The sequence below is a fragment of the Ruminococcus sp. AM43-6 genome (assembly GCF_003461785.1).
GTDB classification, from domain to species: domain Bacteria; phylum Bacillota; class Clostridia; order Oscillospirales; family Ruminococcaceae; genus Hominimerdicola; species Hominimerdicola aceti.
Genome location: NZ_QTXU01000015.1, coordinates 1 through 57,671 on the forward strand (window position 1 = coordinate 1; position 57,671 = coordinate 57,671).

Annotated in this window: 48 protein-coding genes, 1 tRNA gene and 1 pseudogene (1 of these 50 running past the window's edge); 47 read left to right on the plus strand and 3 right to left on the minus strand. The window is 38.9% G+C overall.

Annotated features, from left to right (window positions below; translation table 11 throughout):
• Positions 1 to 132: 132 nt before the first annotated feature.
• From DW938_RS09005 to DW938_RS14790, 8 genes are all read left to right on the plus strand, one after another.
• Positions 133 to 537: a hypothetical protein gene (locus DW938_RS09005; protein WP_117934633.1), complete on the plus strand. Its 405-nt coding sequence runs from the start codon at positions 133 to 135 to the stop codon at positions 535 to 537.
• 87 nt (positions 538 to 624) lie between these two features.
• On the plus strand, positions 625 to 1,659 hold the full coding sequence (locus tag DW938_RS09010) for a DUF4062 domain-containing protein (protein WP_181984402.1): 1,035 nt from the start codon (positions 625 to 627) through the stop codon (positions 1,657 to 1,659).
• A gap of 80 nt (positions 1,660 to 1,739) precedes the next feature.
• Complete coding sequence (locus tag DW938_RS15270; protein WP_278278288.1) at positions 1,740 to 1,862, plus strand: hypothetical protein; 123 nt, start codon at positions 1,740 to 1,742, stop codon at positions 1,860 to 1,862.
• Complete coding sequence (locus DW938_RS09015) at positions 1,859 to 2,260, plus strand: DUF6075 family protein (protein ID WP_118124557.1); 402 nt, start codon at positions 1,859 to 1,861, stop codon at positions 2,258 to 2,260. The genes DW938_RS15270 and DW938_RS09015 overlap by 4 nt, the downstream gene beginning before the upstream one ends.
• 22 nt (positions 2,261 to 2,282) lie before the next feature.
• Positions 2,283 to 3,203 (plus strand): 3'-5' exonuclease, encoded by a 921-nt coding sequence (locus DW938_RS09020; RefSeq protein WP_118124558.1) that lies wholly within the window; start codon positions 2,283 to 2,285, stop codon positions 3,201 to 3,203.
• 48 nt (positions 3,204 to 3,251) lie between these two features.
• Positions 3,252 to 4,259 (plus strand): toll/interleukin-1 receptor domain-containing protein, encoded by a 1,008-nt coding sequence (locus tag DW938_RS09025; protein ID WP_118124559.1) that lies wholly within the window; start codon positions 3,252 to 3,254, stop codon positions 4,257 to 4,259.
• Positions 4,260 to 4,625: 366 nt separating this feature from the next.
• On the plus strand, positions 4,626 to 5,519 hold the full coding sequence (locus DW938_RS09030) for a hypothetical protein (RefSeq protein ID WP_118124560.1): 894 nt from the start codon (positions 4,626 to 4,628) through the stop codon (positions 5,517 to 5,519).
• Positions 5,520 to 5,642: 123 nt separating this feature from the next.
• On the plus strand, positions 5,643 to 8,849 hold the full coding sequence (locus DW938_RS14790) for a SpaA isopeptide-forming pilin-related protein (protein WP_181984403.1): 3,207 nt from the start codon (positions 5,643 to 5,645) through the stop codon (positions 8,847 to 8,849).
• Positions 8,850 to 8,952: 103 nt separating this feature from the next.
• Here DW938_RS14790 and DW938_RS09040 read toward each other — a convergent pair whose 3' ends face one another.
• A complete protein-coding gene (locus DW938_RS09040) occupies positions 8,953 to 9,732 on the minus strand; it encodes a hypothetical protein (protein WP_118059448.1) in 780 nt (259 codons plus the stop codon).
• Between the two features lie 39 nt (positions 9,733 to 9,771).
• On the opposite strand from DW938_RS09040, the gene DW938_RS09045 reads away from it, so the two are divergent.
• From DW938_RS09045 to DW938_RS09060, 4 genes are all read left to right on the plus strand, one after another.
• Positions 9,772 to 10,188 (plus strand): hypothetical protein, encoded by a 417-nt coding sequence (locus DW938_RS09045; RefSeq protein WP_118059447.1) that lies wholly within the window; start codon positions 9,772 to 9,774, stop codon positions 10,186 to 10,188.
• Positions 10,189 to 10,551: 363 nt separating this feature from the next.
• Entirely contained in the window at positions 10,552 to 10,722 is a 171-nt protein-coding gene (locus DW938_RS14795) for a hypothetical protein (protein WP_181984404.1), read from the plus strand.
• Positions 10,703 to 10,888 (plus strand): hypothetical protein, encoded by a 186-nt coding sequence (locus tag DW938_RS09055; protein WP_117934608.1) that lies wholly within the window; start codon positions 10,703 to 10,705, stop codon positions 10,886 to 10,888. Before DW938_RS14795 ends, DW938_RS09055 begins: the two co-directional genes overlap by 20 nt.
• Complete coding sequence (locus DW938_RS09060) at positions 10,881 to 11,264, plus strand: hypothetical protein (RefSeq protein ID WP_147342370.1); 384 nt, start codon at positions 10,881 to 10,883, stop codon at positions 11,262 to 11,264. Before DW938_RS09055 ends, DW938_RS09060 begins: the two co-directional genes overlap by 8 nt.
• Here the strand turns inward: DW938_RS09060 and DW938_RS09065 are convergent.
• Positions 11,233 to 12,000 (minus strand): hypothetical protein, encoded by a 768-nt coding sequence (locus tag DW938_RS09065; protein WP_117934602.1) that lies wholly within the window; start codon positions 11,998 to 12,000, stop codon positions 11,233 to 11,235. The genes DW938_RS09060 and DW938_RS09065 overlap by 32 nt on opposite strands.
• A gap of 133 nt (positions 12,001 to 12,133) precedes the next feature.
• Between DW938_RS09065 and DW938_RS09070 the strand changes: the two genes are divergently transcribed.
• From DW938_RS09070 to DW938_RS09195, 24 genes are all read left to right on the plus strand, one after another.
• Complete coding sequence (locus DW938_RS09070) at positions 12,134 to 12,862, plus strand: hypothetical protein (RefSeq protein WP_118124562.1); 729 nt, start codon at positions 12,134 to 12,136, stop codon at positions 12,860 to 12,862.
• A gap of 5 nt (positions 12,863 to 12,867) precedes the next feature.
• Positions 12,868 to 13,086 carry a hypothetical protein gene (locus DW938_RS09075; protein WP_118059442.1) on the plus strand — a complete coding sequence of 73 codons (219 nt, stop codon included), beginning with the start codon at positions 12,868 to 12,870 and terminating at the stop codon, positions 13,084 to 13,086.
• Between the two features lie 72 nt (positions 13,087 to 13,158).
• Positions 13,159 to 13,356: a hypothetical protein gene (locus DW938_RS09080; RefSeq protein ID WP_118124563.1), complete on the plus strand. Its 198-nt coding sequence runs from the start codon at positions 13,159 to 13,161 to the stop codon at positions 13,354 to 13,356.
• Positions 13,357 to 14,420: 1,064 nt separating this feature from the next.
• Positions 14,421 to 14,597 carry a DUF3970 family protein gene (locus DW938_RS09095; protein ID WP_118124566.1) on the plus strand — a complete coding sequence of 59 codons (177 nt, stop codon included), beginning with the start codon at positions 14,421 to 14,423 and terminating at the stop codon, positions 14,595 to 14,597.
• 90 nt (positions 14,598 to 14,687) lie between these two features.
• Positions 14,688 to 14,990: a hypothetical protein gene (locus DW938_RS09100; protein WP_118124567.1), complete on the plus strand. Its 303-nt coding sequence runs from the start codon at positions 14,688 to 14,690 to the stop codon at positions 14,988 to 14,990.
• Positions 14,991 to 15,006: 16 nt separating this feature from the next.
• On the plus strand, positions 15,007 to 22,962 hold the full coding sequence (locus tag DW938_RS09105; protein ID WP_118124568.1) for an LPD25 domain-containing protein: 7,956 nt from the start codon (positions 15,007 to 15,009) through the stop codon (positions 22,960 to 22,962).
• A gap of 24 nt (positions 22,963 to 22,986) precedes the next feature.
• Complete coding sequence (locus DW938_RS09110) at positions 22,987 to 23,298, plus strand: hypothetical protein (protein WP_118059437.1); 312 nt, start codon at positions 22,987 to 22,989, stop codon at positions 23,296 to 23,298.
• On the plus strand, positions 23,295 to 24,356 hold the full coding sequence (locus DW938_RS09115) for a toprim domain-containing protein (protein ID WP_118059436.1): 1,062 nt from the start codon (positions 23,295 to 23,297) through the stop codon (positions 24,354 to 24,356). Before DW938_RS09110 ends, DW938_RS09115 begins: the two co-directional genes overlap by 4 nt.
• Before the next feature lie 3 nt (positions 24,357 to 24,359).
• Positions 24,360 to 24,710 (plus strand): hypothetical protein, encoded by a 351-nt coding sequence (locus tag DW938_RS09120; protein ID WP_038672360.1) that lies wholly within the window; start codon positions 24,360 to 24,362, stop codon positions 24,708 to 24,710.
• Positions 24,711 to 24,801: 91 nt separating this feature from the next.
• Complete coding sequence (locus DW938_RS09125; RefSeq protein ID WP_118124569.1) at positions 24,802 to 27,366, plus strand: collagen-like protein; 2,565 nt, start codon at positions 24,802 to 24,804, stop codon at positions 27,364 to 27,366.
• 3 nt (positions 27,367 to 27,369) lie between these two features.
• Entirely contained in the window at positions 27,370 to 27,696 is a 327-nt protein-coding gene (locus DW938_RS09130; protein ID WP_118124570.1) for a hypothetical protein, read from the plus strand.
• Positions 27,665 to 30,340 carry a DUF87 domain-containing protein gene (locus DW938_RS09135; protein WP_118124571.1) on the plus strand — a complete coding sequence of 892 codons (2,676 nt, stop codon included), beginning with the start codon at positions 27,665 to 27,667 and terminating at the stop codon, positions 30,338 to 30,340. Before DW938_RS09130 ends, DW938_RS09135 begins: the two co-directional genes overlap by 32 nt.
• Entirely contained in the window at positions 30,337 to 31,509 is a 1,173-nt protein-coding gene (locus tag DW938_RS09140; protein ID WP_118124572.1) for an Ig-like domain-containing protein, read from the plus strand. The genes DW938_RS09135 and DW938_RS09140 overlap by 4 nt, the downstream gene beginning before the upstream one ends.
• A gap of 16 nt (positions 31,510 to 31,525) precedes the next feature.
• Entirely contained in the window at positions 31,526 to 31,828 is a 303-nt protein-coding gene (locus DW938_RS09145; protein ID WP_118124573.1) for a DUF3217 domain-containing protein, read from the plus strand.
• 10 nt (positions 31,829 to 31,838) lie between these two features.
• Positions 31,839 to 32,405 (plus strand): hypothetical protein, encoded by a 567-nt coding sequence (locus tag DW938_RS09150; protein ID WP_118124574.1) that lies wholly within the window; start codon positions 31,839 to 31,841, stop codon positions 32,403 to 32,405.
• Between the two features lie 2 nt (positions 32,406 to 32,407).
• On the plus strand, positions 32,408 to 32,779 hold the full coding sequence (locus DW938_RS09155; protein ID WP_118124575.1) for a hypothetical protein: 372 nt from the start codon (positions 32,408 to 32,410) through the stop codon (positions 32,777 to 32,779).
• 349 nt (positions 32,780 to 33,128) lie between these two features.
• A complete protein-coding gene (locus DW938_RS09160; RefSeq protein WP_118124576.1) occupies positions 33,129 to 33,554 on the plus strand; it encodes a hypothetical protein in 426 nt (141 codons plus the stop codon).
• Between the two features lie 2 nt (positions 33,555 to 33,556).
• On the plus strand, positions 33,557 to 36,766 hold the full coding sequence (mobL, locus tag DW938_RS09165) for a relaxase MobL (protein WP_118124577.1): 3,210 nt from the start codon (positions 33,557 to 33,559) through the stop codon (positions 36,764 to 36,766).
• 12 nt (positions 36,767 to 36,778) lie between these two features.
• Positions 36,779 to 39,301 (plus strand): VirD4-like conjugal transfer protein, CD1115 family, encoded by a 2,523-nt coding sequence (locus tag DW938_RS09170; RefSeq protein WP_118124578.1) that lies wholly within the window; start codon positions 36,779 to 36,781, stop codon positions 39,299 to 39,301.
• Positions 39,288 to 40,034 carry a helix-turn-helix domain-containing protein gene (locus tag DW938_RS09175; RefSeq protein ID WP_118124579.1) on the plus strand — a complete coding sequence of 249 codons (747 nt, stop codon included), beginning with the start codon at positions 39,288 to 39,290 and terminating at the stop codon, positions 40,032 to 40,034. The genes DW938_RS09170 and DW938_RS09175 overlap by 14 nt, the downstream gene beginning before the upstream one ends.
• Before the next feature lie 214 nt (positions 40,035 to 40,248).
• Positions 40,249 to 41,334, plus strand: a complete 1,086-nt coding sequence (locus DW938_RS09180; protein ID WP_118124580.1) for a tyrosine-type recombinase/integrase — start codon at positions 40,249 to 40,251, stop codon at positions 41,332 to 41,334.
• A gap of 81 nt (positions 41,335 to 41,415) precedes the next feature.
• Complete coding sequence (locus DW938_RS09185) at positions 41,416 to 41,598, plus strand: type II toxin-antitoxin system HicA family toxin (RefSeq protein ID WP_118124581.1); 183 nt, start codon at positions 41,416 to 41,418, stop codon at positions 41,596 to 41,598.
• 36 nt (positions 41,599 to 41,634) lie between these two features.
• Positions 41,635 to 42,045: a type II toxin-antitoxin system HicB family antitoxin gene (locus DW938_RS09190; protein WP_038672386.1), complete on the plus strand. Its 411-nt coding sequence runs from the start codon at positions 41,635 to 41,637 to the stop codon at positions 42,043 to 42,045.
• A gap of 46 nt (positions 42,046 to 42,091) precedes the next feature.
• Complete coding sequence (locus tag DW938_RS09195; protein WP_038672388.1) at positions 42,092 to 42,364, plus strand: helix-turn-helix transcriptional regulator; 273 nt, start codon at positions 42,092 to 42,094, stop codon at positions 42,362 to 42,364.
• A gap of 799 nt (positions 42,365 to 43,163) precedes the next feature.
• Here the strand turns inward: DW938_RS09195 and DW938_RS09200 are convergent.
• Positions 43,164 to 43,240 (minus strand) — tRNA-Arg (locus DW938_RS09200).
• A 357-nt stretch (positions 43,241 to 43,597) separates the two neighbouring features.
• On the opposite strand from DW938_RS09200, the gene nrdD reads away from it, so the two are divergent.
• The 11 genes and pseudogenes from nrdD to DW938_RS09255 form a co-directional block, all read left to right on the plus strand.
• Entirely contained in the window at positions 43,598 to 45,772 is a 2,175-nt protein-coding gene (nrdD, locus tag DW938_RS09205; protein ID WP_118124582.1) for an anaerobic ribonucleoside-triphosphate reductase, read from the plus strand.
• A gap of 340 nt (positions 45,773 to 46,112) precedes the next feature.
• The gene (locus tag DW938_RS09210; protein WP_117877784.1) at positions 46,113 to 46,766 is read left to right on the plus strand and encodes a TnsA endonuclease N-terminal domain-containing protein; all 654 of its coding nucleotides are present in this window, start codon (positions 46,113 to 46,115) and stop codon (positions 46,764 to 46,766) included.
• Entirely contained in the window at positions 46,759 to 48,876 is a 2,118-nt protein-coding gene (locus DW938_RS09215) for a DDE-type integrase/transposase/recombinase (protein WP_181984405.1), read from the plus strand. The genes DW938_RS09210 and DW938_RS09215 overlap by 8 nt, the downstream gene beginning before the upstream one ends.
• Before the next feature lie 23 nt (positions 48,877 to 48,899).
• Positions 48,900 to 49,892, plus strand: coding sequence for an AAA family ATPase (locus DW938_RS09220; RefSeq protein ID WP_117877782.1), 993 nt, complete (start codon positions 48,900 to 48,902; stop codon positions 49,890 to 49,892).
• Positions 49,853 to 50,509 carry a hypothetical protein gene (locus DW938_RS09225; RefSeq protein WP_118124584.1) on the plus strand — a complete coding sequence of 219 codons (657 nt, stop codon included), beginning with the start codon at positions 49,853 to 49,855 and terminating at the stop codon, positions 50,507 to 50,509. The genes DW938_RS09220 and DW938_RS09225 overlap by 40 nt, the downstream gene beginning before the upstream one ends.
• Entirely contained in the window at positions 50,510 to 52,435 is a 1,926-nt protein-coding gene (locus DW938_RS09230) for a Helicase associated domain protein (RefSeq protein ID WP_118124585.1), read from the plus strand. It begins immediately after the preceding gene.
• A 151-nt stretch (positions 52,436 to 52,586) separates the two neighbouring features.
• Positions 52,587 to 54,152, plus strand: a complete 1,566-nt coding sequence (locus DW938_RS09235) for a type I restriction-modification system subunit M (RefSeq protein ID WP_117877779.1) — start codon at positions 52,587 to 52,589, stop codon at positions 54,150 to 54,152.
• A gap of 2 nt (positions 54,153 to 54,154) precedes the next feature.
• Positions 54,155 to 54,928, plus strand: a complete 774-nt coding sequence (locus tag DW938_RS09240) for a hypothetical protein (protein ID WP_207660699.1) — start codon at positions 54,155 to 54,157, stop codon at positions 54,926 to 54,928.
• Complete coding sequence (locus tag DW938_RS09245) at positions 54,925 to 56,151, plus strand: restriction endonuclease subunit S (protein ID WP_118124586.1); 1,227 nt, start codon at positions 54,925 to 54,927, stop codon at positions 56,149 to 56,151. Before DW938_RS09240 ends, DW938_RS09245 begins: the two co-directional genes overlap by 4 nt.
• 35 nt (positions 56,152 to 56,186) lie before the next feature.
• Positions 56,187 to 56,762: pseudogene (locus tag DW938_RS09250) on the plus strand (restriction endonuclease subunit S); the annotation flags it as partial.
• 25 nt (positions 56,763 to 56,787) lie between these two features.
• Positions 56,788 to 57,671, plus strand: the 5' end (the start) of a protein-coding gene (locus tag DW938_RS09255; RefSeq protein ID WP_118124587.1) for a type I restriction endonuclease subunit R. The gene runs 2,272 nt beyond the window's last position; only the first 884 of its 3,156 coding nucleotides appear in the window; the start codon lies at positions 56,788 to 56,790; its stop codon lies beyond the right edge, outside the window.

The window sequence follows — 57,671 nt, forward strand, 5'->3', positions numbered from 1 at the left end:
TGTCTATCTCTCTTTTCTTTTTTCTTAATTTTGTCCAATATCTATTGTAGCACTACAGGACACTTGAATTTCAGGTGTCCTTTTTTGTTGACAATATAAGACGATGATGATAAAATAAAAGGGTGAGCAATATTGAATTACTACGCAGAACTTCTTAATGAGTGCAATGCCTGCATATGTTCGGGTGTTCTGTCTGAACAAAAAAAGTTTTGTCACAAACTTATGGCTCTTGATCAACAATATCTCACCACTGTTCAGCGTGAATACCTTATAATGAAAATTGATAACTGTATAAGTAGTTATTACAACAGCTTGTCAAATGGTCGATTTTATTCATCTCGAAACAACAACGAACGTACTGATATAGCCGTATTAAATCGTACAGCAATGTATCTTGGGCATATGGTGAACAACACAAATAAAGGTTTGCTGCTTAAAGCTCTGTTCAAAACTTTGAGTCATAATAAATCAAAGTATGAGCCTTACGAATATGACAGACTTCTTGCAGAAATCGTTATTTCTGCATTTAAGATGTAGGTAAATAAAAACTTAAGGACACTTGAAATCTCAGGTGTCCTTTTTTGTTGACAAAAATCACTTTAAATGATAAAATGGGAGAAAACAATGAATGATAAGGTGAAGAAGAAAATGAAACCAAGGATATTTATTAGTTCAACATTTTATGATCTAAAATACATAAGAGAAGAACTTATGAGATTTATAGTTAGTAAAAATTATGAGCCAATATTATTTGAAAATGGAAATATTGGCTATACACCCAATAGAGCGTTGGATATTTCCTGCTATGAAGCAATGAAAAATTCAGACATGGCTATTTTGATAATAGGTGGCAAATATGGATCTCCATCGACAACTGATAACAACGAATTTAAAGAATATGTTTCTGTCACAAGGAAAGAATTCAGATCAGCAAATGAGAGCAAAATTCCTATATACACCTTTGTTGACAGCAAGGTATTTACCGAATATGAACTGTATGAGCGAAATATAAATGAGTCTGAAGCGATATTAAACATTAAATTCAATAATGCGGATAATATTAATATCTTTAAGTTTATAAATGAAATAAAGATTTTGGGATTACCAATGTTTCAGTTTTTGACAATAAATGATATAGAACACATACTGAACGAGCAATGGGCTGATCTCATGAAAAAATATCTCACCCAGCTTCGTGAACAGAAAACGGCAGAAACACTGCAAGATATATTGGAAAAGCTGGAGAACACTATTGGCGGAATTGATAATAAGGTCACTTTAGTAAGCAATAAATTGTATGATGGCAAACACGATGATTTCGACAATGAGCTTACAGTATTAACATTAAGCAACAGGATAAAAGCAAACATTAGAATATTTGAAAATAAAAGTTATAGCAAAGAAGAAAACATTAAAATGTTATTCGATGCATTGATATATGCTTTTTCTTTCATTTCAAAAGTCAAAGACATTTCAAGCAAAGAGTTTTCTGATATAATAGACAATTCTCTAAAACATAAGAATATACAATTCTGCAACCTGAATCATGATTTGCGTCGAAATGCCGACCTCTTTAATGCTGTTGCTAATAATACTAAGCTATATAATGATGTGTTATCTAAGTTAATGGAGAATTATGACGTTCTCGTTCGACAGTAAACCAAAAGTTAAACTTAATACAAACGTAAGGACACTTGAGTTTCAGGTGTCCTTTTTTTATAAAAAGGAGTAATTAGACCATGGAAAGAATATTTTACATTTCACTGGGTGCAGGTCTTTGTATATCAGGAATTTGTACGATTATAAGCGCATTTATTCCTGATAAATTCAGAATTTTCAAGAAAGGCAGGACAGAAAAATGATTTTTCAAGATAAAGAACACGAGAAAATGTTCAATAAGTTGTGCAAGGAAATGCCATATCTCGATAACTTTCATATGTCACTTGCTTACCTCCTCACATTGGACACTGTTTTGCGTGACCATATTGGCGCACTATATGACGTAAAAAAAGATGTTATTATTTTTGAGGGGTTGAACAAGCCTTTTCAGACGCATACGAGCTTGAAAACAACACGCCTTGCATTTAATCTTTGGAGCGGCACAGTTTATGATTCAGATCCACCCGAAACGTATATCGACAAGAACGGAGAGAGAGCATATATACCGAGCAAGTATTATGCACCCAACAATATCTTTAACTGCAACTATACGCCATTTTATATGGAAGCTCTAAGAATAAGGTTCGAGATTTTCATGTAAGTAATGAAATGGAGGTAATGGTATGAAAGTCAAGAACTATTGTCCTGAATTTGAAGAATACAAAACCATACGTCAGTGGGCGCTCTTAGGACAGCTGCCGAAAAAGGACGCTAAAGGCGTTGAACTTTGGGCGAATAAGAATTGCCAAGCTTCATATGTGTACTACAGCCCTGATGAGGTAGATCCTGCAACAGAAAAAGAGTTGCAGGATTTTTTTCAGCCTGAGAGGGACAGAAAAAATAAGCTGGCAAGACTTAATCGCAAGTGGCGTAAAGAAGCCGAGGAAAAGAAACGCCAAGAGGAACAGAAGAAGATATTTGATGAAGCGGTTGAAGCTGCCTTATTGCCTTATCGAGATTTGATATGGAAATTAACCGAGAAAACAAAAGAGCTTTATCCGAAAAAAGAGTATCCTAAATCAATAGTGATAGATACAGAAACCACAGGACTTGACCCTTTTCGTGATGAGCTATTGCAGGTATCTATCATTGACGAGGAGGGAAACGTTCTTTTTGACAGCTACTTCAAGCCACTCAGGCACAAAGAATGGTCAAAAGCAGAAAGCGTTAATCATATCTCGCCTAAAATGGTAGCTGACGCACCATATATAAACGAGAAAGCCGCTGAACTATATGCGATATTATCGCAGGCACATTGGATAATCGGCTATAACGTTGATTTTGATTTGAATTTTCTTGTGGGAAGCGATATCATAACAGATGAGGAGTGCAACGCCTTTCGTACTGAAGATGTGATGATACAATTTGCTGAAATTTACGGTGAATACAGTGTGTATCATGAGAATTATAAATGGCAAAAACTCACAACAGCGGCGGCGTACTATGATTATGATTGGAACGTGAAAGGAATTGAAGCACATAATAGCCTTGCGGATTGTTTTGCAACATTGTTTGTTTATCATAAAATACTCAGTGGAGAATAGCAGATAATTGACACATGATGAATAATATGGTAGAATGGAGTGTGTACGATGTTACTCAATACATCTCAGTTAAAAGAGCTGTATAACAGATATGACAAGAAAAATAGTTCACTCATATCGATACCATTCTCAGCAATATCTGATGAGCCGTTAAAATTTTATAAATGGTATGCAGCTCTATTTCAAATCGAACTAAACGTCAAAGCGTTTGCTGACGTTGACAGCAAACAGATCATAATATATAAAGGAACGAAAATGAAATACTATGCTACCATTTTAATACCCTACGAAAATCGAGAAGCCTACATTGACGCAGTGAATGAAATAAACCAAATCGTATCTTCCAATGGCTGTATCATTTTATTTGTATGTAATATTCCATATAACCTTGTTTCTTATCTTTCAATTGAAGCGAAACAAAATGAGGGACAGCTTATTGAAAACATTATCAAGAAATATGATTTGAGAAAAGAGTCATCGTTGGGGATCAACGAACTGTTCATGGAATTTTGCAACAGAAAATTCAATATGGCGAATATTCCACCTGGTTGCAGCAAAGCAGATATAACGCAAATATTCAGTGACACTTATTTCTTCTGTTCAAAATCCGATCTCACCAAGAAGGGATACAACTTTAATACTCATATTAGGAGGAAAAAAGTATTTATATCATACTGCCACGCTAACAAGGAATTGGTCTATGAAATAACAGAAGCCCTTGAATACAGCGGCATTGATCTTTGGATAGACAAAAAAGACATAAGCGTAGGTTCTCACCTGCTGGAATCAATCCTTGCAGGTATAGAAGAAAGTGATTTTGCCATTCTCTTTCTTAGTAATGCGACACTGTCATCAAATTACGGACAGTTGGAACTTAAAACAATAATGTCAGCGCTAACAAACAAGAAAAAAGGCTGGTACATAGTTAAAATAGACGATGTAGATGTAAATAACATCATGCCGTCATTAGGCGATTATAAATACTATGACCTAAGCAATGGAAATAAAACAGAGCTCATCAAGGATATCATCAATGCGATAAACGCTCAAAATTAAACAGCAATATTTGACATCACAAATCAATTGTGATATAATCTAGTTTGGAAAAGGTAAACTTAAACGGTAGGCGGTGTCCTCCCACACGGAATGGTCTGAATATTGTCAGCCGAAAGGCTCAGGCAAAATAGGATATTCGGGAGGTGATAGAATGGACTTAGCTTTCTTTGTCTTGACTATCGTGCTGATTGTCGCTCTCAACGAGTTGATAAAAAGCATAAAAAAATAACCGCCCTCGACCAAAAGTTGCGGTTATTTTTTACATAATCAAAAACTGAGGATAGCCGTCTATGCGGTTTACCTTTTCTATATATAAGTATACATCACTTTAAGATATATGTCAAGTCTAAAAAGGAGGAAAACCATATGAAGAACACAATGAAAGCCATAGCCGCCCTGCTCATCAGTGCGACAATGATAAGCATAACCGCCTGTGGCAACACAGACACCACATCATCAGCCGCACCGAAAGCCACAACAACGGCTTCAAGCACAGAAGCTTCGGCAACTACCACAACGGAAGCCACACTGACCTCTCAGAGTGAGGAAACAACGTCCCTTTCGGCTACCACAACTACATCTGGAACGAGCAACACTTCTACAAGCAGTGGTAAATCTTCGACAACTACCAAGGGTGGCTCGACCGCAAAGGCGAACAGCTCTAAGGCTAGTAATGGTGGAACAGTAAATAATCAGAGCTACAGCCACAGCACCGCAAACAACGGCTCAGGCAACAATAGCTACAACAGTGACAATAACAATAACAACAGCTATCAGCCACAGCAGACGGAACGTCAGACAGAAAGACAGACAGAGCGTCAGACAACGACTAAAAAGCAGACCACCACAACGGCAAAGAAAACACAAGCCCCGAAGCCAAAGCCGACTACAACTACAACGGCTAAGCCAAAGTTTAAGCTGACACAGAATGATATAGACAGAGTGGTTAAGGAACTTCAACAATATAGTAATGAAACTTGTGACTTTGACGCTATCTTCTATACCGAGCAGGAAATGTGGGATAACATAGCCACAAGAAATCTTGACAATTCATCGTGGGGTACTCCTTACACAGTATTGCCTGACACATATTCATCATGTGACGAACTATATGGTGTTGTAAAAGGCGGTATTAAAGATTTGTATGGGCGAATAGGTAATGACCAAGCTCACATAGTTGTGTATCAGCAATGGCATGGTGATGGCTCAGCAATAAATTCAGGTGGAAAGCCTGCATGGGAAATATACCTCCTTTACTGATATAAATTAAACTGAATAGAGTTTAAAAGCAATTCGATTTTCTTTCGGATTGCTTTTTTTATTGCGGAAATTCAAGTCCTATGGGCTTTTTAGATATATAAAAAATTTTTAGGAGGAAAACAAATGAAAAAGAAAAGTCTTTTCAAACGTCTGAGCAGTGCTGCAATGGCTCTCCTGCTCAGCTTGTCGGCATTAACGCAGGGCATAACAGCCTCAGCGTTCTCCGATACCAACAAGGCAAGTCAGCAGTGGCTTAACGAATGGAGCTATGACTTCAGAGGTTCGGGTCTGCCTAACGGCTATGACATTGAAACAGGCAAGTCAAATGACACCCACTTCACAGGCTATTGGGCAAGCTCAGTGCCGTATTTCTCAACATCAGACGGCAGCTATGCTTATTGTATCAACTTTGACAAGCAGCATACAAGCGGAACAACATCTAAGCAGGAAAAACTTGAGGACTATGTGAAAAAAGCATATGTGCCTGACGCAATGAGAAGGCAAATAAAAGAGTTTACCATTTACAGCTACAAGGGCAAAACTCAGTACGGCTACTCAAAAGACACAGAGATATGTGCTTCAAGCATAATGGCTCAGGCTGTTTCGGCAAGATATTATGATGAGTCTACAACCGGACTTTCAAGCAACGAAACAAAGTTGCTAAACGCCTACAGCTATAACGGAAGTAATGCAAGCAGTCATCATAAGGAATTGGTTGACTGCTACAAAAAGATGAAAGCTGAAATGCTTTCGCACTATGATGTACCAAGCGGAACATCAAAGGCGTCTTACGGCAAGCCGCTCGACAAAGCTTCATATCCTGCAAAATATGATGTCAAGACAGGCAAGTGGACAGCAAAGCTCAAGCTTGACAGTCTTTCACAGTTCAGCGTTTCAAAGCCGAACTCAGTGACTGTTACACACTCAGGCTCAAATATGACTATCACAGCAGACAATGAGAAAGATTTGAAAAACGTTGTTTTCACGCTCACAAAGACAAAGGGCAAGTATGTTGAACACATAGATGAGTGTTCACCTCTTATCCTTTCGGGCGGCTCAGACGTTCAGGAAATGGTGGTTTCCTGCTATGAGGACAAAGACCCTGTTAAGGCTTATCTGAAAATAACAACACCAATAGGCTCAGCTCACCTTGACAAGAGCTTCACAGATTACTTTGACAACAAGCAAACAGGCACAGCGGATATGTACAAAGCCGTCAAGTTCCAGTTGGCATACAAGGACGGCAACAGCTATAAGTTTGTAAAAGCAAGCGGCAAGGACGGAAGCTACAGCTTCACTGACCTCGCTTCACAGGCTACAGACCTTACGCCAAACAATAAGGGTGATATTGATGTAACAGGTCTGCCAGAGGGCGATTATGAGTGGAGAGAAATATCCACGGCAGACGGATATATGATTTCATCAAAGAAAGCTATCACTGTTACCGCTGACAAGACGGCTAAAACGGAGTTCGTCAACAAGGCTTCTGCTCCTGACAAGGGCAAGATAACAATTCACAAGCGTGACGCTGAAACAAGAGCTGACCTTGCAGGCGCAAAGTTTGAAGTGGCAGCAGCCGAGGATATCTACGTTGGCAACGGCTATTGTATCTACCCGAAAGGAACAGTTATTGACACCATAACCACAGGCACAGACGGCATAGCTGAAACAACAAAGGCTATCTACAAGGGCTATAGCTACACAGTGACAGAAATTGAAGCACCAAAGGGCTATTCGATTTCTGATGAGCCAACACAGACTATCAAGCTTGTTGAACAGCAGGCGGAGTTCGTTGTAGATTTTGATAACGAGCAAAACACTATTCCTTTTGAGATAACAAAAACTGACGTGTCAACAGGCGAGCTTATCCCTGATTGCACCTTTGAAATTCTTAATGAAAATAAAGAACAGGTCATAACTGGCACAACGGACGAGAACGGCATTGCACATTTTCAGCTTGCTATAGGCAAATATTTCTACAGAGAGATATCAGCACCAGATATCTATGAAATTGACGATACTCCGTATCCGTTCGAAATAACAGAAAACGATGATATCGTCAAGGCTGAAATGACAAACAAGAAGAAAAGTGGCTCTATAAAGGTCACAAAGATAACAACAGGCAATCTCAATATCGAGGGCATTAAGTTCTATGCAACAGGCATTTCAGACACTAATAAGGACTTGAAGTTTGAAGCGACAACAAATGAAAATGGCGTAGCAATGTTCGATAAGCTTGTAATCGGCAAGTATGTCATCACAGAGGACGGCTCAACAGTTCCTGCGGCTTATCTTGTTGCTGATGAGCAGGAGGTCACGGTTGAGTACAACACAACCGCAGCAGTCAAGGTCACTAATGAGGAAAAGACAGGCTCTATCAAGGTTCAGAAAAGGACTGAGGGTCAGAAGAATGTTGAGGATATCACTTTCTACCTCAAAGGTACATCAGACACAGGACGTGAAATAAACATTCCTGCAACTACCAATAAGGACGGCATAGCAGTTTTTGAGAACGTACCGATAGGTACATACAGTATCATCGAGGACGAAGAAACAGTGCCATACGGCTATCTCGTTGCCGATGAAAAAGAGGTCACTGTTATCTATGCGGAAACTGTTGACGCAGAAATACTCAACAACGAGCAGACAGGCTCTATCACAATTCACAAGACAACTGAGGGTCAGAAGAACGTTGAGGGTATCACTTTCTATCTGAGAGGTACATCTGACACAGGACGTGAGATAAACATTCCTGCAACTACCGATAAAGACGGCGTAGCTGTCTTTGAAAACGTACCGGTAGGCACATATAAAATTATCGAGGATAAGGAAACCGTGCCATACGGCTATTTGGTCGCTGCTGAAAAAGAGGTCACAGTAACATATGCAGAAACTGTTGATACTGACATACTCAATGCCGAGCAGACAGGAACAGTTAAGGTACACAAGAAAACAGACGGAATGACAAACATCGAGGGTATCAGATTTATTCTTTCGGGTGTGTCTGACACAGGCAGAGAGATACGCATTGAAGCCGTCACCGACAAGGACGGACTTGCGAAATTTGAGGGCGTTCCAGTTGGTACATACACTATCACAGAGGACGGCTCTACAGTTCCTTATGGCTATCTTGTTGCTGACTCAAAACAGGTCACTGTAACATATGCTCAGACAGTGGACGCAGATATGTTCAATGAAAAAGTTCCTGACACGCCAAACACTGGTTCTTCCGACAATGACATTGACGGCAGAACAGTTCTTGGCGGTGTGGTAGTTATACTTGCAGGAGCTGCTATCGTGATGTTCAGCCGAAAGCGAAAAGAAAGATAATTGATGCTGTCTGAAAAAAGACAGTAAAGGGGATTGATTATCATACATGAAGAAAGCCCCTGCAACTGGGCAGGGGCTGGGGAGGGGGATTAAGTATACAGTTTTAACGTTTATTAATATCATTAGCAAATTTATAAATGACATTTGTTGGCTCATTAATGGTACATTCAATGTTGAACAAACGAGAATTAGACCACTTTCCTAAAACAGCAACTGGATAACCTGTGAAAGTTCCAAATGTACCAAATAGATAATCTTTAATCTCTTTTATTTGATGTGTTTCCATATATACAGTGCTATTGAGAACTCTGATCTCTCCGTATTTTGTAACTGCTTTCGTTTTTAACAAAATAAACTTCTTAGGAAAATTATATATAATTGTATAACCAACAACCAAACGTAAGCCTGAAAAGCCCTTAAATAAACCTTTACTGCATATATTACGACTATCAACAATTATATCATTTATAGTTGTTTCATTTTCGTAAATTGTATCTAATGAGTTAGTTGTACAAAAATAAAACAAATCTTTGGTTGTATTGATGTAAGTTTTTCGTGAAGCGTTCTGCTTTGGTTGCTTGTTAACGTGAATTGTTGGTGCTTTTTTTATTGGTTTTCTAATATGAGCATAAATATCCTGCAACGAGGATTTAACAATATCATCATTATTAAGATATTTAGTTAAACCCATATCATAAGGACAACCCTGTACGTGTGGAGTACTATGCTTATGACAAAAATGTGCCTTTCTTTCACTGTTTATCCCTTTAATAAAGTATTCTGCTTTACATTGAGAATTAAGGCAAAGAAATGTGTCATTCAAATCGGTGACGTTACTTGCACAAACCACATCGTTATATTTTTTTGAAATAGCGTAAAACATCTTAACATCTCCATTATTAAAATCAAGAGGACGAACATTATGAATACATTTAAAGAATTAGAAAATTACTATAAAAGTAAGAGCTACTTGACATATCATGCGGCTAATGAGCATGAACAACTGCTGTTATTTTATCCAAATTATAAAAGCACAAAGATATACGTCATACATAAAAGTGATGACTCTAAGTGGTTTGACCTTGGTTGCCTTGAAAGAGGCGATGATGAAAAGCTCGGTGTTTCATTTTATGACGGCTGCGATAACAATTTTGATAAAATGATAGCGAAAATGAAAGGCGTAGATAAGGCAGCTGAGGACTACAGGTTTACAATCTTTTATGACCCCGACACGGATACTTATTGGGTAGACAATTCATTAGAGCTGTTTTTTGAAAATCAAAAGGAAGTTATAATGACGTATTTGAAAGATAATGGGTATGATTTGATAAAAGTATAGCATATTTATGCGCATATTGCAAGCATTTAAAATAGAAGGAGCTTCTGCAACAGGGCAGGGGCTGGGGAGGTAGGATAATGTGAGCACACTTTTTTTGATTATCTGCTATGTACTTGTAATAGGATCTTGGTCTTTGTTGTGGTCAATATACACTGGTGATCCTCTATATATTTGGCGAAAACCAATCGAAATTATTAAGAAAAAAGGAAAGCGTTTCAAGGTGAAATCATGAAGATACTCGATATCTTATTCGTTGTATTTGAATTGTACAATTTTGTCGGCTTGTTTAAACTAAGAAAAAGTGATAAAAAGGAAATAAAAGAACAAAAAGCCACAGAACACATGAATGAGGAGCTGATAAGAATGATAAAACTAAGAATACAGGGTTTACCTGCAGAAGTTGAAAAGTTCACAGAACAGCTGAAAAAGGACGGCTATCACTTTTTGATGGAGAGTGATGACTATCCTAACAGAAATTCGGAGTATGTAAGAAGATATGTGGAGGTAATGCTTGATGAAGATCAGGATCAATAGGTCTTGCAGAAAACGCCGTCAAGACCGCCGCAGTGGTATGGGACGCTGCCTTTGTATCGAGCCAAAGCGTTTATGCAATGAAAGCAAAAAGCTGATAGTTGTTGACCCTATGTCTAATGTCATAGTCGTGACAAAGGAAAAAGATTATGGAGCAAAAAATGAATGAGTATAGATACTTTATAGCAGACGATAACAAAACAGGAACTCTGATTTTCAGTAATGAAATAAAGGGCGAAGATATGCTGCTTCTTGTCGGATACGTTATCTACTTTTACAATGCAGCGTCCGTTGATGATATCGTAGACAAACTTGTAACCATGTATGGCTTTAGTGTCAGGAAGGAACATATTACAGCTTTTGACCTCAACACTAATCCTGATACACCTTATACATACTATGACCTTATTGATGAGGGCGGCTATTGTGAAAGTGATGGATATATGTACACCGATATTAACAGAATAAAAAAACTCTTTTCAGGGGAAAAATCACAGAAGATGTTACGCACTATCAGTCGATTTTCCAAAAGAACATTTTCCTAGAATCTGTTAGTATACAGTTGTAATATATTTTATCGTCCTGTTTGTTGATTTCCATTTTAACATAGAATGATATTAAACAGTTGAAACAATCATTATCCTTTATATTTATGTGTTCATATACTTTTTCAGACAAATATATGGAACAAATCATTGGTAACTGTCTTTGTGTTAGATTGAAAATATACAATTTATGACCATTGCGATGCTTTTTGCAACGGACTCTTACCTTTCCATAAAAGATTTTTAACTGATCAACATCAGCCTGAGATAATCCATTTGTAATACGTTTTTTAGGAATAGCATACTTAACGGCTGTGCGTTCAATTTGATTTTCAGTATTTGTAGAAACTTTAGATATCTTATTCTCTATAACAAAAGGATTCCGTGCAGCTTTCTTCTCTGAAAAACAGGATAATATAACAGCTTTAAGCCTATTTTGAAGTCTGTCCAGTGATTTTTCGTCATTTTCCAATAGTTCCAACTGATGATTTGTCGCTCTTTTGCATTTAAAAGAACAAGTGTCTGCGTGACTTTCTAAATTGCGGGTTGAGAAATAGTTAGATTTCGTTGTACATGAATTATAAGTCAAATGTGGTTTTTCACATTCAGGGCAGAAAAGATTATTCTTGATTTCATTATATAGATCTAACGAATTTGTTGCTAACTGAGTTACATCTTCAATAGACAGCATTTTTCTTTGTGATCCATTAATATAGAGTGCTTCTTCAAAAACCATATCTTGTCACCTCAATAATTATTTTAAACTATTTTCACATTAACAGTTTATTAATCACACATATTATAGCACATAATTTGAATTTATGCAATATAAAGACAAAATATGTGTCTAAAAAGAAAGGATGAGATTCTTGTCAAAGCTTAAACAATTAAGGTTTACCATTTCAAGAAATGGTGACAAGGCAAAAACTGTTCTCAAAACTTCATACGATATTGTAAGTTTACCATACTTGCTAACATATGTTATGGGACTCTTTTTTGAGGAATATGCGAACGAAGGCGTTGGCTTTAGCACAAGTGAGCTTACTAATATGCTTTTGACTATGTACCCAAAAGATTTTGCGGTATCAGCGGAACAGGCGGATCTTGTTATTGATGATTTAGAAACATGGGAAAGAAATTGCAGTTCATATGATACCATAAGAACAATAAGAATTTTTAAGCCAAAGGAATTAAATCTTTCTGAAAAGCTATTTTGTAAATTAAAGAAACACTTCAAGCAGAATGGGTTTCATGCCGTGTATGCCGAAACAAACGAAGAAAGCCTGATTATTTTTTACAGACCCCAAAGTAATCAAAGAGTATTCGGAATACGAAGAAACTGTTATTCTAAAAATGGCAATAGCATAGAAATTGGTCTTTTAATAAATGAAAACACATTTTTGTGGTTTAAGACAGCAGCTATCGTTTCCTATAAAAAAATTTTAAAATCGATATTCAACGATGTGATACAGGAAATAAATAAAATCACTATTGATGAAAAAGCATTGCCACAAGATATTTTTCTTAATCCTTATGTGGCGTGTTTGGAGTATCTAAGCAAATATGGGTATTCAATAAAAACTATAGAATGGGAGTAAAAGCAATGAAAAAACTCAAAAAACATTTCTTCTCAAAGCTTGCAAAACTACATAAAAGGAATAGTGATAGACCACAGATGTATAACTTGAAGGGAATATCTTCTGACGGAAAAGTTGTGGAGTTCCCGTATATTTCTGCTGATAAATGTGGAGTTATCAATATAAAAGGACTTCCTGTTGGAACATATAAGTTCACCGAAGTTATAAATGACACACAGCAATAATAATCGCAAACACGAGCGTGTGAAGAAATTCATACGCTCTTTTATTATATAAAAATTTTGGAGAATATTCAAATGAAAAAGCTAATCAAGCGTAATTTCTACAACATCACTTTTATTATCGCAAATGCAGTCAACTCGATAATTGTTGTCAATAACAAAGCAGATTGGTCAATTCCGTCAGAGTATATTAAGGCAAGAATACTACCGATCATGATACTTCCTGCACTTATGGGATTGATCTTTATATTAGCTGAAAAGAGAAAAGAATAAGGAGCTTTTGGAACGGCTGCTGTGATGTTCAGCCGAAAGCGAAAAGAAAGGTAATTGATACTGTCTGAAAAGGCAGTAAAAAAGGGATCAATTTATCATACATGAAGAAAACGCCTGCAACGGGGCAGGCGCTAACATTTTAGTGTGCTCTATTATCTGACTTTTCATTATAAACCCATGCCATTACATAAGGCAAATGGAGTAGCAGTAAAATAATCAAATTGGTAAATGAAAATTGTTTTATTACATAATTCAAAGAATGTTCCCACGAATTATGAACAGACATTATTATCAACAAGAAATATCCTATTAATAAACTTGGTAACACAAGGAGTAACGCAGTGTTACCAAAGTGAAGTAACTTTTGATATTTTTCGCCCACTTGGTTTATAAATGGTTTTTTATGTTCAAATTCTATTGAAAAAAACAAATAAAACAACCCCTTAAGTAGGACACTTGTATAGATTAGTATAATAATGAATTTGCACGCAGCAAAAACTAGCAACTCTACAAGGATATACATATCATATTCAGTATAAAGAAGCTGATTTAGTTTAATTTGGAAATTGTCATCCCATGTACATATATGTAATGTCAATATAATCAAGAATGCACCGAATTTGTTTTGCTTTGAAAAAGAATATAAATCTTTAATGTGTTCGTACACTATACACACCCCCTCTCCAACTATAATTATACAATAAAATTAATGCCAGTCAAGTGATTAAGGTATACTAAAAATGAACGAGAATAACCATACACCCATAAATTCAAGACTACTGATATTCCTACTGTTTATCAACTCATTAATGCTTGGATTTATTAAAGTGTATTTTAAAAGCAATACACTTCTTAAGACAAAAGTCGTTGTCATATGGCTTTTGATAAAAGCGGTTATTATACTTTTTAATGTAGGCTACATTAAGAAGAACATATACAATATGACACACAATAAAGAATACCAGACAAGTTCTATCGCAGTGATACGCAACACTCATTTGATGAGCTGCATATGTACTTTTGTGGCGTTCCTTATTATAAAAGTTTGATAGGAGCTGATAAAAATGGTAAAAGTACGCATAGAGGGTTTGCCCGAAGAAGTTGAAAAGTTCACAGAACAGCTGAAAAAGGACGGCTATCACTTTTTGATGGAGAGTGATGACTATCCTAACAGAAATTCGGAGTATGTAAGAAGATATGTGGAGATAAGGTTAAAAGAACAGAGTAACCTAGATACATAAGTGTGTCACAGTGACACACAACTTAAAATCGTAAACCTGAGCGTGTGAAGAAATTCATACGCTCCTTTTATATGCGAAAGGAGAAACAACATGAATACTGAAACGCCAAAGAAAACTAAGTTTGATATCTTGGAAGAAATCATGATAAGCTTTCAAGATGATTACGAAACAGACAATGCTCAGACCCATTGGGTGAAAACCTACAAAGGGCGGCGAGAGCGATTAATTCAGCTGCAAGAGGAAGAATGTGAACTACAAGCGAATGTAATTGATGACGCTCACGATCTAGGATTTGTTGAGGGCGTAAGATATGCGCTCAACATCATGGATATGACAGATACAGGCAAGAATAAAGCGCTTTTGGAGCGGCTCTTAAATATTCTTGAAAAATAAAAGAGGGGAAACTTAAATGGATAAGCACGATAAGTATGAAGCTGTAAAACAAGCATGGTTTGAAATCAATGAGCAGCTGAGGAACAATAAGCAGGAATACATTGATTATCTCAAATTTTCTGCAAAGATGTATAAGCAGCCGTATTCAGACACTGTGCTAGTATATCAGCAGAATAGAAACGCAACAAAGATCGCTGAGTATAAGAAATGGGGACGTCTAGGGCGATATGTAAGACGTGGCTCTCACGGCGTTGCTGTTTTTGGCAAAAATCACACTTGCAGATATTTATATGACGTCACTCAGACAGGCGGCAAAGAGTTGCCTGAGATGTGGACACTTACTGACCGCAATACACCTGAGCTGCTCAATACGCTTAATAACCGATACAATATAAACGCAGGATCGGTCAAAGAATGTATCGAAGCAATGACAGCAAACAGTCTTAATTCTGCGCCTATAGCTGAGTCAGTACAAAATGCAATATCTCAAATGGGACTTGACACAAAACAGGCTGAGGTATACCGCCATGCACTGGATTCTGTGGTGCAGTTCGTTGTTTCTCAAAGATGTAATCTTTCAGGTAAAATAGATCTGCATACCGATGTTGATGTAAGCGCTCTTGACCTTATCAAAAATGCAAGAGATATGATTCTTTTCAGCAGAGCTGTTCAGCACGCTGCCAAAGACACGCTGTTTGAAATTGAAAAAGAAGTTATCGCAATTGACCGCAAAAACGAAGCTCTTGACAATGCCAAAACCGCAAAGCAAGAAAGCACGTCTGATAGGGTTGACGATATACTCCAAGACCTTATAAAGCTTAAGTTTTCGCAAGAACAGGTACTTGCATTAAAACAGGCTGTGGTGGCAGCTGCACAAAATGGTGAACATAACATACGGCATTGGGTAAGCGTCCGATATTCGCCCGACGAACTGCGGCATATATCATCTTTATTATCTGATTACTATGCTCAGAGTGTCATTGAGCAAACACTCGATCCAAAGGGCATACTCAATGATTACTATACATATGTAAATGAGCTCAATGGTCGGCTGAAGCTGTCAGATATGTTCTCTCACCATGATTATAGTGATGAACAAAAAGCCATGCTGCAGCAGGGTTTTTCTGAGGGAATTTCTATTACTGTTCTTAACGAGGTCGATGAACGGCTAACGGTAGACGAGATAAAAACATTCTTTGAGATGTTTCATCAGGCAGTTGACGGACAGATAGATCCACATGATGTTCAGATATATCTTGATAAAGCTGTAATAGAGCATTCAAAGCAGAACGTTCAAGCGGTTGAAGTCCAGAACAACTCTGCCGACACAATCTCAGCAGATGTTACTCAACAGGACAAAAAAATAGAACCATCAAGAATTATAGGTTTGGCTGAAAACCAGCTACGCCCTGCTGTTCCTAATAGCTCTACAAGCAGTATAACAGACTCCTCTGGAGTTGTCAAGAGTGAAAAAACATTTGCTGAACAGATAAATGATGTTTTAAATGGCGTATTCCCAAAATACTCAAATCTAAAGGTTTGTGATACACCACAAATTCTTGTGGATATCGGCTGTGATCGGCTTCCTATGTTGTATACGCAAAGACATTTAAAAGACGCTCTACATGAAAAATCCCCGAACAATGCACATTGGCACGGCTTAACACTAGAACAGATATGTAATATCCCACATCTTTTAGAAAGCCCTGCCATAATAATGGACTCACTTTCTCCAAACAAAAGTGCTGATAAAAGTATAGTAATTTGTTTAAATAACGTTGATAATGATAATGCACCGATAATCGTAAGTGTTAAACCAAATGGGCAAGGCATTTATGAAATGGAAAATGTATCATCAAACTTTATCACAAGTATTTATGGAAAAGAAAATGGGTTTGCAAACTATGTTGAACGTGCTGCAAAATCAAATAATATTCTGTTTTGGGACAAAGAAAAAAGCCAAGCACTGTTCTCGTGTCAAAGGCTCCAATTGCCTGAGGCGATAAACAATCTTGACTCTAATATTATTATACACCAAAGTCGCAATATTGTCAAGGGTAAGCAACAAGAAAATAGTGCCGATATAAGTTCAAATGATGTTAAATCATTCACTACTTTATCCGAGCCTACGATAACCTGTGAATGGAGCGAAAGCAACTACTTTGAGGACGGCAAGACCTACAGTGTTGCAGAATTTGACACGCTCATGGAACAGGCTGACAGTGAAATGGTGGCAGGAGCAAAGGCTGCAATAGAGAAGTACGGTTCAGCAAAAGCATGGTATGAAGCAGACGCTGATGACGAATTCTCACAGTTTATGGGCTATGATAAGGTCAAGTTTACTATCAATATGCCTGACGGACAAACGATCACTGAACGCCAGGACGCAGGTGACGGATACGGCGGCGTTATTGATTTTCTGAAAAGATACTCAATATACAGATCGATCATACCTGAGCTTGAAGCTGCAAAAGCCGCACATATGGCAGAACTGGTCGATGAAGTGCCTACACCTACAAATGAAACACAGCCTGAAATAGACAAGCTTTTGGGCAGGCTTAAGCTTGATTGTGATTACTATCTGAAAACAGGTGCAGAAAAGCACTTGTGGGCAGAAACAGTTGAAAAACAGATAGCTAAGATCAATGAGCTGTATGAGAAAATGCCTGAAAACGCCTACTTCACCAGAGAACAGATTGATGATTATGAAAAGAAAATGCTGGCAATCAAAAATGGCGAAGTCGAAAAACCTATACCATATGAAACGCCTACAATTGCTAATAATGTTCTGTCTGAAGAAAAAAAGACAACACCGCCTGTTTCTGAAAGCACCCCTATATCTCCTACATCTGATGAACAGATTTCACTCTTTGAAACACCCCCTGCTTCTGAAACCGTCACTATACCTGATAAAGATGTCAAAACCGAAAAGGTAGAAAATCCAAAGAAAAATGTCAAGGCAAGCACATACCACTTTGACCCTGACAATGTTGTTGTGGGCGGAGCTGCTGCTCGATGTGACGCAAATATAGCTGCTATTGAAACATTGCTGAAAATAGAGAGTGAAAAGCGGCTTGCGACACCTGAAGAACAGAAGATAATGGCTAGGTACTCAGGTTGGGGCGGAACTGCTCAGGCTTTTGTCGCAGATAATGAGAATGTTTCTGCTGACAGTTGGGGAGCAAGGCAGACTCGTTTAAGAGAGCTTCTGACCACTGATGAGTATAGTGCTGCAAGATCATCAACACTGACAAGCTTCTATACACCGCCAGAAGTCATAGACAGCGTATATCTTGCTTTGGAAAGATTTCAATTTGAGGGTGGAAACATATTAGAGCCTAGCATGGGCGTTGGAAACTTTTTTGCAAAAATGCCTGATGAAATGAGGGCAGATTCAAAACTTTACGGAGTTGAGCTTGACAGCATTTCAGGACGAATAGCCAAGCAGCTCTATCCAGAGGATAATATCCAGATAAAAGGGTTTGAAAAAACAACATTCAAGAATAACAGCTTTGACGTGGTCATAGGTAATATACCGTTTGGAGATTATGGCATTGCAGACAAAGCCTATGACAAATACCACTTCAAAATTCATGACTATTTCGCCGCAAAAGCAGTAGATAAGGTAAAGCCTGGAGGAATTGTTGCCATTGTGACTTCAAAATTCACAATGGACAAGAAAAATGATAAAGCGAGAAAATATCTTGCCGAACGTTGTGACCTTTTAGGTGCAGTAAGACTTCCTTCTGGAACGTTTAAAGACGCAGACAGTGTTACAACAGATATTATCTTTCTGAAAAAAAGAACAACAATGACCTCTGTTATACCAGACTGGGTACACGTTACTCAAACAGCAGACGGTATACCTTGCAACAAATATTTTGCAGATAACCCCGATATGGTACTTGGTACTATGGCGTGGGACGAGCGTATGCGAGGAAAATATGGTGCAGACAGCAAGGTAACGACCTGCTATGCAAACAGTGACACTCCCCTTGCACAGCAGCTCATAAATGCCATTTCAAAAATAGACGGCGTTATTGATACTGTGGAAACTGAGCTTGACAATGGGACAGCTGAGATACTCCCTGCTGATCCAACTGTCAGGAACTTCACTCATACCATTGTTGACGGAGATCTTTATTTCCGTGAAAATGAAGTAATGGTCAAGGTCACAGAAACAGGCAAATCGCTTGAACGCATGAAAGGGCTTCATACTCTAAGGCAAGCAACTATGGAGCTTATCAATGCCCAAGCTGACGGCTGCACTGATGAACAGCTTGCAGAACTTCAGAAAAAGCTCAACAGCACATATGACAATTTCAGAACAAAGTTCGGAAACATCACTGACAGTGCCAATTCACGCTGCTTTTCTAATGATGATGACTACAACACTTTAGCTGCACTCGAAGTCGTCAACGTGGAAAATAAGACAGTTGAAAAGGCTGCAATATTCACAAAGAGAACGATACTTCCAGATATTCCAGTTTCAAAAGTTGATACAGCACTAGAAGCACTTCAAGTGTCAATGGACAGATTGGGCAAGGTCGATATTCTCTATATGTCACAGCTCACAGACACTACGCCTGAAAAGGTTATCGCTGACCTTGGTGATGAAATATTCAGAGATCCTGCCAAAGTTAAAGACAATGACCCATATTCAGGCTATACGGAGTCATCTGAATATCTGTCAGGCAATATCCGTGATAAGCTGAGAATAGCCAGAGATCATGCGGAGCATATTGACAGCAGCTACAACAAAAACGTAGAAGCTCTAATGAAAGTTGTGCCAAAAGACCTTGATGCAAGTGAGATTTCTGTAAGGATCGGTGCAAACTGGATCGATATTGCAGATTACAACAAGTTTCTGAATGAATATGCAAAAGCAAATACATACTTATACCCTGTCACAAGAACAACGCTTGGCGAATATAAGATTGAGGGAAAATATCAAGACCATTCTATTGCCGCAAATCAAACCTACGGTACAAACCGAATGAGTAGTTATCATATTTTTGAAAATCTGCTTAACCAGCGTGATATTTTAGTTCGTGACAGACGAGAGGAGGACAGTAGAGTATGGTATGAGATAAACACTAAGGAAACACAGCTTGCAAAAGAGAAAGCTCGTTTAATGAAGGAGGCTTTTAAAAACTGGCTATGGAACGATATGGGTAGACGTGAAAAATACGTTGCAAAGTATAACTATCTGTTCAACTCCATAAGGGGCAGAGAGTATGACGGCTCACATCAAACTTTTCCAGGCATGAACACATCAATAACGCTGCGGAAACATCAATCAAACGCCATAATGCGTGCAAAGCTTGGTGGAAACACGCTCTTTGCACATGAAGTTGGTGCAGGAAAAAGCTTTGAAATGGTTGCAACTGTAATGGAGAAGAAACGTCTTGGTCTTATAAACAAAGCCTGCGTAGTTGTACCAAAGCACCTTACGCTGCAAATGGCGAGTGAGTGGCTGCGGCTATATCCAAATGCAAAACTGCTTGTGGCAAAACCTGAAGACTTTACCAAAGCCAATAGAAAGCGTTTTATTGCAAGATGTGTTACTGGTGACTATGACGCCGTGATAATGTCATTTACTCAGTTTGAAAGAATACCTATGTCAGACGAGTACAAAGAGCAGTTCATGCAAAAAGAACTTCACGATATCATGAGTGCGATATCCGAAGCAGGGAGAAAGGATAAATCATCAGTAAAAGCCCTTGAACGTCAGAAGAAAAACATAGAGGAAAGGCTTGAGAAGCTGCTTTCTTCTCCAAAAGACTCATCATTGTGTTTTGAAAAGCTCGGCTTTGACTATCTTGTATGTGATGAAGCACATAACTATAAGAACTGCTTTGTTTCTACAAAAATGTCAAATGTGGCAGGCGTACAAACAACAGCAGCACAAAAATCAGAGGATATGCTGATGAAAACTCAGTATCTCAACAACAAGTACGGCTGCAACAATATACTTTTTGCCACAGGTACACCTATAAGCAATTCCATGGTGGAATTTTACGTTATGCAGCGTTATCTCAGACCAGATCTTCTCGAAAAAGCAGGATTGCAGAACTTTGACGATTGGGCGAGTACATTCGGTGAGGTGGTATCACAGCTTGAAATCAAGCCTGCGGGCAACGGCTTTCAGATGAAGAACCGTTTCAGCAAGTTTGTGAATATTCCTGAGCTTATGCAGATGTATAAGGAATTCGCTGATATTCAAACAGCGGATATGCTGAAACTTCCTGTGCCAAAGCTTGAAACAGGCAAGCCGATAGTAATAATATCAAAGCCAGACGAACGTCAAAAAGCATACATGAAAGAGCTTGCCACACGTTCTGAAACGATACACAGCGGTACTGTCGACCCACGGCAGGACAATATGCTGAAAATAACTCATGAAGCACGCTTGCTCGGTCTTGACACTAGATGTATTTTCAAAGACGCTCAGCCTGCACCAGACAGCAAAGTGATGAAGCTTATCGATAACCTCGAAAAGAACTATAAAAACACTATGACAGAAAAAGGCGTTCAAATAGTATTCTGTGATATCGCTATCAACGAGGACGAAACACACTTCTCTGTGTATAAAGCTATAAAACAGGCACTTATGGAGCGTGGAATACCAGAGAAAGAGATCTGCTTTGCAGGCGACGCAAAGACAGACAAGGCTAGGGACGAAATGTTCAAAAGCCTGCGCAAAGGCGAAAAACGTTTTATCATCGCAAGCACTTCAAAGCTTGGAACTGGCGCAAATATTCAGGATAGGATCTGCGCAATTCATCACCTTGACATACCATGGAAGCCCTCTGACCTCACTCAGCAGGACGGACGTGGAATACGGCAAGGCAACAGATTTTCACAAGTAGGAATATATCATTATCTTACAGAGGAAACCTTTGACGCATACATGATGGGCATTATAACAAACAAGGCGAAATTTATAAATCAGATTTTGACCTCAAAAAGCCCTGCAAGAGTTTCAGAAGATGTTGACGAAATGGTACTTACATACTCTGAAATGCAAGCTATAGCGAGCGGTAATCCTATGATAAAAGAGAAAATACAGCTTGACAATGATGTTGCAATGCTGAAAACCCTTGAAGCAGAACACAAGAAGTCAATTTACAAAATGCAGGAGTTGGCAGAGAAAACTTTGCCGAAGCAGATAACACATTACTCTGAACTTCTCGCAAAATCCAAGAGTGATATGTCTAAATATCAGGAACAGCAGGCGCTGAACAAGGAGTTTGAAATGACAATAGGCGGCGTCAGATACGATAAGAGAGAAAATGCAGGAGAACAAATTGCCGTGGCAATGGCAAAATGTACTGCCACAGGTGAGCCTATAGAGCTTGGAACGTATCGTGGCTTTAAAGTCACAATAGAACGAAATCCGTCAGCAAATACATTTTTTGAGCTTGATACGCCTTGTATCGCTGTTCTCCACGGAGAGCTTACTTATTCATGTGACGTTGCCACAGATAATGGCGTGGGAAATGTCAGAAGAATTGAAAATCTTGCAGGAATACAGATAAATCAGAAGCTGTGTTCTCTTGAAGAACAGCTTGAAAAAGCAAACAAGGATCTTTCAGAAGCTCAGCAAAATATGCTCAAACCATTTGAGCATGGTCAAGAATTAGCCGAAAAGACAAAACGTCTTGAATATGTCAATGCACAGCTCAGTGGAAATTCGCAGAATAAAAACCACACTCCTGAAAGTGCTATAGAATTTAGGTTTCACAACAATAAATATCAGGCATTGATCGGCACTAATGAAAAATCAGAATGGTGTGATGTAGTATCAAAGGGTGGCAAGCTCATCGCTTCATCAGATACAAAGATCTATAATCTGTCTGAAAAAGAAAGCGATCAATTCCGCAGCTATGTGTTTAATGGCGGCAAAACTGACACAAGCAAGAATAATTCCTTACTGGAAAAGCTTAAGCCAAAGGCGCTTAAATTATAAAACATTGAGAGGAGGTGAGGATATATGATAGACAGACGATATAACTCTGGCGAGCAGTTTGTTATGTATTCAAAAGAAGAGATCGAAGCAGCAAGGAACACCGACATGGTAAGATTTCTTGAGCAGCACGAGGGTTTTTCCTTTAAGTCCTCAGACGGCTGGCTTATATGCAACGAACATGACAGTCTTAAAATCAACCCCGACCGCTATACATGGCACTGGTATTCAAGAAATCTGTTTGGAAAAGGTGCTATCGACTGGCTCTGCAAAGTTAACGGATATGGTTTCAAAGATGCTGTAGCACGACTCATAATGAGAGGAGGTGAGGGTATATGATAGACAGACGATATAACTCAGGCAAACAGTTCGTTATGTATTCAAAAGAAGAGATCGAAGCAGCAAGGCACACCGATATGGTAAGATTTCTTGAGCAGCACGAAGGCTTTTCCTTTAAGACCTCAGGCGGCTGGCTTATATGCAACGAACATGACAGTCTTAAAATCAACCCCGACCGCTATACATGGCACTGGTATTCAAGAGATCTGTTTGGAAAAGGTGCTATCGACTGGCTCTGCAAAGTTGACGGATATGGTTTCAAAGATGCTGTAGCACGACTCATAGGGGATAGCTGCAGTATACGAGCCTCACCCGATTTAAAAGCCAATGAGCAGCATTATCCGAAAAAAGTTAAGAAGCCAAAAGCTGAGCTTACACCGCCTCAGCCTATGCAGGGCAAATGCCGTGAGCTTTACGCCTACCTCAACATCACAAGAAAGCTGCCTGCCGATATAATTTCATACTGCGTCAGCAACAAGCTTATTTATCTTGATGTAAAAAAGCGAGCTATATTCTGCGGCTACGATAAGACAGGAAAAATGCGATTTGCTGAGGCGAAGATCACAAATACCTTTAACAAATACTATCCGCAGAATATTGAAGGCAGTACTAAGGATTATAGTTTTTATGTTTCCGCAGTGCCCGACTCTTATGGATATGACCCTGCAAAGATATATGTGTTTGAGGCTCCCATTGACCTGTTGTCACACGGCGCTTTAATGCAGCTTTCAATGAGAAAACAATGCTCAGCTATCGGTCAAGGGGACAAATACCGTCCTGACTGCTGGCTTGGCGTAAACAGAGTATCCCTTTCAGGCTGCTCTGACATAGCACTTAAGCAAAGACTATCTGATGATCCTCGTATCACACAGATAGTCTTTTGTCTTGATAATGACGAAACAGGACAGCAGGCAACGGAAAAGCTTATGAACAAATATTCACAGCAGTATACTGTTTCAGTCAGCATACCGCCTTACGGCAAAGACTGGAACGATACACTCAAGGCTGTGGTGTCAGCACATTCAAAACAAACAGATAAAACAAAAACGGAGGAATGAATTATGAAACTGAAAGAAAAAATCAAAGAAAAGAGCATAAAGCTTAGTGCTCGTATATTCGGAATTATGACAGCTTGTCTGTCATCAGCCATTGCAGCCTTTGCCGATGTTGAAACAGACGCAACCTCAGGTGTATGGGCTTCGGTCGCCACCTGGATCACCAAAAACAAAAATGGGCTTTCCATTGCAGCCAAAGCACTGCTTGGACTGTGTCTTGTCGGCGTTGTTATATGCCTCGGTGCAAGCGGCAAAAACGGCATATCCTCAGTCAAGGGCTGGCTTATCGCTATTGGCGTGGCTGCTGCCCTGCTCGTTTTCGGTGACGCTTTCCTAGACTCAATATATGTAGCTTGATCTGCACGGACACATATTTGTGTGTGTCCGTAAAAGCGTTATCCCTAGCGTTCTTACGGGCATACACAGATAGACAGAAAGGAGTATTATTTTGAAGTACATGAAAAGCAAAAAGGTATGGTATCAGCTTATATTCATCACCGCCATTGTTATGAGCGGCTGCGGCAGTATACAGGCTTGTGCAGCAGAACTGGGATATACAGGGTGTTCCTCAGAGATTTTGAAAATGGTAACAATAAAGAACCATTTTCGTGATCTGTTGATAAATATAGAATTTAACATACTGAGTTTTCTTTGTGATGTGATAGATTACTTTGATAAGGCTGTCAAAACATTACTCAAACTCAATTTCTTCGACTACCTGTCGGACGAATTCAGCTTAAGTCAAATGCAAACAATTATTCTGTCTATCATGAGCCTTGCACTTGTTTTTGGAGCGTGTGCTCTCGTGATATTCAGAAATAAGATCAAGGTGTCTGATTTTCTGATGAGTATTTTGGTTGCAACTATACTGCTTGTGGCTTTTCCGGCATTCATATCTTCTTGCAACTCACTTCGCAGCAAGGGTATAACAACAGCACAGAACATAAAGATCAATGATCAATCTGAACAAACAACGGTCGACAAAGACGGCACAGTCACTGTCGGAACATTGGGCAAGGATCTTCTGGCGTCGGGAATATATGACGTTGAAAACAGCGTTGATAATAAGAAGATGATGACTTACCTCGATACTGTGGGCAGTTCAGGAAATGTAAAGGACATTCAGATAACAGGTGGAATTGAGCCTGACGATAGCAAGTCTTGGACTACCCGTTATCTTACAGATATACATGACGTATATCCTAAGCAGAAAAAGTACAATAGTCTAACCACAGAGAATATGATGTCCCTTTTAGGACTTGAAAATGAATATAATGTTCTAAAGAATGCAAATGGAGAGCTTATACTCAGTGCAGATTATGGTGCAAATATGCAGGTATACTGTTCTGTATACAGCACATCAGGCTCAATATACGGAAGCGTTCTGTCTGAAAAAGATTATGAAACATTTTTGTCAGCTTCTATTGGTGACGCTTGTCCTTATGGTGCTACACTTGGAGATCTGCATTATCCAGACGGCAGCAGGATAACAAATGTCATTAACTATAATACATATCTTCGTGACCTTATAGCAAACCACCCTGCTGTAGCTGCCGCAGGCAAAACGCAGGAGGTAGGAGCAAACGCACATACTGTTGAGGAAGCACTTGACATTATCAAGGATGATGTTATAAGGGAGCTTAACATAGCGGCAAATACAAATACCGCCAAAGATGCAGAACCAGTAAATGCAGAATATCAATCTTTTCCTCTTTTTGACGAGGAAGATTATGATGATCTTAATTCGGTAGAGCAGATCATACGCAGAAATATAACCAGCGGCTACACGGTTGACTGTTTATATTATTATCATATCGACTTCTGGTCAACCTTTGTGCTTATGCTTGCAGTGGCTATCTGCCTTATTTTCAGCGGAATAAAAATAGCAACTACGCTATTTGAAATAATGTTTGCACAGCTCATTACACCCTTTATCATAGCAACAGACCTTAACGGCTCAGGCAGAGCTAAAAAAGCTATCCAGAATATGCTGCTTTCAAACATAATTCTTATGATAGTTGTAATTCTTTTAAGAATATACATAGCCGTTATATGGGGCATAAAAGGTTCGGAATACGGCAGCAATTTTGCGGTAATGCTCATAGTTATAATAGCAGGCGCAAAGTTTGTTATAGACGGTCCAGAGGTGTTGACAAAGCTGTTTGGCATTGACGCAGGAGTTAAATCAGGTGCAGCCACAATGATGGCAATAAATCAATCAATGCAAATGGGCAGTTATGCCACAATGGGACTTGCTCGTGCAGGCAGCACAGTTATCCACGGTGCTGGAAGTGTTGCAAAGCATACCGCAAGCAGTGCTGTTGGTGCAGCCAAAGGCTTTGCAGGAGGAATTTACGGTGGCGTACAAGGAGGCTCAACTGTACCCGGAAAGATAGGAAAAGCCATAGGCGGTGCGTCGGCAGGTACTGTTGCAGGAGCGGTCGGAGGTGCTTTCGGACACACTGACGCAGGAGCAAAGGCAGCTTATGCAGCAACAAATCCAAGCTCAATAAAAGATACATTCTCAAATGCAAAAGACAACATTGCCAATAACGTAAAAGAGTCTGTAGGAGAGGGCTTTTCATCAGGCGGCGCAGGCAGCGCTTCAAAGGGTGCTGACGGAAAGGACGGCTTAAATGGCACTAACGGCATGAATGGAGCTAAAGGCGACAGAGGTGCGCAAGGCGCAGCAGGCAAAGACGGCACAAATGGAACTGACGCAAGAGCCGATAACAACAATGGAAACAGCAACAATAACAGCAATAATAACGGCACATCTCAGCCTGCCCGTGGCAGTGGCTTTGACGCCCCAACACCATCAGGTGAAAATAGCAACAATGCCGCAAGCAAGAGCGGCAGCGGTTTTAATATTCCAAATCCTGCAAGCAGCAATAACGCCAGTGCAGGAAACGGCGGCAGCAGCTCTGACGCTCCAAAACCGACAAACAGCAGCAACAGCAGTGAGCCGAATAATAACAGCGGCAGCGGCTTCAATAAGGAAGGAGAAAACTAAGCTATGGGAGTAGTACCGAAAAAAACTAAAACGGAGCAGCGTATATTTAGACACATAAACCTTACCAAAATAGTTGGCTTTATAGTTACTCTTTTGGTAGCCTCGCAGTTATCGGGAATGTTGGTCAGCTCTAAGCTTGGCATTCCTTTTATCATATTCTGTGGCGCAGTGTTTATTATTATGAGCGGCAAAAGCCCCTCTGACCCCTGCAAATGCTTTGCAGAGGCTTGGCTTGAGTGGCTCAGCTATCTTATGACAAATAAAACGCTGCATAAGCACAAGGAAGGAGAACAAAATAATGAAAAAGAAGTCATCGACATTGAAAAGTAAAATCGAAACTTCCAAAGGCTTTGCGAGAGAAAAAAAGACCAAAAAGCTGAAAGATGATCCGTCAAGCATAATGTCACGTCTGTCATTTGAAAGCATACATAACGGAATAGTCGAGCTGAAAGTAAAAGGCAAGCCGCTCAAAATGGGCGTGCTTGCGGTATCGGGAATGGATATATTTGACCTTAATGACTATGACCGCAACACTGTTTTCAATAATTTTGCGAAAGCAACATTATCCATAGGCACAGGTCACAAGTATGTTTTCACATCAAAAACGCCATATCTTGCTAACCAAAAAGCTTTTATAAAATACAAAAGTCAGCAAAGCATAAACAGATATTCCGAATATCTGCTCAACGAACAGTACGAGCTGTTTGACAGCTTTGAGAGCAGCCATTTTGACAGAATGGCGTATCTTTTCATATACTCCGATGACGAGAAGAAAATCTATAACGGTGCACAACGTTTTATCAGCCATATGCGAGATATAGACGTATCGTGGTGTTCCGATGATGAAATAATCGTCACGCTTAACAAGCTTATCTGTCTGAATACAGAAAATCAGCAGCTATCTGAAAAAGGCAGCCTGAATGAGATTATTTTACCTGAGAAGATAACTTTTCGACCTAATTACTACAAAGTAAATGATGTATATGCACAGACGATAGTTGTTTATGATTATGCAGCGGAAATCGATGACCTCAAGCTGGCTCAAATGGTAATACAATCTGATGATACCATAGTATGGGATATAAGCATATCTGAAAAGGATAAAGTCATAGATGAGATAAGTGCATCCCTGCGTGAGTTAGAGTCACGAGGAGGAATTATTCAAGATGCTGCCGATAAGATAGATACAAATACCGAGTATCAAAAGCTTGAGATCATTTATCAGAACATAAAAAACGGCAATGAGCAGATATATTATGTTACGCTCAGGTACATTCTGAAAGACGCCTCACTTAGCTCCTTGAGCAAGCGTTCAAAAGAGCTAATCCATGAGCTGCAGCTCAGTGGTCTGTCTGCGTATATACCGACAAATACCACACAGCATGAGTTTCTTTCTGTTATCGATGATAAAAGCAACACTATTCAGACACCGTTTCCTGTTTTTGATACACTGTCAAGGCAGTTTCCTTTCTATTATCAGTCACATATCGATGATACAGGACTTTTCTTTGGATTCACGGAAACAGGCGGTTTGAATATTCTAAACACGTTTAAAAGGACAAAGAACCGTAACTCATTCGATCTGCTTGCGTTCGGTCTGAAGGGCGGCGGAAAATCAGTTACTTTCAAATCAATGCTTGAGGATCAGCTGCTTTTGGGCAATAAAGTAATGGTACTCGATATCGAAAGTGAATATCAGCCTATGGCTAAAGTTTACGGCGGTCAGACAATAAAAATCAACAACAGCTCAAAAATAAATCCCCTTCAAATATGCAAGGTGGTCGATGCAAGAGTTGATGATGAGATCTCACCTGAGGACGAGGCAAGAGAGAATTTTGCCACAGAGATGTCACGAATACGCACATTTATGTCTATGTATATACCTGAAATAGATATGTACACTATGGAGATCTTCATGGATCTTGTGACAGAATGTCTATCTGACAAGGGCATTTTCCCCGAAACAGATATAACACTTTTAGAGCCTGATAAGTTTCCCTGCTTTACCGATGTGAACAACAAAGTCACTGAAAAGCTGTCACAAACGGATTCTCTGCCTAAAAGAAAATATGACGCATACTGCAATATACAAGTATACATAAAGCAGCTTTGCGGCAAGGGCGCATACGCCGGTATGTTTGACGGGGCAACGAACATTGATGTCAAAAGCAACGATCTTATCATCTTCGATGTTAAGAGCATCAGTGAAATGGCTGACAATGTTTATAACGCACAGTTGTTCAACATACTCACTATAATGTGGGCTACCATATGCAAAAACATAGGATATAATCAAAACGTTATCAATCCATGGGATATGCGAAACGTTGTGTGCCTTATTGATGAAGCACACCGTTTCATTTCCGTAAAATACCCTCAGGTAACGGAGTTTATAGAAAAACTATGTCGCCGTACACGAAAATATTTTGCAGGGCTATGGTTCGCAACGCAGTCGATACTTGACTTTATCCCAGACGGAAATCTTGCGGCAGCTGGCTCGATCAAGGTTATTTTCTCACTTGTCCAGTACAAAATGATACTCAAACAATCGCCGGAAAGCATTGAAATTCTTCATCAAGCCTTTCCTCGTTTTTCATATGCAGAGCTCAGAGAAAGCACAGCATTTGAACCGGGACAAATGCTTTTGTCGTTGGACTCGGACAGAGATAAGCTCCATTGCAGAAGAATAGTCGGAGCAAGACAGCTATTGTATATGGGCAATGCTCAGGACAGGATCGAGATCATACACAACTGCTTTTCTCATTATTATAATGAGCACACTAAGCAGGAATACGGTCTTATGCTGAGAAAAATGGACGCTGATTATTTCAGAAAATGCTTTCTTGCAGAAACATATTCTTACCTAAAAATCGAACAGCACATAAGCCAATATATCGACACTGTGATCATTCAAATGGTTGATAATCTTATAAAAGAACTTCTTCAGGCAGCTGGAACGGAGGCGACAAAATGAAAGTAGTAAGTCCAAAAGCGAGCAGTAAGATATATAAGATATTCACTATTGTTACTGCTGTTCTGGCTGTTTTGTTTCTCACATCCAACAGTTGGATAGCCTCACTTACATACAAAAGCAAAAGCAACGGCTATAACAAAACAATGTCACTTAACGGCTATAATATCAAGGTGACAGACGCAGCGTATTACGACAATGTATGCGAATTTGTCATAAAGTGCCGCCTTTCAGGGTCTGACACTGGAGCTACATATCCTGAGGTTACGGCTGTAAATTTTGACGACGACCTTACAGATCATAAGTTCACAGCAGGCAATAAGTATGACGATTATTCAAGAAAGATCATAGTAAAAAATCCGCCGTCGAATTTCAAAATAATGCGTGTGGTTATTAAAACTTCTATGCCTGACACAAAATATGATGACGCATATGACGAGTTTGGTGAGAAGATACCGGCGCACACCGAAAAAGGGAAAACTATCACACTTAGAGTAACTATAGACAGAAAAGATATGCAGACCCACGCCGTGAAAATAGTTCCGGGGTACTCTGAGGAAAGCTCAAATGCGAACACAACAAGCAGTTTATACAACTCTGAAACATCTAAAATCACGAGCCAACAAGCTGTAGCAGTGACAACACAAGCTACAGCACCAACCACACATGATCTGAGTGAAAAGGCTGCCGAAGCATCTCAAACGAGCAGGACTACCACGGAGAAACGACAGCCTGCAACAGCAGAAATAAACACGCAGCCTGCCGAAACAAGGGATTACAATGAGCCTGCATATGCGCCGCCGCAGACCACCGGCACGACACATAAAGAGCCTGCATATGCACCACCGCAAACCACAGCAGCAACACATAATGAGCCTGCACAAGCTGAAACCACCACAACACAGGCAAGGGTATATTCCATAAAACTCACAACAGAATTTGAGTACAATGACGTTCAGATCAAGATAGGCGAGCACACTCAGCTTCGTGCAGAAGTCAAACCCGATAACGCCGTAAATAAAAACGTAAAATGGGAAAGCAACCGTCCAGACATAGCAACAGTCGACAGTAATGGAAGGGTCACAGCAGTTGCAAAAGGCAAAGCTATCATATCCGCAGTAACAGAAGATAAGGGCTTGCAGGCAAGCTGTATGGTGACCGTCAAGGAATAGAAAAGAGGTAATAAAAATGCTATTTAACAACTCGTCAAATAAAATAAGAATCATAGGATTCTTGGTTTCAGAAGTAAAAATCATCAATGCCTATGCAATAGAATTTCTTATAGCCGTACCGAGAAAAGTCAAAAAAGGAGAGCAAGGATTTAATGATGTTTTCACTGTATATGCCAACGAGGCAAGCACGATCTCCTTTGCAAAAAATCATTTGCACAAAGGCTGTGTAGTAGTTGCAAAGGGAGAACTGAGGACCTTTACGGACAAATCAGTGAAGATATGCAGCAGTGATATAACCATTTCGTCACAGAACAAGTGAGGTGAAAACGTTGGAGAATATTCTTTTTGAATACCCGGTACGAGAAGATAACGGTTCATTAGATGAAGAATTTCAGGTATTAAAAAAGCAGCTAACAAAGTTTAAATATGCCGTGATGATATCATCTTTTTGTGCATTGACAATGTATTTTTTATCTGCATTTTTTGCAAAAGCAGAACTGATTTTTTATTTTCTGACAGCACTTTTTGTGTTTGTCGCAATGATAACAGGCAAGATTTTTGTGCGGTATCCTAAGCATTTTTTGCACATAAAAGCTACAGAAAATGAACTGCAGCTTGCTTACTATAAAGATAAAAAAGAGGATTACCACTTCCAATATAACAGCATTGAAGAGATAAGGTTTGCAGACAAAAATTTCACTGCTGTATATATAAAAGAAGAAGGACGTAAACCATATTACTTTGAATTAAATAAGTGGACACCTGAGCAAGGCTTTTTCCTTTACACCATACCGCAAATTCTCCCTAACGTGTTCAAGGGCAACAGCAAAGAGATAGCAAAAAAATATGGTGATGAAGCTGATTTCTACAATGAAGTATATAAGGAGAGTAATTGAAAATGGATATTAAAATTCGCAATGTTCCCACACAAGTGGCAAATGAAATTGACAAAATCGCAAAAGATGAAGGAATTTCTCAGAACACTCTTTACAACAAAATTATATCAGACTATGTAAAAAGCCGTGATGATTTTGTTGTAAATATTCTTCCGCCTATCGTTCGTGCGTTAGTAAATCAGGAGCTTGACCGCCTTTCAGAGGGTGCAAATTCCACTATAAATAATGTGTATATTGCAGCGCAAAAAATGATAAATACAACAGAAAAAATCGAAAATCTGCTTACAGAAACGATAACAAATTCCGAAGAAAACTCAATTACAAATGAAGAAATTCTCAGGATACTTGAAATTTCGGACAAAGAAAATTCATAAATAAGCCTGTTTTGTTTACATAATAGAAATATATACAGATTATTGTAGCACAAAAAATATATAATTCGTATATAAAGAAGTAAATAGAGGAAGTTTTCGTATATAAATCATATATAAATTTTGATTTGCAATATATATAAAATATATAAATTACAAATATATACAAAAAATCGTATATAAATCGTATATAGAAAAAGACCCGATGGGGGTCAATGTACCCCATCTGAAAGCTCGGTTCTACCGAGCTTTCCAAAAGGCGTGGGGGTCACGCCTTTATGCTCTTGACCCACACCTCTAACTTAGATATCACAAAATAAAATCAAACTACACGGAAAGGTTGGATGAAAAAATGAAAAGCAAACCTATCAATAAACTGCTTTCTTTTTCCGAGCAGGATTTTCAAAAGTTTGTGGAGATAAAGAATCTAAAAGACTTTTCAACTTACAGTGATTGTCTTGCATTTCTGATAGACAGCACTTACAGTAAAGTAAAACATACCGCAAGCGTTGATCGCTTGGCGAATATAGAAAATGATATTGAAAAGCTGCTAATGATCACAAAAGAAAATAACAGCATGATATATCAGGAGCGTGACGGAATTAATACGCTTCTGCACTTCTACGAAGTGCAGGAATTCCACTCAGCCGACAAGCGTCTGAGTGACAGCGAACCGCATGACGTCATGTCACGATCAAATGACAACTACAAGAGCATCGTACATCAGCGCTCAGTTGATAAGGGTGCAGACTCCCTGCAAGACGAACAGAGTGACTAATAATGACACCAGGAATATTTCACAAATGCAAATTCGTATACAAGTGGCGAATAAGCGGTGACGGTGGCAACAAGATATTCGATTTTCTGGACTATATGCTCCGCCCTGAAGCTTTTGAGCCGAACAAACACGCCAACGAAATGGAGTATGTATATTCAGAATTTGTACCAAACGAGAAAAGTCAGGCTCAAAACATAAAAGCTGAACGCTCATTAGGTGCTTTCACAAGCACACAAGATAGTCTGACTCCTGCCGATATAGACAAGATACGTCAGCTTGAAGCTGTCAGCCGCTCTGAGGGCTGTCCGAAATATGCAGGAGTTATCTCATTTGATAACGCATATCTGCGGCAGAATAATTTTATAGTCGGCAGTCAGCTCAACCGCCAGGCACTTATTGAAGCCGCACGAAAAGGCATTAACAAAATGATAGACAAATCAGAAAAGTTGGATGCAAGTAACTGCTACTGGGTCGGCAGCATTCACGTCAATACAGGTAATGTACATATCCATTATCAGCTTCTTGAATATCACCGACTTGAAGATAGACGCATTACATACAAAAACAAAGGTCAAGACGATATCGAGCAGAAAGCTTTCAACGCTTTGAAAACTGAAATGACGCACTTCATTGACAAAAGTGCCGCCGCTGCTAACCTTACTGAATTTCAAAGAAACGTGCTTGCACCTCATATCAAGTCCGAGTTTGCAAGCAGTATTCAAAAAATAAACGCACTTATCGACAAGCTTCCTGATGACCTAAAAAACAGCGGCAAGCAGTGGTGGTATGCAAAACAAAATGATGTGACAAAAAACGAGATTGACAGTTGTATCAGATCTGTCATATCAGAAAATCAAACTTTGCAAATAATGTTTGACACATATCTTCATAAGCTCGACAGCACACAAGCAATGTTCCGAAACAGATACGGACAAAATTCAAGGTGGGCTGAGTATAAAGAACATCAGCTTCACGATCCGTCAGGTTTTTACTCCAGAGTAGGAAACTCATTTCTTTCTATCTGCCGTGAATACTACAACACAAAGAATGTCAATTTTGAACCACCTGAGGATCTGCAATCCCATATAGCTCTTGATAATACTTCTTACTTTCCAAAAAAGAAAACGTATCTGTCTGAAAAAGAAAGCGAAGGCTTTTCTGAGAAAAATGAGCCTGACTACAACAACGGTATTTCCTCGCAGAAATCAAAAGTGTATCTGTCTGAAAATAAAAAAGATGATTTAGAGGATGCTATGCCTTATGACTCTTTAGAAAACTCTGATATCCCTGATGATTTGGAAATGTACCTATCTTCAAGAAATTATGATGAGTTGTATGAACCAAATGCTCCTGACTACAGCACGGATATTTTTCCGCAAGAGCCTGAAGCGTATCTGTCTGAAAATGATAAAAGCGATCAGGCAGTGGAACGTCTACGCATAGATTGGAGCAAGAACTATAATCTTGCCCTCGACTATATGTACGGAAATGAACAGAACAAATCAGCAGTCATAAAGAAAGACCCCGAAAAAGCTTTTGAAATACTCTCAATAGAAAGCAAAAGCGGAAATATTCTCGCAACATATGACATAGGCAAGCTTTATGACAGCCAAATGCTAAAATCCAATGACGGCGATACACTAAGTCAGCAATATTACAGCAAAGCCTTTGAGGATTTTCACAAGCTGCTGTCCATAGTAAGCATGAGTGATGACAAACGTGATAATTGGACAAAGTCCTATCTCAACTATCGCATAGGTAAAATGTATGAATATGGTCTTGGAGTTACTCAAGACTATAACTCAGCCATAGAGCATTATAAGCTGTCTGAAAATAAATATGCTTATTTTGCTCTCGGAAACATATACAAATACGGCTCTGGTGTTGAAACAGACTATGCCAAAGCATTTGACTATTATATGCGATCACTAAGCAGCAAAGGCGGAATGCCGTTCGCAAGTTATGCCGTAGGACAAGCTTATGAACTGGGACAAGGAGTAGAAAAAGACCTATCAAGTGCGCATGATTTTTACGCTGAAGCTTTAACAGGTTTAGAGAAAGTATTCACTAAAAACCATGACGATACTATCAGCTACAAGATAGGTATGATGTATCTGAATGGCAAAGGAACGGATATAGACCTTGAATGTGCTGAAAAATATCTGCTGCTCTCGGCGGACTCCAATAACTATAAAGCACAATATATGCTCGGTAAGCTCTATCAGAGCGACAGCAAAAAAGATCTTCAAAAGGCTGAAAAAATTCTGATAAAGGGTGCTGAAAACGCACAGGATAAAACAGGATTGTGTGAATATAGTCTTGGCAAGCTGTATCTTTCACAAGAGAGATATGACAAGGTGGCATCATACTTAGAACGTTCAGCAGCAAAAGATAATTACTATGCAGCATACACTCTCGGAAAACTGTATCAAGAGCAATTTAACGATAATACACAGGCTGAGAAATACCTTCTTCAAGCTGCCGACCACAAAGACGATACTATGGGTATAGCAGCTTATCGCCTTGGCAAGCTGTATCTGTCTGAAAATAACAGACGAAAAGCATTGCAGTATTTCACGAATGCCGCTGACAAAGATAGCATACCTGGAATGTATGCTGCAGGAAAAATTCTTCTTGACAGCAAAAAAACAACAGAAGTTTCAAAAGGGATACGCTATCTTTCATCAGCCGCAGATAAGGACTTTGAGCCTTCGATATACACTCTGGGCAAATATTATAGCTCATTCAATAATACAAAAGCTAAAGAATACCTTAAGCGTTCTGCGTTTGAATACAACGATCCAAATGCACAGTATATTCTTGGAAAAGTGTATCTGTCTGAAAATAAAAACGAAATGGCTGAAAAGTGCTTCCGTCAGTGCGCTTTAAACGGCAACAACAGTGGACAGCTCGCTTATGGTTTAATGCTGCTTCGTGACGGTCAAAAGAAAGCAGCATATCAATGGCTGAGAAAGTCAGCACGCTCAGGCAATGACATTGCTAAAAAGATAATAAGCGGTAAAAAAGCGGATATACCATTTGAGTTCAGACTTGCAGGCTGTATGCAGGCGCAGAGGACACTTCTTCATAAATCATCAAGTATGCTGCGCAACGCCCTTAAATCTGAAGAAGCAAAAACCGCACGTCTTATGAGAGAATTTGAGATCGAGCAGGAAATGGCGAAAGCAAAAGAACAATATCATAGCATATAAAGGGGAACTAATATGGATCTTGAAAAACTTAAGCACATAAAAAATCTTATCATCGCAAAAATTCTTTTTGTATTTGGCTGGATCTATGATTTTGCTATGCGTATTTTAAATGCGGTGAATAAAACACCTATTGAAAAAGACAAAGACCGCCGAAATGTCAGAATAAAACAATTTGCAATAGCTACATCGATACTATATGTGATCTTTAACAGCATTTTCATCTATGTTATAAAGTCATTGAGAAGTATAAGCACCGTCAATGGCAGTGCAGATTATTCAAAAACGCACTTTATGCCGTGGAACATCATTGTTCCGCCAGGATTTATGATGTTCATTTTTGAGATTATCCTGGCAATGGTAGTAGGCTTGTGTATAACAGTAAAGCTCCATACTCTGTGGCGTATGAAGAATGACAGCAAGGACATCAAGGGCGATAATAAATTCATGGAAGATAACGAGCTTCTTGAACACTTTCAGGCAGTCCCTATGGATAATATCAATTCAGCAGAACAAGCTGGTATGCTCATTGGTGAAAGCAATGGTATGTACTATGTTGAAACTGGTACATACAACACAATGATAGTAGGCGCCCCTCGTTCAGGTAAAGGCGAATGCTATGTGCTGCCAAGTATGCGGCTTATGGCTAACTCAAAAAATAAGCCCTCGCTTATCATAAACGATATGAAAGGCGAGTTGCTTGAACTGACATATGAAGATTTTGCAAATAACGGATATAAGATAGTCACTCTTAATCTTATTGATACGGACCGATCTGATTGTTGGAATCCTCTACAACTTATCATTGACGAATATCTCGCTGCAAAACGGAACGGAAGCAACGATCTTTCACAAACTTCTAAGCTTGTCAGCTCGTTTGCCCACTGTCTTACAGACGATGTACAAAGTGAAGCAATATGGACAGACTCTGCAAGGTCACTTTTAAGCGCCCTGATATACTATTTTCTTGATAAAGGCTATGAAAAAGGTGATATGTCAAACGTTAATATGTACAGCATAACAACATTCTTTACTGAATTTGGCGTATACAATACAGTGATCGAGGACGAAAGCGGCAATAAGAAAATGGTCAATGCTCTCGATGAGCTGTTCAATGCGCTGCCTGTGGGCTGTCTTGCAAGAACATCCTATTCAACGTCAAAGTTCTCCCAGGGTGATACACGTTCTTCAATATACACTGTTCTCTCTGCAGACCTTGAGATATTCATGACGGATATGGGTGTTCAAAAGCTGACATCTAAAAATGAAATAAACTTTGCTGACCTTATCAATGAAGATCAGCCTTGCATAATATATATGCTTGTGCCGTATGAAGAAAAATCACGTTATGTAATAGCTTCAATGTTTGCAGACCAATCCTTTATGTACCTTGCAAAGCAGGCAAGAAAATACCAGGGCGGAAAATTGCCACGAAAAATAGAGTATATCTACGATGAGTTTGGTCAAATGACAAAGCTTCCTGACCTCAGCAGCAAAATGAACGCTTCTCCAGGAGCTAATATTCTGTTCAATCTTTTTCTGCAGGACTATGGTCAGCTCAAAAAGTATGATAAAGAAGAGGACGGCATAAAGGGTGCTTGCAATATTCAGATATACATACTCTCTCTTAACGGAAACACAAACAAAGCGTTTTCCGAAATGATAGGAAACGAGACCGTAAACTATCTTACATTCAGCGGCAGCCTATACGGCTTTATTGATCACCAAGGTGAACACGTTGACCGCAAGGCTCTGCTCGATACAACACAGCTCTCAAAGTTGCCGTTCGGCACTGCCATAGTGAAGAAAATGCGCTGTGAGCCAATACGAACTAATATCACGCCTTATCACCTTATCGAGAATAAGCCGCCAAGAATACCTGTAGAAAATCTGCCTATAAGAAACCATAACATAGACCTCTCTGCTGTGCTTTACCCATATGATGAGCTTTGGGACAGTTTGGGCGTTATAGGCAATCAATATAGACTTGATAAGCTGAAAAATAATGCAGAAAGTGCTATGAACAAATACTATATGCAGCTTAATGATATTGAGAAAATAAAAGCTGCAGGCGGAGCAGTTTCTGAGCTTGTGTATAAGACTGCATTGAATCTTGAAAAACAGGCAAGTCAGGCGCAGCGTCAGGTCATAGAGTATCAGCAGCATATCCAACAGCTAAAAGAATTTCGTGATAATGAAGCACGAAAAATATTTGCCCAGGCTTATTCTGACAATGGCTTTCAGGATGACGAGGACGGCTTTGATGAAAGCACAGACGAGCTTTATCTCCCCGATAACTTCCCTGCTTCTCAAAGCGAACTCCCATATGTAGATATATCTGCACTGCTCTATAAGGTCAATGGACTTGCAGGAGATGAGCTTAGCAGCCTTATTGAAAAGAAAAACTATGCCGCTGCAAGGGGCTACATAAAGAAAATACAGAAACGTCCTGATATACGCAGCAATTTTGTTGCCGATGAATGGGCGGCACTGGAACAATACATTAACAATGAGGAATTGAAAAATGCGAATACCTAACAGCTTTGTTACACGTTTTACACAGGCATCAGACTTGAAGCTTGCCTGTGTATTCTATAGTCTTATCCACAAGAATACAAAAAGAAATCTGCTTGGCTATGAGATCACAGTCAAGCAGACAACTCTTGTGTCACTATGCGGCTTTTCGGTATCCACTGTTAAGCGTGCGGCAAGCTCACTGCTCAAGAGTGGGTTTATCAAGTCCCAGAAGCGCCAGACAAATGCTCCCGGAAAGCTTGGCACATATACATACACTATTGAAGCCGTATCTACAGCTTCTAAATATTTTACCATCGATAAAAAGCTTATGAGCAGATTGAATGGAAATGAATTCAGAGTTTATGCAGTGTGCTGTAAGCTGGCTGACAGCTCGCACAAGAGTTTTTTCCAAAGCTATAATGATCTATCTAAGCTTCTTGGCATGAGCCGTCAGGACGTTCTCAGGACGATAGAAAAGCTTGTAAAAGGCAAATTCATTCGTAAGAAGAAAATCAGAAATCGTGTAGGTGATTTTACAGACAACACATATACTGTCTGCATATATGTTCCTCACAGCAGAATAAAAAAAGCCCCCCGCCGCTCAAGCAGGAGGCAGAGCATTCATTGCTTTACAATGAACACACCCATTAAAAACACAAGTTCATTGTATAACAAAAGTTCGGCTTTGTCAATAGGTTTTAAGAAAAAAATGCGGCTTTTAGAGATTTTTTTCTTAAAAAGGGGTAGTGGGTAAAATGAACTGTCTATAACTGACCCATTCTTGATTATCTGTCTGAAATCAAATAATTGATTTTGGTTTATATACTTAGTTATTATCAAAGTTATTGATGAGTATTTGTTTTTTATGTGAAATTCGCTTTTTTCTTTCAGACAGATATCAATTCAAGCTGTCAAAATGCCTGTTTTTGTAATATAATTAATTTATTATATCAAAAAAGGGGATCATTATGACTATCGAAGAACTAATTGACGAAAAAACAAAACTTGAAAAACTTGTGATACAGCTTGCAGGGGAAAATCAGCAGTTAAAGGACGAATTGGCAGACCGAAAGAGAGCTAGTGAAATTCTATTCGCCGATTTGCTTGAAACGTGGCTGCACAACAAAAAAATGTCTGTAAAAGCCAACACATATGAAGCTTACTGCACCCAGGTCAATCACCACATTGTGCCGTATTTTCGCAGCAAGGGTACAATGCTTTCTCAACTCACGCCAGCAGTGCTTGAAGAATATTATTTCACAAAGCTTCAATCTGGCTTATCAGGCTCAACCATCAGGAAACATCATTCAAACATCAAGATGGCGCTGAAATTTGCCGTAAAGAACGGATTGACAGACCAAAATGCCGCACTTCTTGCAGAACTCCCCTCCTGTAACAAGTTCTGCGGAAATTTCCTTAGCACCGATCAATTTGATCTTGTTCTCAGCAAAATAAAACACACTGCAATTTACACACCTGTGTTTATAGCAGGAACAATGGGGCTTAGGCGAAGTGAAGTTCTGGGGCTGCGTTGGTCGGATATCAATTTTGAGCAGCGCACTATGTGTATTCAACATACTGTGGTCAAATGCGTCAAAAACCATAAAACTATGCTTATATTTTCTGACGTGCCTAAAACAAGGTCAAGCCGCCGCACGCTTCCGCTGCCTGACAGTGTATACAGCTACTTGGAATGGCTCAAACACAAGCAGTGCTTGTCTTATGCAGCTAACAGGAGCAGCTATTCACGGCAATATTTACAATACATATGCGTTGATAGCAAGGGCATTCTTATACAGCCTGATGAACTTTCTGTCCGTTACATCAGACTAATGAACGAAATGCACCTCAGATGCCGCTTTCACGATCTTCGCCACACTTGCGCTTCCCTGCTCGTTCAGCATGGCGTTCCCATGAAAGCCGTATCTGCATGGCTTGGACACAGCAGTTTGGCAGTGACGAGCGATATCTACACTCACTTAACATTTCAAGAGAAGCTTAACGTTGCTAACACTATTGAAGATTACATGAAAGATATGAATGTGTCACCGTGACACATTAGATAAGAGGCTTAGTTTTTAATACGTGTTGACAAAATACGTGCAATGTGATATAATATATATGGTGGTGATAGAATGACGTTCAAAGAAATGGATAGGCTACTTAAAGAAGCTGGATGGTATTATGACGGTGCAAGAGGTTCTCACTTCAAATATAAACATAAGAGTAAAAATGGAATCGTCATTGTTCCCAACCACAAAGGAGATATTCCAAAAGGAACGGCAAACGCAATTTTAAAACAGGCAGGGCTTAAATAAGCCCTTGCCTTGTTATCGATGAAAGGTGGTATAAATATGTTATCAATGTATCCGGCTTGTTTTTACAAAGAAAAAGAAGGTGGCTATTCTGTCATATTTCCTGTTCTCGGAATTGCCACTTGCGGCGATGACATCAATCAAGCTATGAGTATGGCAGTTGATTGCCTTGCCGGTTATTTGTATGAGTTAAAACTCAGCAAAGAAGAAGTTCCTGCTGCACCTGATATGGATAAGATCGACATCGATGCAGAATATAACGATTATGAAAGTGCTTTTGTAAATATGGTGACCGTCGATGTTGATGAGTATGCGAAAAAGCACTTTGAAAAGTCTGTCAAGAAAACTTTGACCATTCCCTCCTGGTTAAATGAACTTGCTGTTGCCAACGGCATAAATTTTTCGCAAGTTCTTCAGACTGCTCTTAAGGATAAGCTCAATGTGAATTAATAAATAAGAAGGCTTATAAATATAATTCTATGCCGAAAGGATCACTATGACAAATTTTAATGATTTTCTTGATGAACAGTTAAAAGATCCTAAGCTCAAAGCGGAATATGACGCACTTGAACCTGAGTTCACAATAATTCAAACACTGATAGACGCTCGTAAAAAGAGCGGCATAACACAAAGTGAGCTTTCAAAGCTTACTGGAATTGCACAAGGCGATATAAGCAACATTGAAACAGGGAATGCCAATCCTTCAATAAAAACGCTTCAAAGACTTGCCGCTGCTTTAGGCAAAAAACTTAAAATAGAATTTGTATAAAAGAGCCCCTAGTGTGTCACGGTGACACACTAGGGGTCATTTTGCATTTATATATAAAATATATATTCCCCACCATTAATTTCCGCAAAAGTATTGACAAATTGACAAAATGGTGGTATAATTAATATACAGAGGAAATTTAGAGGGCATAAAAAATTGCACCCTCTAAGGCTTATAAACTCTTGGAGGAGATTATAAGCCCAGCAGCACAGATGTAAGAGGCAACTGTGAGCTTTCAGAGAATGCTATCCTCGTGCTCTATTATAGCACGTTGGAAATAGATTGTCAAGGGCTTTTCACGATGTCAAACATCTGGAAAGCTCTTTTTGCTTTTAGCTGCTGATTCAACTCATCAAAATGCAGCTTGAAAATCGAATATCGTAAGTCCTCAAATAAGATTGAGATGAGGTCAACTGATGTGAAACACAAGCACAACAAGACATTGAGTTGTCTTTAAGTCGCTTAGAGCCATGACGTTCGTTACTGTTCAATCACGCCGATCAGGTATTCTTAACATTTCAGAACATGAACACGAGCCAGCCAGTAACAGTTAAGCTAACTGCAAGCCTATGTGCCGACGCCACTATGGATTAACATCAGATGATTCGCCCAAGCTCCACAATGTGCAGCTGCCTTGACAAGGTCTAAGAGCGAAACGAAACAAATGTCACAAAACATATCCTAGCTTGTTACTACAAGCTTTCATATATGCTCAGCAAGGATACTTAAAGATACTTGCTGAGGAAAGTCCACGCTTTTTATACACTGTGGATTTTCCTTTGTGAGTATCGAAAATGATTGGTGCGCCAGAAGGGACTCGAACCCCCGACCTACTGGTTCGTAGCCAGTCACTCTATCCAGCTGAGCTACTGGCGCATTCAACTCTAATATTATATCATATGCAAGCACCCTTGTCAACAAGTTAATTGAATTTTACCATTTATTTTACAAAACATTCACATCATTTCTTGTAGCTTCACACCTTTATCCACCCTTTAAATGCCATTATTTTTCACACTTTTTGTCAATCAAGGGTTTGTAATCATTTGTAATACTTTTTCGGCAAACTGCTCTGTTTTTAACCGGAATTTTTGTAGATTATTTATCATTCTATGCCCTTGACTTATATTCTGATTGTGGTATAATAGTAAATGTTCAATATTATGTTGTGATAAAATAAGTCAACCACAATATATAGTGGTTGAGCAGGATAGAATGAAAGGAAGAGTATAGGTGAAGATAATAAAAAGAAGCGGCGCTGAGAATACGTTCGATAAGGAAAAGATAGAAAATGCCGTTGCGAAAGCTAATATCACTGTAGAGGAAAAGGATAGGCTCTCTGAGGGAGAGATAGGAGAGATAGCACAGAATATAGAGGACAAATGCTCTGAAATGAATAGGGCTATGGACGTTGAAACTATTCAGGACTGGGTGGAAGCCGATATCATGCGCCACGGCAAGTATACAGTGGCAAAGCATTATATCACCTACCGCTATGAGCGTTCTATCGTCAGACAGGCTAATACTACTGACAAGCAGATACTTTCTCTTCTTAACTTCGAGAACGAGGAAGTCAAGCAGGAAAATTCCAATAAGAACCCTACTGTCAATTCAGTTCAGAGGGATTATATGGCAGGCGAGGTCAGCAAGGATATAACAAGAAGATTTTTGCTTCCTGACGATATAGTTGAAGCTCACGAAAAAGGTCTGATACATTTCCACGACGCCGATTATTTCGCTCAGCATATGCACAACTGCTGTCTTGTAAATCTTGAGGATATGCTCCAGAACGGCACTGTCATAAGCGAGGTCATGATAGAAAAGCCACACAGCTTCTCTACAGCCTGCAATATCGCTACACAATCTATCGCTCAGATAGCTTCTTCACAGTATGGCGGACAGAGTATCACACTTTCCCACCTTGCTCCGTTCGTTCAGATATCCCGTGATAAATACCGCCGTGAGGTAAAAAAAGAGTTTGCAGAGCTTAATATCCCTACCGACGAGGATACTATAAATAAGGTAGCCGAAATGAGAGTAAAGGCTGAGATAGTTCAGGGCGTTCAGATGATACAGTATCAGGTCATCACTCTTATGACAACAAATGGTCAAGCACCTTTCGTTACTGTTTTCATGTACCTTGACGAGGTGCCGGAGGGGCAGACAAGAGATGACCTTGCGGCTATCATAGAGGAAATGCTCAGACAGCGTATCCAAGGCGTAAAGAACGAAAAGGGCGTCTATATAACACCTGCGTTCCCTAAGCTAATATATGTCCTTGAAGAGGACAACATAAGAGAAGGCTCAAAATATTGGGAGCTTACAAAGCTTGCTGCAAAGTGTACCGCAAAGAGAATGGTTCCTGACTATATAAGCGAAAAGAAAATGAAAGAGCTTAAGGTAGACAAGAATGGCAATGGTCAGTGCTACCCTTGCATGGGCTGCAGAAGCTTCCTTACAACATATCTTGACGAAAACGGCAAGCCTAAATATTACGGCAGATTCAATCAGGGCGTTGTTACAATAAACCTTGTGGACGTTGCCTGCTCGTCATATAAGGATATGGATAAGTTCTGGAAGATATTTGATGAAAGACTTGAGCTTTGCAGACGTGCGCTTATGCTCCGTCACGAAAGACTTAAAGGCACTCCGTCAGACGTTGCGCCTATCCTTTGGCAGAACGGTGCATTGGCAAGGCTTAAAAAGGGCGAAACAATCGACAAGCTCCTGTTCGGCGGATATTCCACCATATCACTTGGCTATGCAGGTCTTTGCGAATGCGTAAGATACATGACGGGCAAGTCACACACAGACCCTTCAGCAACGCCTTTTGCACTTGAAGTTATGCAGCACCTTAATGACGCCTGCGCAAAGTGGAGAGCAGAAACAAACATAGATTTCAGCCTTTACGGCACGCCATTGGAGTCCACAACATACAAATTTGCAAGATGTTTGCAGAAGCGTTTCGGTGTTATCGAGGGTGTAACAGACAGAAACTACATCACAAACAGCTATCATATCCATGTTACCGAGAACATCGACGCATTTGACAAGCTCACCTTTGAGTCACAGTTCCAGGCTCTCTCACCGGGAGGAGCTATCAGCTATGTGGAAGTGCCGAATATGCAGAACAACATAGAGGCTGTCCTTGCAGTTATGCAGCATATTTACGACAACATCATGTATGCCGAGCTTAACACAAAGAGCGACTACTGTCAGAAGTGCGGTTTTGACGGTGAGATAAAGATAGTAGAAGATGACGGCAAGCTTGTATGGGAGTGTCCGAACTGCGGTAACAGAGATCAGAACACTCTGAACGTTGCAAGGCGCACCTGCGGCTACATCGGCACGCAGTTCTGGAATCAGGGCAGGACTCAGGAGATAAAGGAGAGAGTTTTGCATTTGTGATTTGATACAAAACCCATTGTGAATTTTGAATTTAAAATGGAACATTCGAATTTAAAATGGAACATTAACAGAAAATTCACAAACACGATTTTGATTTTAAAATGGAACATTAATATATTATTCACAAACTCGAGTTTGAATTTAAAATGGAATATATTTAAAAGTTCACAAAATATTCGCTAAAAGTTATCATATTTTTATGCATGATTTGTTATTATTTAGTTAGAAAATATCGAATAGCACAAGTCATTTTAAAAATATAAATGGATTTCTTTTAGTGCGACAGTGAAGAGCGATCATGCATTGCGCATGACCGCTCTTTTTTTCGTGGGGTGAATATATGAGCAAACGTATATCCAGAGCAACGAAACTGGCAAGGGGACAAGGATCCGGCGAGGGCGCAACGTATAAACCATATGTTATGACCAATGAGTTCAATAGCTTGGGGACAACTTCCGTCATTAAGGATTGGAAAACAGGACGTGGCGTTCATTGCCTGTCACAGGCAGAAGCTTTATGGTACTACATTCTCCGCTGGGACGATAATAATATAGATATTCGGGAACAATACCCTCTTGACCGAAATATCACACGCAAGATCGCTGACAAATATGGTTTTAAACACCCAGGAAATTCTGATCATATTATGACAACCGATTTCCTTGTCACAAAGAAAAATAATAAACTGCACGCATATTCTGTGAAACCCGACCGTGACCTAAGCAAGCGTACCTTGGAAATTCTCTGTATAGAAAAGCTCTACTGGAAACACAACAATATTGAGTTTGATATGCTTTTTAAAGAGGACGTTAACACGATATTGGCGTCAAATATAAGGCTTGTCACAGAATATTATGACGAAAGCCGTGTTTTTGATAGATATAGTAACATAAGACATAATATCGCCACGAAAAAGATCAGCTGCGATATGGAAGACAACATTCTAACCAATGACGATCTGGATAAAATATGGGGTGAATACTGCAATGAATGAGCCAATTTTTGCCGTGGGCAATATCTTATCTAACAAATATAATCATACTAGATATAGAGTGATCTCTATCCTTGGTGATACTGTGGTCTTATGTTTAATGGATACATCAAAATTTGAATTAGCCTTTTTTGATATCGAAATGGTAACAGATAGTATCAATGATGAAAGCATTATCATTGAAAAAGATGAAGATGCAATAATATTTGATAGTAATGTTCTTTCAAAATCAGCAAGAAAAAAGTTTGAAACCAAATTTAAGCTCTTACAGGAAGTTGTAAACATATATGGCCCGTCATATGCAAGACTCTATGGAAAACATGACAAACCAGAATTAAAAGAGCTCTTGAACAAATATGATATTGCGAAGAACTCTTTTTGGAGGCTATGTACCAGATACTTTCAAAGCGGTATGAAACCATATTCCCTGCTTGACAAAAAGAGTTTTGGCGTCAACAAAGGCAAAACATATCAGTACACAAATAAACCGGGACAGAAGTCCAAATATGTTGAATCAAATATATATTTAGACGAACAAACACTATCAAGATTTGAAGAAGCATTAGCAGATTACAAGTCTGGAAGACAAAAGACATTACGCAATTCATTTCAAAAAATGAATATGAAATATTACACAATGACAGAACTCATTGACGGAGTATCATCATATATCCTTATGCCTGAGTCAGAACGTCCAACGTTGGGTCAGTTTTACTATTACGCTCAAAAACACCTGACAAAGGCAGAAAAAGATCTGATAAAAACCTCTGCCGCTGAACAGCGGAACAACAAAAGACTTCTCATAAGCGATTCATTGAAAGACGTTTATGGACCTGCGGATATGGTAGAGATAGACGCTTGTGAGGCTGATGTTTCTCTGGTATCTGAGCTTGACCCTGATCAGGCAATAGGCCGCCCTATCGTGTATTTTATGATAGACGTATATTCTAGGATAATACTTGCGGTGTCAGTTGCATTTGACAATAACTCTATTCTCGGCATAACAAATCTGTTTTTGAATCTAGCTGACGATAAGCTGGAATATTGTAAAAAATACGGTATTGAATTTAATGACAAAAGGCTATGGCCGTCAGGCATTATCCCAAAAAGAATAAGAGTGGACCGTGGAAGCGAATTTAAAAGCTATGAGTTTGACAGAATATGCAACGAGATCGGAATTGAAAAACAAATAGTCAGCGGTGCGTCAGGCTCTCTCAAGGGCGTTGTTGAGCAAGCCTTTCATCAAATGCACGCCAAGCAGAATGTTCACCTCGAAAATCATGGACTTATCGAGAAAAGATATGATTCTCTTCATCATAAAGAAGCCTCTCTCACCATACACGATTACACCCGAATGGTGATAAACTTTGTGTTAGCACATAATCAGCAGCACCTTGAAACATACCCTCTCACAAAAGAAATGATAGAAAAGAACATAGCTCCTGTTCCTGCGATATTGTGGGAATACGGCTCAAAAAAATATGGAATGCCGCAGCCGATACCTGTTCTTGAACAATACCTTTATAGCCTGATGACGCCTATCAAAGCCAAGATATCAAAACGAGGCATAAGCTACAAAGGCTTGTGGTACTTTGCACCTAACGATAAACGGCTGATGTCAGAGATGTATGCCGCAGGCACAAGGTGTATGCCATTTGAAGTGAGAATGGATATGCGTGATGTGGGTGCCATATACTACATCAGAAATTCCAAGCTGGTAAAGATACCACTAAACGTCCTCATTACAGGCAACAGCGACTATAAGGGACTTACAATGAAACAATATGAAGAATATTATAGTGCAAAAAAGAAAATGCAGGCTAAGGGCAGGATAGACAACGAAAAAATAGACTCTGCCGTGTATGCAAACAACGAGAGTATCGTTAAGTCAGCAAAGAAAAACGTTCACTCACGAACAACGGACATACGAAGCTCCCGTGAGATCGACAAGCAAAAAGTATCTTATGAGGGCAAGATAAGCACAAGACTTGAAAACAAAGATGAAACGTCCAAAAACATTTCAGCAGATGAGCAAAAAGAAAACGGTGTGACCGAGTATCGGGATTATGCAAGCTTTGAAGAAGCTTTGCAGGACTTTTATGACAACAACTGATGTCAAACTTGGGGAGATAACGAATGGCAAAATATAATTATGTAACATGTGAAGAAGGCGTGTCACAGTATGATGATTACGATCTGAACGAACATCGGATAGTTCCTGCACGATATGTTGAAGCCAAACTAGCAATAGACACTGGCAATCCATACATAGAAGCTCTACCATATCCGAGAACAGGGAGAAACATCATATCGTCATATAGCCAAACTATGGCCGATTTTGATTACGATAAGATAAAGAGTATGTCAACCATTGATAAGATACTTCAGATAAGATCTCTGAGGAGCATACGCTTTCCGCTTCCATTTCATGCAGAGCTTGAGCTTTCTTTCTACAATGCCTTGATAACGTCATACAGATCACGTCACATTCTTCATTCTGACAATGATAAGGTATCTTATTCCGTGGAAAACCAGGAATACGCCGCCTCAAATATTTTGATAGGCGATTCAAGTGCTTCCACAGACGCAGGCTTTTCTCTTATCGGATATTCAGGCTGTGGCAAAAGTTCCGCAATACAAATGCTTGTATCATACTATCCGCAAGTCATTATGCACACAACAGAAAACGGAGAGTATTTTCCTCAGATAACATATCTTGTTGTCAACTGTATCCCAAACAGCAATTTTTCTGCCTTGTATGACGGTATAGGTGACGCTATCGATAAAGCGTTGGGAAATATCAAACCCATATATTCCGCAGAGATAATGAAAATAAGGACATTAGGCGCAAAAGCAGAGCGTATCCGTGAATATGTAGAAAAGTTCGCTATTGGAATCATCATTTTCGACGAAATACAGCTAATAGATTTTTCGCACACACGAGAAAACTCTTTCGATTCTCTGCTTACACTCTCAAACAGAACTAAGGTCGCAACAGCTGTTGTGGGTACAGAAGACGCAAAAGCCAAAATGTTTAAAACACTCAGAACAGCTCGAAGAGTCGGCAATGTCATTAATGGGAATATGTATTGTATTGTACGGACAGAAATTTCTTTTACTTTCTTGTAAACGAACTTTTCCGATACCAATGGTTTGATAAACCTGTTACAGTTTCAGAGGAGATAACAGACGCTTTGTATGATGTTACAAAGGGAATCGTAGACCAGCTTATCAGCATTTACATATATATGAATATTGATTTTTTAAACAGAAAGAAAAAGCCTGAAATAAACAGCAAGTATATATATGCTGTAACAAACAAACATTTCGCAGGACTTCGTGATGTATTGGAAAATCTTGATTCTGACTTTAGCGATTATCTTATGCAAGAAATAAAGGAAAATGCAAAGCTTGAGCTTGATAAAATAGAAGATGAAGCCAAACAGCTCAAAGAAGCCGAGAAAATATTAAATAATAACAGCAGTGAGGAAAAGGTACAAATAAAAAATGTTGTGGCAAACATCACCGCTATCTATGATGAATACACGCCAACACAAATAGAAGACGCTTTCAAAAAGGTAATAAGGAAAAAATCATCAGTTGGAAAGGCCGAAAGAGAAATAAGCAAATTGGTAATAGAACAGCTTACAAAACAGCAACACACAAGATCAGATCTGCATAAAAAGAACACTCCAAGCGTAATTCAAATGCAGAACTTTCTTGGCATAGATAAAGAGGACAAATAAATGCCTGTTATTCCTGTATACAGAAACCCTTATCCTGATGAATTAATGTATTCCTGGATACATCGTCTGGCAAAGAAAAATGGTTTGCCGATAACAACTTTTGCAGACTCATATCTTAATAAATTCAACTCCAAAATTGGCTCTCTGGAATATGACATTCGATATGGACTATTATGTCTTAACGAGAGTTTTTTCATTCAAAAGGATCTCAAAGAAATGTTCTTATCTATGTCAATATTTCCTTTTGAGGCTATGTTTTTCTCTGTAGGACAACAAACACGATATGTAAACAATATGTTTAGAAAGCCTGATCCGCTAAATGCTCCGGTAAATACGATGATAAGGGAAATACACATATGCCCACAATGCATAGAAAATGACATTGAAATATTTGGAGAACCATATATACACAGGGCTCATCAACTTTCAGGCGTATGTACCTGTCACAAACACAAGGCCCCATTGTATAAGTATACTGGCATCAAGGGTCACGAATTTGAATATGACTTATCCCATTATACAGAGCTAGAGATCAAAGACATAGCTATAGAAAATGAATACACCGACTATGCTCAAGCTCTTTTTAATTCAAATACAAACTGCAATATAGCTGATCTAAAACATATGATATACAACAAGTTAAAAGAACTTGGACATAAAGCAACAAATGGGTATGAAGATTTTATCTCTGCATTTAATGACTCAAAACTTGTAACTTTGTTTGATGCAGATCTTAAAAACTTCTTGCTTGTAAGTATTATCAGTACTCAGAGTACAAGTGCTAGATCAATGCTCCCACTTTTAATGTACCTATTTCCAAATGTGCAGGAAATCATACATCGGTTTGAAAATGCTCCGCCTATTATACAAAAATACTACTGTGCAGAGTGCGGCAAAAACTTCTATGCAACATCTACATCACTCACAGAGGGATGGGGCTGTACTTATTGTGATGCTAATAAACCAATAGAAGAAAGGTACAAAAAACTGATAGACTTTGCTGGCAAAGGGAATTATGAGCCACTAGAGCCATTTAGATCATTAAATATAAAATCAAAGATACATCATAAAATCTGTGGTGAAACAATACAGATAAAACCACGTAAATTCATATTCGACCATGTTAGGTGTATATGTGAAAGTCTGTTAAATGAATGGGATGTAAGGCAAAAGCTTGAAGAATTTGAAGACTATGAATTTATTAGCTATGATAGTGAGTCTTCAAAAATAACTATGCGAAGCAAGGCTTGTGGACATGTATTCAGTTGCAGATTCCATAAATTCATAAAATATCCGAGTTGTCGAGTATGCCGCCCTAAAAATATGACAACTGAGCTATACACCGAAAGAGTATATGATCTAGTCGGGGATGACTACACAGTTTTAGGTGAATTCGTTGATCAAAGGACTAAGATTGCAATAAAGCATAACAAATGCGGTGGAATACAAGAATACAAGCCGTCGGCATTCCTTGACGGTCAGAGGTGCAACGCCTGTAATTCATTGATCGTAAAAAAAGCAAACGATTCTTGGGAAAAAGGGTATGCCTTACTCTGTGAATACAAAGAGGAATGTGGCACTGCCAATATACCAAAGCGTGATCACTATAAAGGTGTCTTTCTAGGCAATTGGTTGCAATCGCAGAGAGACAAATATAAGGCGGGTAAACTGACTCGATCACAAGAAGACGCTCTTGTATCATTAGGAATAACACTTGATCCATTAGCTGCAGAATGGGAAAGAAGATACGAACAATATAAAAGATATATACAACAAAATAACGGGAGTTCAGATATAACAAAACGAACTATTTTTGAGGGTGAAAAACTTGGCGTTTGGGTGGTACTGCAAAGAAGGAACTACAACATAGGAAAGCTAAGTGAAGAACGCTACAAGAAGCTTTGCGATATAAATATGAAGTTTTAATAGGCTGTAATAATTTTTGAGCGGATAACTTTGACCAGACAGTTATCTGCTCAAAATATTTTTTGTAAATGTATAGCTTTTTGAAAGAATAAGTGGTATAATGTAGTAAAACTACTTGTACAAAATATTTAAATTAATTGGAGAAATTACAATGACAGTTGATACAAAAAAAGAACAGGAACGTGATGAACTTCATCGTGCTATATGGGCAATTGCTGATGAACTTCGTGGTGCAGTAGATGGATGGGACTTTAAAAACTATGTCCTAGGCACTATGTTTTACAGATATATTTCTGAAAACATTACTAACTATATTAACTCAGGTGAAATCGAAGCAGGAAATGCTGACTTTGATTATGCACAGATGTCTGACGATGATGCAGAAGAAGCAAGACAGGGTCTTGTCGAAGAAAAAGGTTTCTTTATTCTTCCGTCAGAACTCTTCTGTAATGTAAGATCAGCAGCGAAAAATGATGAAAACCTAAATGAAACGCTTGAAAGAGTATTCCGTCACATTGAAGAATCTGCAAAAGGCAGCGAATCGGAATCAGACTTTGCAGGTCTGTTTGATGACTTTGATGTAAACAGCAACAAGCTTGGCTCAACAGTTGCAAAGAGAAACGAAAAGCTTTGTAAGCTTCTTGACGGCGTGGCAGATATGAACCTAGGTGACGTCAAAGATCACGATATAGATGCATTTGGTGATGCTTATGAATATCTTATGACTATGTATGCTTCCAACGCAGGAAAATCCGGTGGTGAATTCTTCACTCCTGCCGATGTATCAGAACTTCTTACTCGTCTTGGTACAGTCGGCAAAACTGAGATAAATAAGGTATATGATCCAGCCTGCGGAAGTGGTTCGCTTCTTTTAAAGGCGGAAAAGGTACTTGGAAAAGATAAGATACGCAACGGCTTTTATGGTCAAGAAATAAATATCACAACATACAACCTTTGTCGTATCAATATGTTTTTACACGATATTGGTTTTGACAAATTTGATATTGCTTGCGAAGATACTCTTATCGCACCTGCACATTGGGACGATGAGCCGTTTGAACTGATAGTTTCTAATCCACCTTACTCAATAAAATGGGCTGGCGATGACAATCCGCTGCTCATAAACGACCCACGTTTTGCCCCCGCAGGTGTGCTTGCACCAAAGAGCAAAGCAGACCTTGCGTTTATTATGCACAGCCTTTCCTGGCTAGCATCTAACGGAACGGCTGCGATCGTATGCTTCCCTGGAATTATGTATCGTGGCGGTGCTGAGCAGAAGATCCGAAAATACTTGATAGACAATAACTTTGTTGACTGTATAATACAACTTCCTGCAAATCTTTTCTTTGGCACTTCTATTGCCACCTGCATTATGGTGCTGAAAAAATGTAAAACAGACAGCAAGACCTTATTTATTGACGCTACAAATGAATGTATCAAGGTTACGAACAATAATAAGCTTACTCCAGAAAACATAAACAAGATCGTTGGCTGCTTTGCTGAACGCAGCGAGATAACGCATTTTTCGCATCTTGCCGATTATGATGAGGTCAAGGAAAATGACTATAATCTTTCGGTTTCAACATATGTTGAGGCTGAAGACACAAGAGAAAAGATCGATATTGTCAAGCTTAATGCTGAGATCAAAGAGATAGTTGCTCGTGAACAGGTGCTTCGTGATGAAATCGACAAGATCATTGCAGAAATCGAGGTGTAATTATGGGAGAACTTTTTCCAAATCAATATTGGGGAATGGATATATGGAAACATCAAGAATTGCCGATAATAGAATCACATGATTTTGATTTTTTTAGATGCCTTGAATTTAACGATAGTTATTATGGAAAAACAGTAAGTGAACTTCATAGCGGAAATCTAAGATTAAGCAGAAAGGATAATAGGTATTCAAATCTCTTTCCAGGACAAAAACTGTCATATTGGGCAGACAGTCCACAAACGGCAAGAGCTGAAATAAAAAAGTGGGGATCAGGTAATAATTATTTGACATTTTGGGCATATGACGATGGGAGCAGTTTTATCCCTACAGTTTATCCGGCTGAAAATATTCGGATAATCGACGGTATTCATTTTGGTTTTGATAAGATTTTGAAAAAAGTTGGTAACCATGAAGAATTGACCAGTAACGAAAAGGAGTTTATTGATAAAATAGGACGTGAAAAACCAGATTGTCTTGCTTATTATTCAGAAGCCAAGGTAGGAGGCATTTGCTTTTTATTTTTTGAACAAGGGTTTAAAAAACTTTCGCTTCGTGAAGTAACATTACGTTTAGGTGATTATAAAGGAAAAAACACAGCAAAGGTGACTTGTGCAGTTACAAGTGATTTTAATCCGGTATTGGAAGGCTATGGCTATTATTTTTCTCCAATTGCAAAGACGAAATATGATGATACATATACAACAAGTGAAGAATATATACTTCGGAAACAAGTTGAGGATTATTCACATGAACAAATAATGGAGATGATGCGATGAGCAGATTAGAAGAACTGATTCAGGAGTTATGTCCCAATGGAGTGGAATATAAAACGATTGAAGAATTATGTGAAGTACAAAATGGTTATACGCCTTCTAAGAAAATATCTGAATATTGGGATAATGGTGATTTTCCTTGGCTCAGAATGGAAGATATTAGAGCTAATGGAAAAGAACTATCAGATTCCATTCAGCACGTTAATTTAGCTGGCGTTAAAGGGAAAGGGTTTCCCGCATACTCAATTATTTTTGCTACAACAGCTACAATAGGAGAACACGCATTAATCACTGTTCCTTTTATTTGTAATCAGCAGCTAACCCATATTCACATAAAAGAAGATGTCAGTTCATTCTTAGATATTAGATTTTTATTTTATTATTCGGATATTATAGATGAATTATGTAAAAAGAACACAAAAGGTGGAAGTACTCTACCAGCTGTATCATTAGACAAATTCAAGAAATTCTTAGTCCCAGTACCTCCGTTGGAGATACAACGTGAAATTGTCCGAATACTTGACAACTTCACATCGCTTAAAGCGGAGCTGCAAGCGGAGCTGCAAGCGAGAAAAAAACAGTATGAGTATTATAGGGATAAACTTCTGTCTTTTGCAAGTGATATTCCATTATTTCAATTGGGAAAAGTCTGTGATTTACAAGCAGGAAAAGCAATCAAAGCTTCAGAAATCTCTGATATTGAAACTAATCAAGAAACCATCCCTTGTTATGGTGCAAATGGACTTAGAGGCTATGTAGGAAAATCAAATCAAAAAGGTGATAAATCAATTATCGGAAGACAAGGAGCACAGTGTGGTAATGTATGTTACGCAACTGGCAAGTATTATGCTACAGAACATGCTGTTGTTGTTACTGATAAGGGGTATTTTAATAGCAGATATCTTTTTCATGTATTAACTCACGCAAATTTAAATCAGTATAAAACTGCGGGTGCTCAACCAGGCTTATCTGTTTCTAAATTGAATAATGTGATGATTGCAGTTCCAGATAAAAAAGTACAGGACAAAATCGCCAATATCCTCGACAACTTTGAAAAAATCTGCTCCGACCTAAATATAGGCTTGCCTGCCGAAATCGAAGCAAGACAAAAACAATATGAATTTTATCGTGACGCACTTCTGTCTTTCGACAATTCATATTTTGTTAACGTAGAGAGAGAGAGAGAGAGAGAGAGAGAGAGAGAGATGAGTGGCACAGCGGATTGATCAAGCTGTGGCAGTATGTGTTTGGGTATGCACCAGTTAAGCTGAAAGATATTGCTACAATTAGTCGTGGCGGTAATTTTCAGAAAAAAGACTTTGTAAAAACAGGAAAACCTTGTATTCACTATGGTCAAATGTACACACATTTTGGTGTTTATGCAGATAAAACATTAACTTTTGTAAATAATGACGTATTTGCAAAGTCAAAAACTGCAAAACCGGGTGACATCGTTATGGCAGTTACAAGCGAGAATGTAGAAGACGTTTGCTCTTGCACTGCATGGCTCGGCAATGAAGAAATTGCTGTCAGCGGTCATACAGCAATAATAAGCCACAATCAAAATGCAAAATATATGTCTTATTTCTTCCATTCTGCTTCTTTTTTTGAGCAGAAGAAACGATTAGCACATGGTACAAAAGTAATCGAAGTAACGCCTGTCAAATTAGGTGATATTAAGATAATGTTGCCAACTTTGAAAGAGCAAGAACGAATTGTATCAATTCTCGACAGGTTCGATTCATTGTGCAATGATATTTCATCAGGGTTGCCTGCCGAGATCGAAGCAAGACAAAAACAATATGAATATTATAGAGATAAATTACTCAGCTTTTAGTAATTAAGTAAAGGAGGCGGCTATTGTGCCATATTTCAATATTGTCGCACAGACAACAGAAAACACCGTTGTTACTGAGTATGAGCCGGCAAAAACACGTTCTAGCAACTATCAATCTGAAGCAGCATTGGAAAAAGAATTTATCCATATGCTCACAGAGCAGGGCTATGAATATCTTAAAATTCATCATGAAAAAGATCTTATCGCAAACCTGCGTACTCAGCTTGAAAAGCTCAATGACTATCATTTTACTGAAAACGAATGGGAAAGATTTTTCAAGGATTCAATAGCAAATCAAAACGAGGGTATCGTTGAAAAGACACGAACGATACAAGAAGATAATATCAAGAACTTAAAGCGTGATGACGGAAGCACAAAGAATATTACTATTATTGACAAGAAGAATATCCACAATAACTTTTTGCAGGTCATAAATCAGTATGTCATCGGTACAGCCGAGGGTGCAAAACACGACAATCGTTATGATGTCACTATCCTTGTAAATGGCTTGCCACTTGTCCACGTTGAGTTAAAACGCAGAGGTGTAGCTATCCGTGAGGCGTTCAATCAGATAAACCGATACCAGCGTGACAGCTTCTGGGCAGGGAGTGGTCTGTTTGAATATACGCAGATTTTCGTTATCTCAAACGGAACAAATACCAAATATTATTCTAACAGCACTCGATTCAATGCAATAAAAGATGCAAATAAGAATTCCGCAAAGAAAGGTAAAACCAGCAATAGTTTCGAGTTTACTTCTTTCTGGGCAGATGCAAATAATCGTGTCATTCCCGACCTGATTGACTTTACAAGAACATTCTTTGCTAAACATACGATCTTGAATATCATTACTAAGTACTGCATATTTACATCAGAAAATATGCTTATGGTAATGCGACCTTATCAAAT

Bases quoted from the DNA above. Each gene is read 5' to 3' on its own strand.
- DW938_RS09010 (WP_181984402.1), top strand. From the start codon at position 625: ATGAATGATAAGGTGAAGAAGAAAATGAAACCAAGGATATTTATTAGT.
- DW938_RS15270 (WP_278278288.1), top strand. From the start codon at position 1,740: ATGGAAAGAATATTTTACATTTCACTGGGTGCAGGTCTTTGTATATCA.
- DW938_RS09015 (WP_118124557.1), top strand. From the start codon at position 1,859: ATGATTTTTCAAGATAAAGAACACGAGAAAATGTTCAATAAGTTGTGC.
- DW938_RS09020 (WP_118124558.1), top strand. From the start codon at position 2,283: ATGAAAGTCAAGAACTATTGTCCTGAATTTGAAGAATACAAAACCATA.
- DW938_RS09025 (WP_118124559.1), top strand. From the start codon at position 3,252: ATGTTACTCAATACATCTCAGTTAAAAGAGCTGTATAACAGATATGAC.
- DW938_RS09030 (WP_118124560.1), top strand. From the start codon at position 4,626: ATGAAGAACACAATGAAAGCCATAGCCGCCCTGCTCATCAGTGCGACA.
- DW938_RS14790 (WP_181984403.1), top strand. From the start codon at position 5,643: ATGAAAAAGAAAAGTCTTTTCAAACGTCTGAGCAGTGCTGCAATGGCT.
- DW938_RS09040 (WP_118059448.1), bottom strand. From the start codon at position 9,732: ATGTTTTACGCTATTTCAAAAAAATATAACGATGTGGTTTGTGCAAGT.
- DW938_RS09045 (WP_118059447.1), top strand. From the start codon at position 9,772: ATGAATACATTTAAAGAATTAGAAAATTACTATAAAAGTAAGAGCTAC.
- DW938_RS14795 (WP_181984404.1), top strand. From the start codon at position 10,552: ATGATAAAACTAAGAATACAGGGTTTACCTGCAGAAGTTGAAAAGTTC.
- DW938_RS09055 (WP_117934608.1), top strand. From the start codon at position 10,703: ATGAAGATCAGGATCAATAGGTCTTGCAGAAAACGCCGTCAAGACCGC.
- DW938_RS09060 (WP_147342370.1), top strand. From the start codon at position 10,881: ATGAATGAGTATAGATACTTTATAGCAGACGATAACAAAACAGGAACT.
- DW938_RS09065 (WP_117934602.1), bottom strand. From the start codon at position 12,000: ATGGTTTTTGAAGAAGCACTCTATATTAATGGATCACAAAGAAAAATG.
- DW938_RS09075 (WP_118059442.1), top strand. From the start codon at position 12,868: ATGAAAAAACTCAAAAAACATTTCTTCTCAAAGCTTGCAAAACTACAT.
- DW938_RS09080 (WP_118124563.1), top strand. From the start codon at position 13,159: ATGAAAAAGCTAATCAAGCGTAATTTCTACAACATCACTTTTATTATC.
- DW938_RS09095 (WP_118124566.1), top strand. From the start codon at position 14,421: ATGGTAAAAGTACGCATAGAGGGTTTGCCCGAAGAAGTTGAAAAGTTC.
- DW938_RS09100 (WP_118124567.1), top strand. From the start codon at position 14,688: ATGAATACTGAAACGCCAAAGAAAACTAAGTTTGATATCTTGGAAGAA.
- DW938_RS09105 (WP_118124568.1), top strand. From the start codon at position 15,007: ATGGATAAGCACGATAAGTATGAAGCTGTAAAACAAGCATGGTTTGAA.
- DW938_RS09110 (WP_118059437.1), top strand. From the start codon at position 22,987: ATGATAGACAGACGATATAACTCTGGCGAGCAGTTTGTTATGTATTCA.
- DW938_RS09115 (WP_118059436.1), top strand. From the start codon at position 23,295: ATGATAGACAGACGATATAACTCAGGCAAACAGTTCGTTATGTATTCA.
- DW938_RS09120 (WP_038672360.1), top strand. From the start codon at position 24,360: ATGAAACTGAAAGAAAAAATCAAAGAAAAGAGCATAAAGCTTAGTGCT.
- DW938_RS09130 (WP_118124570.1), top strand. From the start codon at position 27,370: ATGGGAGTAGTACCGAAAAAAACTAAAACGGAGCAGCGTATATTTAGA.
- DW938_RS09135 (WP_118124571.1), top strand. From the start codon at position 27,665: ATGAAAAAGAAGTCATCGACATTGAAAAGTAAAATCGAAACTTCCAAA.
- DW938_RS09140 (WP_118124572.1), top strand. From the start codon at position 30,337: ATGAAAGTAGTAAGTCCAAAAGCGAGCAGTAAGATATATAAGATATTC.
- DW938_RS09145 (WP_118124573.1), top strand. From the start codon at position 31,526: ATGCTATTTAACAACTCGTCAAATAAAATAAGAATCATAGGATTCTTG.
- DW938_RS09155 (WP_118124575.1), top strand. From the start codon at position 32,408: ATGGATATTAAAATTCGCAATGTTCCCACACAAGTGGCAAATGAAATT.
- DW938_RS09160 (WP_118124576.1), top strand. From the start codon at position 33,129: ATGAAAAGCAAACCTATCAATAAACTGCTTTCTTTTTCCGAGCAGGAT.
- mobL (WP_118124577.1), top strand. From the start codon at position 33,557: ATGACACCAGGAATATTTCACAAATGCAAATTCGTATACAAGTGGCGA.
- DW938_RS09170 (WP_118124578.1), top strand. From the start codon at position 36,779: ATGGATCTTGAAAAACTTAAGCACATAAAAAATCTTATCATCGCAAAA.
- DW938_RS09175 (WP_118124579.1), top strand. From the start codon at position 39,288: ATGCGAATACCTAACAGCTTTGTTACACGTTTTACACAGGCATCAGAC.
- DW938_RS09180 (WP_118124580.1), top strand. From the start codon at position 40,249: ATGACTATCGAAGAACTAATTGACGAAAAAACAAAACTTGAAAAACTT.
- DW938_RS09185 (WP_118124581.1), top strand. From the start codon at position 41,416: ATGACGTTCAAAGAAATGGATAGGCTACTTAAAGAAGCTGGATGGTAT.
- DW938_RS09190 (WP_038672386.1), top strand. From the start codon at position 41,635: ATGTTATCAATGTATCCGGCTTGTTTTTACAAAGAAAAAGAAGGTGGC.
- DW938_RS09195 (WP_038672388.1), top strand. From the start codon at position 42,092: ATGACAAATTTTAATGATTTTCTTGATGAACAGTTAAAAGATCCTAAG.
- DW938_RS09210 (WP_117877784.1), top strand. From the start codon at position 46,113: ATGAGCAAACGTATATCCAGAGCAACGAAACTGGCAAGGGGACAAGGA.
- DW938_RS09215 (WP_181984405.1), top strand. From the start codon at position 46,759: ATGAATGAGCCAATTTTTGCCGTGGGCAATATCTTATCTAACAAATAT.
- DW938_RS09220 (WP_117877782.1), top strand. From the start codon at position 48,900: ATGGCAAAATATAATTATGTAACATGTGAAGAAGGCGTGTCACAGTAT.
- DW938_RS09230 (WP_118124585.1), top strand. From the start codon at position 50,510: ATGCCTGTTATTCCTGTATACAGAAACCCTTATCCTGATGAATTAATG.
- DW938_RS09235 (WP_117877779.1), top strand. From the start codon at position 52,587: ATGACAGTTGATACAAAAAAAGAACAGGAACGTGATGAACTTCATCGT.
- DW938_RS09240 (WP_207660699.1), top strand. From the start codon at position 54,155: ATGGGAGAACTTTTTCCAAATCAATATTGGGGAATGGATATATGGAAA.
- DW938_RS09245 (WP_118124586.1), top strand. From the start codon at position 54,925: ATGAGCAGATTAGAAGAACTGATTCAGGAGTTATGTCCCAATGGAGTG.